Source organism: Pseudomonas sp. B19(2017), from assembly GCF_002113165.1.
In the GTDB taxonomy this organism is placed as follows: Bacteria; Pseudomonadota; Gammaproteobacteria; order Pseudomonadales; family Pseudomonadaceae; genus Aquipseudomonas.
The window spans coordinates 1-55,302 of the sequence record NZ_NEJR01000004.1 but is presented as its reverse complement, the minus strand read 5'-3'; the positions used below and the strand labels follow the sequence as shown (position 1 = coordinate 55,302).

Annotated in this window: 53 protein-coding genes, 2 pseudogenes and 1 riboswitch (1 of these 56 only partly in view); of the genes and pseudogenes, 20 read left to right on the top strand and 35 right to left on the bottom strand. The window is 63.6% G+C overall.

What is annotated here, in order from left to right:
• Positions 1 to 418: the end of a catabolite repressor/activator gene (gene cra / locus CAF70_RS07875; protein WP_085623781.1), read on the top strand. It extends 578 nt beyond the left edge of the window; only the last 418 of its 996 coding nucleotides appear in the window; its start codon lies beyond the left edge, outside the window; its stop codon occupies positions 416 to 418.
• A 2-nt stretch (positions 419 to 420) separates the two neighbouring features.
• The gene (locus tag CAF70_RS07870) at positions 421 to 1,197 is read left to right on the top strand and encodes a TatD family hydrolase (RefSeq protein ID WP_085623779.1); all 777 of its coding nucleotides are present in this window, start codon (positions 421 to 423) and stop codon (positions 1,195 to 1,197) included.
• Positions 1,198 to 1,349: 152 nt separating this feature from the next.
• Here the strand turns inward: CAF70_RS07870 and ampE are convergent, their stop codons facing one another.
• The 3 genes from ampE to CAF70_RS07855 all read right to left on the bottom strand — a co-directional run bounded on the left by ampE (position 1,350) and on the right by CAF70_RS07855 (position 5,028).
• The gene (gene ampE, locus CAF70_RS07865) at positions 1,350 to 2,180 is read right to left on the bottom strand and encodes a regulatory signaling modulator protein AmpE (protein ID WP_085623777.1); all 831 of its coding nucleotides are present in this window, start codon (positions 2,178 to 2,180) and stop codon (positions 1,350 to 1,352) included.
• Complete coding sequence (gene ampD, locus CAF70_RS07860) at positions 2,177 to 2,749, bottom strand: 1,6-anhydro-N-acetylmuramyl-L-alanine amidase AmpD (protein ID WP_085623775.1); 573 nt, start codon at positions 2,747 to 2,749, stop codon at positions 2,177 to 2,179. Before ampD ends, ampE begins: the two co-directional genes overlap by 4 nt.
• 131 nt (positions 2,750 to 2,880) lie before the next feature.
• Positions 2,881 to 5,028 (bottom strand): DUF1631 domain-containing protein, encoded by a 2,148-nt coding sequence (locus tag CAF70_RS07855; protein ID WP_085623773.1) that lies wholly within the window; start codon positions 5,026 to 5,028, stop codon positions 2,881 to 2,883.
• A 242-nt stretch (positions 5,029 to 5,270) separates the two neighbouring features.
• On the opposite strand from CAF70_RS07855, the gene nadC reads away from it, so the two are divergent.
• Positions 5,271 to 6,119, top strand: a complete 849-nt coding sequence (gene nadC / locus CAF70_RS07850; protein ID WP_046616049.1) for a carboxylating nicotinate-nucleotide diphosphorylase — start codon at positions 5,271 to 5,273, stop codon at positions 6,117 to 6,119.
• Positions 6,120 to 6,199: 80 nt separating this feature from the next.
• On the opposite strand, the gene trxB is transcribed toward nadC, so the two are convergent.
• Positions 6,200 to 7,162: a thioredoxin-disulfide reductase gene (gene trxB / locus CAF70_RS07845; RefSeq protein ID WP_025337720.1), complete on the bottom strand. Its 963-nt coding sequence runs from the start codon at positions 7,160 to 7,162 to the stop codon at positions 6,200 to 6,202.
• Positions 7,163 to 7,490: 328 nt separating this feature from the next.
• Between trxB and cysZ the strand changes: the two genes are divergently transcribed.
• A complete protein-coding gene (cysZ, locus tag CAF70_RS07840) occupies positions 7,491 to 8,219 on the top strand; it encodes a sulfate transporter CysZ (RefSeq protein ID WP_085600724.1) in 729 nt (242 codons plus the stop codon).
• Between the two features lie 134 nt (positions 8,220 to 8,353).
• Here the strand turns inward: cysZ and CAF70_RS28100 are convergent.
• Both CAF70_RS28100 and CAF70_RS28095 read right to left on the bottom strand, forming a co-directional pair.
• Positions 8,354 to 8,713 (bottom strand): annotated as a pseudogene (locus tag CAF70_RS28100) (methyl-accepting chemotaxis protein); the annotation flags it as partial.
• 228 nt (positions 8,714 to 8,941) lie between these two features.
• A pseudogene (locus CAF70_RS28095) lies at positions 8,942 to 9,541 on the bottom strand (PAS domain S-box protein); the annotation flags it as partial.
• A 300-nt stretch (positions 9,542 to 9,841) separates the two neighbouring features.
• Here CAF70_RS28095 and CAF70_RS07830 point away from each other — a divergent pair.
• Positions 9,842 to 11,032, top strand: a complete 1,191-nt coding sequence (locus CAF70_RS07830) for a glycosyltransferase family 1 protein (RefSeq protein WP_085623769.1) — start codon at positions 9,842 to 9,844, stop codon at positions 11,030 to 11,032.
• A gap of 131 nt (positions 11,033 to 11,163) precedes the next feature.
• On the opposite strand, the gene CAF70_RS07825 is transcribed toward CAF70_RS07830, so the two are convergent.
• Complete coding sequence (locus CAF70_RS07825) at positions 11,164 to 11,646, bottom strand: glutathione peroxidase (protein ID WP_085623767.1); 483 nt, start codon at positions 11,644 to 11,646, stop codon at positions 11,164 to 11,166.
• A gap of 144 nt (positions 11,647 to 11,790) precedes the next feature.
• A complete protein-coding gene (locus CAF70_RS07820) occupies positions 11,791 to 12,276 on the bottom strand; it encodes a peptidylprolyl isomerase (protein WP_003247325.1) in 486 nt (161 codons plus the stop codon).
• Between CAF70_RS07820 and CAF70_RS07815 the strand changes: the two genes are divergently transcribed.
• Positions 12,275 to 12,577: a DUF3565 domain-containing protein gene (locus CAF70_RS07815; protein WP_085623765.1), complete on the top strand. Its 303-nt coding sequence runs from the start codon at positions 12,275 to 12,277 to the stop codon at positions 12,575 to 12,577. The genes CAF70_RS07820 and CAF70_RS07815 overlap by 2 nt on opposite strands.
• A gap of 31 nt (positions 12,578 to 12,608) precedes the next feature.
• Complete coding sequence (pta, locus tag CAF70_RS07810; protein ID WP_085623763.1) at positions 12,609 to 14,696, top strand: phosphate acetyltransferase; 2,088 nt, start codon at positions 12,609 to 12,611, stop codon at positions 14,694 to 14,696.
• 135 nt (positions 14,697 to 14,831) lie between these two features.
• Here pta and CAF70_RS07805 read toward each other — a convergent pair whose 3' ends face one another.
• The 8 genes from CAF70_RS07805 to CAF70_RS07765 all read right to left on the bottom strand — a co-directional run bounded on the left by CAF70_RS07805 (position 14,832) and on the right by CAF70_RS07765 (position 27,222).
• Positions 14,832 to 15,542, bottom strand: a complete 711-nt coding sequence (locus tag CAF70_RS07805; RefSeq protein WP_046616042.1) for an OmpA family protein — start codon at positions 15,540 to 15,542, stop codon at positions 14,832 to 14,834.
• A 108-nt stretch (positions 15,543 to 15,650) separates the two neighbouring features.
• Positions 15,651 to 16,295: an MBL fold metallo-hydrolase gene (locus CAF70_RS07800; RefSeq protein WP_085623761.1), complete on the bottom strand. Its 645-nt coding sequence runs from the start codon at positions 16,293 to 16,295 to the stop codon at positions 15,651 to 15,653.
• A gap of 116 nt (positions 16,296 to 16,411) precedes the next feature.
• Positions 16,412 to 17,104 carry a sensor histidine kinase KdpD gene (locus CAF70_RS07795; RefSeq protein WP_085623759.1) on the bottom strand — a complete coding sequence of 231 codons (693 nt, stop codon included), beginning with the start codon at positions 17,102 to 17,104 and terminating at the stop codon, positions 16,412 to 16,414.
• Complete coding sequence (locus CAF70_RS07790; RefSeq protein ID WP_085623757.1) at positions 17,101 to 18,708, bottom strand: response regulator; 1,608 nt, start codon at positions 18,706 to 18,708, stop codon at positions 17,101 to 17,103. Before CAF70_RS07790 ends, CAF70_RS07795 begins: the two co-directional genes overlap by 4 nt.
• Positions 18,709 to 18,867: 159 nt before the next feature.
• Complete coding sequence (locus CAF70_RS07785; protein WP_085623755.1) at positions 18,868 to 21,579, bottom strand: LuxR C-terminal-related transcriptional regulator; 2,712 nt, start codon at positions 21,577 to 21,579, stop codon at positions 18,868 to 18,870.
• A gap of 339 nt (positions 21,580 to 21,918) precedes the next feature.
• The gene (locus tag CAF70_RS07775; protein WP_085623751.1) at positions 21,919 to 23,283 is read right to left on the bottom strand and encodes a DUF1329 domain-containing protein; all 1,365 of its coding nucleotides are present in this window, start codon (positions 23,281 to 23,283) and stop codon (positions 21,919 to 21,921) included.
• Between the two features lie 25 nt (positions 23,284 to 23,308).
• Entirely contained in the window at positions 23,309 to 25,207 is a 1,899-nt protein-coding gene (locus tag CAF70_RS07770) for a DUF1302 domain-containing protein (protein ID WP_085623749.1), read from the bottom strand.
• Positions 25,208 to 25,539: 332 nt separating this feature from the next.
• Positions 25,540 to 27,222 carry a fatty acid--CoA ligase gene (locus CAF70_RS07765; RefSeq protein ID WP_085623747.1) on the bottom strand — a complete coding sequence of 561 codons (1,683 nt, stop codon included), beginning with the start codon at positions 27,220 to 27,222 and terminating at the stop codon, positions 25,540 to 25,542.
• Between the two features lie 239 nt (positions 27,223 to 27,461).
• Between CAF70_RS07765 and CAF70_RS07760 the strand changes: the two genes are divergently transcribed.
• The 3 genes from CAF70_RS07760 (at position 27,462) to CAF70_RS07750 (ending at position 30,332) form a co-directional block, all read left to right on the top strand.
• The gene (locus tag CAF70_RS07760; RefSeq protein ID WP_085623745.1) at positions 27,462 to 28,427 is read left to right on the top strand and encodes a 2-hydroxyacid dehydrogenase; all 966 of its coding nucleotides are present in this window, start codon (positions 27,462 to 27,464) and stop codon (positions 28,425 to 28,427) included.
• A gap of 54 nt (positions 28,428 to 28,481) precedes the next feature.
• Positions 28,482 to 29,480, top strand: coding sequence for a class I SAM-dependent methyltransferase (locus CAF70_RS07755; RefSeq protein ID WP_085623743.1), 999 nt, complete (start codon positions 28,482 to 28,484; stop codon positions 29,478 to 29,480).
• Positions 29,481 to 29,519: 39 nt separating this feature from the next.
• Positions 29,520 to 29,659, top strand: a riboswitch (yybP-ykoY riboswitch).
• A gap of 88 nt (positions 29,660 to 29,747) precedes the next feature.
• On the top strand, positions 29,748 to 30,332 hold the full coding sequence (locus CAF70_RS07750; RefSeq protein WP_085623741.1) for a TMEM165/GDT1 family protein: 585 nt from the start codon (positions 29,748 to 29,750) through the stop codon (positions 30,330 to 30,332).
• Positions 30,333 to 30,482: 150 nt separating this feature from the next.
• On the opposite strand, the gene CAF70_RS07745 is transcribed toward CAF70_RS07750, so the two are convergent.
• From CAF70_RS07745 to CAF70_RS07730, 4 genes are all read right to left on the bottom strand, one after another.
• Complete coding sequence (locus CAF70_RS07745; RefSeq protein WP_085623739.1) at positions 30,483 to 31,298, bottom strand: M48 family metallopeptidase; 816 nt, start codon at positions 31,296 to 31,298, stop codon at positions 30,483 to 30,485.
• Positions 31,299 to 31,469: 171 nt separating this feature from the next.
• The gene (locus CAF70_RS07740) at positions 31,470 to 32,090 is read right to left on the bottom strand and encodes an SOS response-associated peptidase (protein WP_085623737.1); all 621 of its coding nucleotides are present in this window, start codon (positions 32,088 to 32,090) and stop codon (positions 31,470 to 31,472) included.
• Between the two features lie 15 nt (positions 32,091 to 32,105).
• The gene (locus tag CAF70_RS07735) at positions 32,106 to 32,366 is read right to left on the bottom strand and encodes a putative signal transducing protein (RefSeq protein ID WP_085623735.1); all 261 of its coding nucleotides are present in this window, start codon (positions 32,364 to 32,366) and stop codon (positions 32,106 to 32,108) included.
• Complete coding sequence (locus CAF70_RS07730) at positions 32,366 to 32,551, bottom strand: CPXCG motif-containing cysteine-rich protein (protein WP_023382331.1); 186 nt, start codon at positions 32,549 to 32,551, stop codon at positions 32,366 to 32,368. Before CAF70_RS07730 ends, CAF70_RS07735 begins: the two co-directional genes overlap by 1 nt.
• A gap of 125 nt (positions 32,552 to 32,676) precedes the next feature.
• Between CAF70_RS07730 and CAF70_RS07725 the strand changes: the two genes are divergently transcribed.
• A complete protein-coding gene (locus CAF70_RS07725; protein WP_024086266.1) occupies positions 32,677 to 33,843 on the top strand; it encodes a 1-acyl-sn-glycerol-3-phosphate acyltransferase in 1,167 nt (388 codons plus the stop codon).
• Positions 33,844 to 33,959: 116 nt separating this feature from the next.
• Here CAF70_RS07725 and CAF70_RS07720 read toward each other — a convergent pair whose 3' ends face one another.
• The gene (locus CAF70_RS07720) at positions 33,960 to 34,220 is read right to left on the bottom strand and encodes a hypothetical protein (protein ID WP_085623733.1); all 261 of its coding nucleotides are present in this window, start codon (positions 34,218 to 34,220) and stop codon (positions 33,960 to 33,962) included.
• A 279-nt stretch (positions 34,221 to 34,499) separates the two neighbouring features.
• Positions 34,500 to 35,084, bottom strand: coding sequence for a YajG family lipoprotein (locus CAF70_RS07715; RefSeq protein WP_085623731.1), 585 nt, complete (start codon positions 35,082 to 35,084; stop codon positions 34,500 to 34,502).
• Between the two features lie 145 nt (positions 35,085 to 35,229).
• Between CAF70_RS07715 and CAF70_RS07710 the strand changes: the two genes are divergently transcribed.
• Positions 35,230 to 35,463 carry a hypothetical protein gene (locus CAF70_RS07710; protein WP_085623728.1) on the top strand — a complete coding sequence of 78 codons (234 nt, stop codon included), beginning with the start codon at positions 35,230 to 35,232 and terminating at the stop codon, positions 35,461 to 35,463.
• A gap of 599 nt (positions 35,464 to 36,062) precedes the next feature.
• Complete coding sequence (gene mqo, locus CAF70_RS07705; protein ID WP_085623726.1) at positions 36,063 to 37,571, top strand: malate dehydrogenase (quinone); 1,509 nt, start codon at positions 36,063 to 36,065, stop codon at positions 37,569 to 37,571.
• Positions 37,572 to 37,749: 178 nt separating this feature from the next.
• Here the strand turns inward: mqo and CAF70_RS07700 are convergent, their stop codons facing one another.
• From CAF70_RS07700 to CAF70_RS07685, 4 genes are all read right to left on the bottom strand, one after another.
• Positions 37,750 to 38,040, bottom strand: coding sequence for a PA4642 family protein (locus tag CAF70_RS07700; RefSeq protein ID WP_085624214.1), 291 nt, complete (start codon positions 38,038 to 38,040; stop codon positions 37,750 to 37,752).
• 68 nt (positions 38,041 to 38,108) lie between these two features.
• Entirely contained in the window at positions 38,109 to 38,579 is a 471-nt protein-coding gene (locus tag CAF70_RS07695; RefSeq protein ID WP_085623724.1) for a hypothetical protein, read from the bottom strand.
• Between the two features lie 88 nt (positions 38,580 to 38,667).
• The gene (locus CAF70_RS07690) at positions 38,668 to 39,141 is read right to left on the bottom strand and encodes a WbuC family cupin fold metalloprotein (RefSeq protein WP_085623721.1); all 474 of its coding nucleotides are present in this window, start codon (positions 39,139 to 39,141) and stop codon (positions 38,668 to 38,670) included.
• A gap of 2 nt (positions 39,142 to 39,143) precedes the next feature.
• Complete coding sequence (locus CAF70_RS07685) at positions 39,144 to 39,701, bottom strand: hypoxanthine-guanine phosphoribosyltransferase (protein WP_003256346.1); 558 nt, start codon at positions 39,699 to 39,701, stop codon at positions 39,144 to 39,146.
• Positions 39,702 to 39,862: 161 nt separating this feature from the next.
• On the opposite strand from CAF70_RS07685, the gene upp reads away from it, so the two are divergent.
• Both upp and CAF70_RS07675 read left to right on the top strand, forming a co-directional pair.
• Positions 39,863 to 40,501 (top strand): uracil phosphoribosyltransferase, encoded by a 639-nt coding sequence (upp, locus tag CAF70_RS07680; RefSeq protein ID WP_085623720.1) that lies wholly within the window; start codon positions 39,863 to 39,865, stop codon positions 40,499 to 40,501.
• 2 nt (positions 40,502 to 40,503) lie between these two features.
• Positions 40,504 to 41,778, top strand: coding sequence for a uracil-xanthine permease family protein (locus tag CAF70_RS07675; RefSeq protein WP_085623718.1), 1,275 nt, complete (start codon positions 40,504 to 40,506; stop codon positions 41,776 to 41,778).
• A gap of 132 nt (positions 41,779 to 41,910) precedes the next feature.
• Here the strand turns inward: CAF70_RS07675 and hemH are convergent, their stop codons facing one another.
• Positions 41,911 to 42,924 (bottom strand): ferrochelatase, encoded by a 1,014-nt coding sequence (gene hemH / locus CAF70_RS07670; RefSeq protein WP_085623716.1) that lies wholly within the window; start codon positions 42,922 to 42,924, stop codon positions 41,911 to 41,913.
• 13 nt (positions 42,925 to 42,937) lie between these two features.
• Entirely contained in the window at positions 42,938 to 43,843 is a 906-nt protein-coding gene (locus CAF70_RS07665) for a TIGR01777 family oxidoreductase (protein ID WP_085623714.1), read from the bottom strand.
• 187 nt (positions 43,844 to 44,030) lie between these two features.
• Here CAF70_RS07665 and CAF70_RS07660 point away from each other — a divergent pair, with 187 nt between their 5' ends.
• The 5 genes from CAF70_RS07660 to CAF70_RS07640 all read left to right on the top strand — a co-directional run bounded on the left by CAF70_RS07660 (position 44,031) and on the right by CAF70_RS07640 (position 49,098).
• The gene (locus tag CAF70_RS07660) at positions 44,031 to 45,017 is read left to right on the top strand and encodes an NAD(P)/FAD-dependent oxidoreductase (protein WP_085623712.1); all 987 of its coding nucleotides are present in this window, start codon (positions 44,031 to 44,033) and stop codon (positions 45,015 to 45,017) included.
• A gap of 95 nt (positions 45,018 to 45,112) precedes the next feature.
• Complete coding sequence (locus CAF70_RS07655; protein ID WP_085623710.1) at positions 45,113 to 46,081, top strand: DUF523 and DUF1722 domain-containing protein; 969 nt, start codon at positions 45,113 to 45,115, stop codon at positions 46,079 to 46,081.
• Complete coding sequence (locus tag CAF70_RS07650) at positions 46,071 to 46,970, top strand: MerR family transcriptional regulator (RefSeq protein WP_085623708.1); 900 nt, start codon at positions 46,071 to 46,073, stop codon at positions 46,968 to 46,970. Before CAF70_RS07655 ends, CAF70_RS07650 begins: the two co-directional genes overlap by 11 nt.
• The gene (gene phrB, locus CAF70_RS07645) at positions 46,961 to 48,403 is read left to right on the top strand and encodes a deoxyribodipyrimidine photo-lyase (RefSeq protein ID WP_085623706.1); all 1,443 of its coding nucleotides are present in this window, start codon (positions 46,961 to 46,963) and stop codon (positions 48,401 to 48,403) included. The genes CAF70_RS07650 and phrB overlap by 10 nt, the downstream gene beginning before the upstream one ends.
• Positions 48,400 to 49,098 (top strand): SDR family oxidoreductase, encoded by a 699-nt coding sequence (locus CAF70_RS07640; protein ID WP_085623704.1) that lies wholly within the window; start codon positions 48,400 to 48,402, stop codon positions 49,096 to 49,098. Before phrB ends, CAF70_RS07640 begins: the two co-directional genes overlap by 4 nt.
• A 123-nt stretch (positions 49,099 to 49,221) precedes the next feature.
• On the opposite strand, the gene CAF70_RS07635 is transcribed toward CAF70_RS07640, so the two are convergent.
• The 7 genes from CAF70_RS07635 to CAF70_RS27670 form a co-directional block, all read right to left on the bottom strand.
• A complete protein-coding gene (locus CAF70_RS07635) occupies positions 49,222 to 49,740 on the bottom strand; it encodes an acyloxyacyl hydrolase (RefSeq protein ID WP_085623702.1) in 519 nt (172 codons plus the stop codon).
• A gap of 101 nt (positions 49,741 to 49,841) precedes the next feature.
• Positions 49,842 to 50,639 carry a glutamate racemase gene (murI, locus tag CAF70_RS07630; protein WP_085623699.1) on the bottom strand — a complete coding sequence of 266 codons (798 nt, stop codon included), beginning with the start codon at positions 50,637 to 50,639 and terminating at the stop codon, positions 49,842 to 49,844.
• Positions 50,632 to 51,387: a molybdopterin-synthase adenylyltransferase MoeB gene (locus CAF70_RS07625; protein WP_085623697.1), complete on the bottom strand. Its 756-nt coding sequence runs from the start codon at positions 51,385 to 51,387 to the stop codon at positions 50,632 to 50,634. Before CAF70_RS07625 ends, murI begins: the two co-directional genes overlap by 8 nt.
• Positions 51,381 to 52,211, bottom strand: a complete 831-nt coding sequence (gene prmC / locus CAF70_RS07620) for a peptide chain release factor N(5)-glutamine methyltransferase (protein ID WP_085623694.1) — start codon at positions 52,209 to 52,211, stop codon at positions 51,381 to 51,383. The genes CAF70_RS07625 and prmC overlap by 7 nt, the downstream gene beginning before the upstream one ends.
• Positions 52,211 to 53,293, bottom strand: coding sequence for a peptide chain release factor 1 (gene prfA, locus CAF70_RS07615; RefSeq protein ID WP_085623692.1), 1,083 nt, complete (start codon positions 53,291 to 53,293; stop codon positions 52,211 to 52,213). Before prfA ends, prmC begins: the two co-directional genes overlap by 1 nt.
• Positions 53,290 to 54,567, bottom strand: coding sequence for a glutamyl-tRNA reductase (gene hemA, locus CAF70_RS07610; protein WP_085623690.1), 1,278 nt, complete (start codon positions 54,565 to 54,567; stop codon positions 53,290 to 53,292). Before hemA ends, prfA begins: the two co-directional genes overlap by 4 nt.
• Positions 54,568 to 54,696: 129 nt before the next feature.
• A complete protein-coding gene (locus tag CAF70_RS27670) occupies positions 54,697 to 54,840 on the bottom strand; it encodes a hypothetical protein (RefSeq protein WP_178076363.1) in 144 nt (47 codons plus the stop codon).
• Positions 54,841 to 55,302: the final 462 nt, after the last annotated feature.

Genomic DNA, 55,302 nt, shown 5'->3' with positions numbered 1-55,302 from the left:
CAGCCAGGCCCGTGCCGGCGGCTTCGACGAAGCGCTGCAGGGCTATGCCGGCGAAGTTCGCCGCTATCAGGGCGAAGCGTTCAGCCGTGAGTGCGGCCAGCGCCTGATGCAGCAGCTGATCGACGAGCTCGGCGGCTTGCCGGATGCCCTGGTGACCACCTCCTACGTGCTGCTGCAAGGGGTATTCGACACCCTGCAGGCGCGCCCTGCCGATTCGCGCCAACTACAACTGGGCACCTTTGGCGACAACCAGTTGCTCGACTTCCTGCCGCTGCCGGTGAATGCCATGGCCCAGCAGCATGGCCTGATTGCCGCCACCGCCCTGGAACTGGCACTGGCCGCGATCGAGGAAAAGCGCTACGAACCTGGCGTGCATGCCGTCGGTCGAACGTTCAAGCAACGGATTACAGCGGCCTGACCATGCGCCTGATCGACACCCACACCCACCTGGACTTCCCCGACTTCGAAGCCGACCGCCCGCGCCTGCTGGCCAACGCGGAGGCGCGAGGGGTGGAGCGGATGGTGGTGCTGGGGGTGTATCAGGCGAATTTCCAGCGGGTATGGGACCTGGCCTGCGCCGACCAGCGCCTGTTCGCTGCGCTCGGCCTGCACCCGATTTACCTCGACCAGCATCGGCCGGAGCACCTGGTGCAGTTGCGCGAGTGGCTGGCGCGCCTGCACGGCGACCCTCGGCTATGTGCCGTGGGCGAGTTTGGCCTGGACTATTACCTGGAAGACCTGGACAAGGCCCGCCAGCAGGCGCTGTTCGAAGCACAATTGCAGATGGCCTGCGACTTCGACCTGCCCGCCTTGCTGCACGTGCGCCGCAGCCATGCCCAGGTGATCGCCACGCTCAAGCGCTACAAGCCGGCGCGGGCGGGGGTGATTCATGCGTTTGCCGGCAGTTATGAAGAGGCTCGTGAGTACATCAGGCTGGGCTTCCGGCTTGGGCTGGGCGGTGCGGCTACCTGGCCGCAGGCCTTGCGGCTGCGCAAGACCCTGGCGCGGTTGCCGCTGGACAGCGTAGTGCTGGAGACCGATGCGCCGGACATGGCGCCGGTGATGTACCCGGGGGTGAGGAACAGCCCGGAGCATTTGCCGGAGATTGCCGCGGCGTTGGCGCAGGTGATGGGGGTGGATGTCGCGGAGCTGGCTGAGGCCAGCAGCCGCAATGCTTATGAGTTGTTCAGATGGTAGACCTGGCGCGGTCGCTGTAGGAGCGGCCTTGTGTCGCGAAAGGGCCGCAACGCGGCCCCGGCAATTTATGCGGCGAAGCTGAAAATCCGGGGCTGCTGCGCAGCCCATCGCGACACAAGGCCGCTCCTACAGGGTATGCGCCCGACTTCAGCTCAGACCAGCACCGTCCACAGCGCAAACCCTGCATACCACAGCACCGCGCAACGCAGCAGCAGCTCCCACAGGCTGTCCAGCCGGCCCAGCCCGCGCTGGCTGTCTTCTTCCTCGGGAATGTCATCGGCAATGCGCCCGACCCGGGCCACCAGGTGTGCGGCGCTGATGTGCCAGTTCAGCACCTCGTGCAGCATTACCCGGGTCACCGCGAGGAAGTTGCCGACCAGGGCGAAACTCAACGCCAGCACCCGTACCGGCAGCCAGTCCATGATGTGCCTCAGTTGCTCGGCACGGGCCTTCAACGCAGGTTGCCTGCTGTGTTCGCCACACAACGCCAGCAGGCGATAGGCCAGGGCTGCGCCCGGGCCCAGCACGAAGTACCAGAAGATCACCGCGAAAAAGCCCTGGTACACCTGCCACAGCAGGTTGCCCTGCACCCGTACCAACAGGCTGTTCGGCTCGTCGGCCGCCAACCCCAGGTCACGCTCGGCCACGTGCAGTGCGGCTTGGTCATCACCACGCCGCCAGGCATCGCGGAACGGCCCCAGCGATGCCTTGGCATCGCCGCGGCCCAGGCTGTAAACCAGCACCAGCAGGTGCACCGGCAACGCCAGCAAGCCATACGCCACCGGCTCCAGCACATGCAGCAGCAACGCCAGCAGCGCTACCGGTGCCAACACCAGGATCGCCAGCGTCCACCACGGGTGCACCTTGCCGCTGCGCTCCAGGCGCACCAGCTCGCCAAGGAAGAACCCGTCGCGCTGCACCTGATGGCGCAGGGCCGAGAACTTCTCGACCCACAGCGCCAGCAACAACACCAGAAAACTCATGCCTTGTCCTCGTTTTGCTGCAGCGCCTGACGGTAGCGCGGCCAGTCGAACGCCGGGCCAGGGTCGGTCTTGCGCTGCGGGGCAATGTCGCTATGGCCCTGAATGCGGTCCAGGTCGATGGTCGGCCAGGCACAGCGGATGTGCCGGGTAAGTTGCGCCAGCACCGCATACTGGGCATCGGTATAAGGCAGCTCGTCAGTGCCTTCCAGCTCGATACCGATGGAGAAATCGTTACAGCCTTCACGCCCGTCGAAGCACGACACACCAGCATGCCAGGCGCGGTCGAGCAATGACACGAACTGGGTTACCGCACCATCACGCTCGACGAACAGGTGCGCCGACACGGTCAGGTGGTTGATGCTGGCGAAGTACGGGTGTTCGTCGGGGTCCAGGCGGTTCTGGAAGAATTGCTGGACCTTGCCGGTACCGAAGCAGGCCGGCGGCAGGCTGATGTTGTGAATCACCAGCAGGGAAACCGATTCGCCTTCGGGGCGGGCATTGAAGTTCGGCGAGGGGCAGTGGGTGATTCCGATTCCGTGGAACCAGCCAGTGGCACGGTCCAATTGCATGGGGCAGATCCTGAAAACGCCGTGAACAGAACATCAGTATGCCCTGTGGCGACTGCCGTTTGCATGTGAATGATTGTAATGCTGTGGGAGCGGGCGGGCCCGCCCCCTCAGAGATCGTGCCAGCTTGGCGCCTACTGCCGCAGGCCCTCGAGCACCGCCTCCAGCGCCCGCTCGAACAGCAGCCCGTCATCCAGCACCCGCACGTCGCCCCGGTGCAGCGCCTGGGCCAGGCTACCGGCGTTCCATTCGCGCACCTTCATACCGGTACGGTTGGCGAAAACCAGCCGGTCGCTGCTGTCGATACGCGCCACCAGTTTGCAGCGCAGCGGTTCGTCCTCATCCAGCACCTCGACCCAGGTACCGATGCGCAGGCGCTCAACCTGGCGCACTGCCGCAGCCTGATCGTCGGCAAACTGCAATGGCGCGCAGGCGGGCTCTTCGGCAATGGTCAGCACGATGTCATCAGCCACCAGCACGTCACTCAGGGGCTGGCCCGCTTTGCCAGGCTGCACCTCGCTACCTGCGCAGGCGCGCAGATGCAACTGCTCCAGTAGCAGGAAGAATTCGCGAGTCGCTGCTGAATCCAGGGCCACGCCGGCCAAGCCATCGCGCAGTGCCTTGAGCAGGCCCGGCACCTGCTGCAGCAAGGCTTGCGGCTCATGCGGCGGGGTGATGCTGGCCAGCAGCGTATCCATGGTCTGCAAGGCATCCCGCCAGGCTTGGGAGGCCTCGCCCTGCTTGAGCCAAGCCAGCAGCAACACCTGGCTCCAGGCCTGCACCAGCATCTGTACCACCACCTGCGGCAGTACCCGGCCGCGCAAACGCTGGTTAAGTGCGTGCTGCACCTGCTGCCTGGCCTGCTGGGCCCGGGCGCGCCCCTCTTCGGCGTCGCGTGTGCGCTGTTCAAGTAGCTCGTTGCGCCGCCGCTCGTCCTGGTTGAAAGCAAGAAAGTCTTCGAGCAGTTCGGCGAACAGGCCGGCATCTTCGGCAAAGTCATTGAGCAGGCGCTGGACGATACGCTCCACCCGCAGGTGCAGGCTGTCGCGCATACCGTCGCCGCCGCACTCCCAGCCGATGGCCGCGCCGGCGATCTCGTTGAGCAGCCGCCGGGCCGGGTGACTGGCCCGACTGAACAGGCCCTTGTCCAGCAGCGCCACTTTCAGCAGTGGAATATGCAGACGCGCGATCAGCGCGCGCAGGCTGGTCGGCAAGTTGTCGTCGTTCTGGATGAAGGCGAACAGCAGGCCAACCAGGTTGATCATGTCTTCGTCAGCCACGTCGATGCGCCGGCGTGTGCCGCTGCGCACGCTGACCCTGAGCAGCAGTTGTTCAAGCTGTTGACCCAGCTCGAAATCGTCGGCCTCGTGGGTAGCGGGCACGTAGTGCTGCAAATGCGAAAGCAGGCGCAGCAAGTCGGCGGTGCTGATTGGCTGTGCGGCAGCCACCGCCTGCAAACGAGGCGCGAACTGCCCCCGCACCGGTGCCAACAGTGGTTGCAAAGCGGCAAAGAAAGCCTGCCCTGCCGCGTCCGCGCCCCCCTCTTGTCCCAGGTTCGCCGACCCACGTCGTGTACTCACGCGCCGGTCTTCGGCACGCCGGCGCGGTGCCGGCGGCAACTCGGGCAGCACACCGGCGGCGGCCAGCAGCTGGTTGGCTTCGCCATAAATCATGTCGACATCGCGCAGCACATAGCGCTCGAACAGTTTGAGCAGGACCAGTTTGACCCGCAGGCCGACCCCCAGGTTGCGGCCAGCATCAAGGAAGTAGCCACACAGCGCAGCCGGCCCCAACGGGTTGTGCTGCTCGTACAGGGGGCGGTCAAGCAGTACCTGCAAGCGCAGGCTCAGTTGCTGCAGGGCAATGCCGTCGCGCGACAGCACCCGCGCGACCATGCCTTCGATCGCGGCGGTACGCTCTACCTGGGCCTTGCTGCCCAGGTTGCCCGGCTCGACCATGGGCGCCCACAGGTCAACCTGACCGATACGGGCGAAGGCATCATAGAAGGTATCGAGAAAACCACGCTCGATGCTCTTGCGCTTCAGGCGCAGGTCGCGCATGGCTTCGAAGTACAGGTTCTGATCATGGCGATCGACGGCCTTGTCGGCCATCTCGAAGAGGGTGTCGTCAGCGTTGTCGAACAAGTCCTGCAGGCCCTGGCGCAACTGCAAGGCGGCCTTGTCGCGCACCTGCAGGAGCAACACCGGAAGGCAAGGCAGAGGCGCACGTACGCCTCGGTCGATGGCGGCCGCCAAGGGCACCACCTTGCCTTCATTCTGCATCCTGGACTCCTTGCAGGGTGTCTCGCCCGAAGGGGCTGAAGATCGTCAAAGTCATGACGCCAAATACCGGTCACCATTATCGGTAAAAATCCGCACAGCTGCCAGCGCCGTTTCACCGGCTGGCTAATGACCCTGATTTACCCCGCCTGCTCACACAGGCCGACCAAAGGTCATCGCCAAGGCGACTGTACACACCGGCCCCCTGCCCTATAATCGCCGGCATCTAGCTTGTGGAGCCGACCATGCCGAACCTACGCCTCGCCGACCTGACCGCTGAAATCGAAGCCAACGTGCGCCGCGCGTTGTTGGAGGACATCGGCAGTGGCGATATCACTGCGCAGCTGATCCCGGCCGAGCGCCTGGCCAAGGCGACCATCATCACCCGCGAAGACTGCGTGATCGCCGGCACCGCCTGGGTCGATGCCGTGTTCCGCCAACTCGACCCTCGCGTGGCCGTGCACTGGCAGGTGGCCGATGGCGAGCGCGCCACCGCCAACCAGCCGCTGTTTCATCTGGAGGGCCCAGCGCGTTCACTGCTCAGTGGTGAGCGCAGTGCATTGAACTTCCTGCAGATGCTTTCGGGGGTCGCTACCCGTGCGCGCTTCCTGGCCGACCTGGTGGAGGGCACCCAGGTGCGCCTGCTGGACACCCGCAAGACCCTGCCGGGCCTGCGCCTGGCACAGAAGTATGCAGTGACCTGTGGCGGTTGTGACAACCACCGCATCGGCCTGTACGACGCTTTCCTGATCAAGGAAAACCACATCGCCGCCAGCGGCGGCGTGGCCGCGGCCGTGGCGGCGGCGCACCGCATTGCGCCGGGCAAGCCGGTGGAAATCGAAGTGGAAAGCCTGGATGAACTGCGCCAGGCGCTGGCCGCTGGTGCCGACATCATCATGCTCGACGAGCTGAACCTGGAAGAAATGCGCGAAGCCGTGCGCATTACCGCGGGCAAGGCCAAGCTGGAAGCCAGTGGCGGGGTCAACGAGACGACTTTGCGGGTGATTGCCGAGACTGGGGTTGACTACATCTCGATTGGAGCCATGACCAAGGATGTGAAGGCGGTGGACCTGTCAATGCGCTTGAGCCTGTGAGCTGATTGTGGACACAAAAAAACCGGCCATTGAGCCGGTTTTTTTTGGGGGGGGGCGCTTTGCGCCCCGGTGTTCTCGAATCAGAACGAGGCGTTGGCCAGCCCGTCCAGGTAACGCTCGACATCCAGCGCCGCCATGCAGCCGGCACCGGCCGAGGTAATGGCCTGGCGGTAAACGTGGTCAGCCACGTCACCGGCAGCGAACACGCCCTCGACGTTAGTGGCGGTGGCGTTGCCTTCACGGCCGCCGTTGACCACCAGGTAGCCGTCCTTGAGGGTCAGCTGGCCTTCGAACAGCGAGGTGTTCGGGGTGTGGCCAATGGCGATGAACACGCCGTCAACCTTGATTTCGTCGCTGCTGCCGTCGTTGTTCTTCAGGCGCGCACCGGTCACGCCCATGTTGTCACCCAGTACTTCGTCCAGGGTGGCGTTGAGCTTGAGTTCGATCTTGCCCTCGGCCACACGGGCGTGCAGCTTGTCGACCAGGATCTTTTCGGCGCGGAAGGTATCGCGACGGTGCACCAGCGTCACCTTGCTGGCGATGTTGGCCAGGTACAGCGCCTCTTCCACGGCAGTGTTGCCGCCGCCCACCACGGCAACCGGCTTGTTGCGGTAGAAGAAACCGTCGCAGGTAGCGCAGGCCGAAACGCCCTTGCCCATGAAGGTTTCTTCCGACGGCAGGCCCAGGTAGCGGGCGCTGGCGCCAGTGGCGATGATCAGCGCGTCGCAAGTGTACTTGCCGCTGTCACCCTGCAGGGTGAACGGCTTGTTGGCCAGGTCGACGGCGTTGATGTGGTCGAAGACGATTTCGGTTTCGAAACGCTCGGCGTGCTCCTGCATGCGCTGCATCAGCGCAGGGCCGGTCAGGCCGTGCGGGTCGCCCGGCCAGTTGTCGACTTCGGTGGTGGTGGTCAGCTGGCCACCGGCCTGCATGCCGGTGATCAGCAGCGGCTTGAGGTTGGCACGGGCGGCGTATACCGCGGCGCTGTAACCGGCAGGGCCGGAACCGAGAATGATGACGCGCGAATGACGTACTTCAGACATGTCGAACTCCTGTCGAGCGGGCCGCAGGGCCGGCATCGTGTGCCGGCTGCGCCAGCTTTGAAATTAAAAAGGACCCACGCAGCACTTGGGGAAGGCTACAACGCGCAGGCCCGGAAAGCAGAAAGTTGAGCGCACTGTAGCGAGGTCGCAAAGATTAAGGAAATATCCTTCGACAATCCACCTCATAGCCATCGTCTATTCAGCGATTTCATCGATTATCAAGCCCTGCCGCTTTTGTTACCGCCCGTTTCCCGCTCGCGGCCCGCCTTTCGTCGGCGCGGCAAACTCGGTAAGGTCAGCGCGTTTCCCTTCTCTGCGGAGTTTCTCGATGCAAGCCCCTGTACTCTCTGGCCCCCAGTACCTGCGCGAAGGCCTGAAACTGGTGCTGAGCCCCAACCTGCGGTTGTTCGTGCTGTTGCCACTGGCGGTCAATCTACTGCTGTTCGGCGGCCTGATCTACTTCGCCGGGCATCAGTTCAGCCTGTGGGTGGACGCCCTGATGCCGAGCCTGCCTAGCTGGCTGAGCTTCCTCACCTACATCCTCTGGCCGCTGTTCGTCGCCCTGGTGGTGCTGATGGTGTTCTTCACCTTCACTCTGGTGGCCAACATCATTGCCGCGCCGTTCAATGGCTTTCTGGCGGAAAAGGTCGAGGTGGTGGTGCGTGGCCAGGACAACTTCCCGGCGTTCAGCTGGGGCGAACTGGTGGCCATGGTGCCACGTACCTTCGGCCGTGAAATGCGCAAGCTGGGCTACTTCCTGCCGCGGGCAATCGGCCTGTTCATCCTGTCGCTGATCCCGGTGGTCAACGTGGTGGCAGCGCCGCTATGGCTGATCTTCGGCGTATGGATGATGGCTATCCAGTACATCGACTACCCGGCAGACAACAACAAGATGAGCTGGCAGGACATGCTGGCCTGGCTGCGCAGCAAGCGCTGGCAGTCGCTGGGCTTTGGCGGCATAACCTACCTGGCGCTAATGATTCCGCTGGTCAACGTGCTGATGATGCCGGCGGCGGTGGCGGGGGCCACCTTGTTCTGGGTGCGGGAGCGCAACTGATCCCTGTTGATGCTCCAATTGCCGGGGCCGCTCTGCGGCCCATCGCCGGCAAGCCAGGCTCCCACAGATAAGGCGCATGCGGTCGGGGTGGGAGCTGGCTTGCCGGCGATGGGCTGCGCAGCAGCCCCAGCTTTTTACTGCCCCAACCGGCTGGAAAACTGCCCCACCACATCCACCACCCGCTTTGCCCCGTCCTGGATTTCGACAATAACGCTCCCCGTCTCGTCCGCCAGCGCCAGCCCCTGCTCGGCCTGACGCTTGCTGGTGTCGATGATCGCCACCGCCGCCTGGGCCAGCTGCTCGTTCTGCTGCACCACCCGGGCGATTTCCTCGGTCGCGGTGCTGGTACGCGAGGCCAGTTGGCGCACTTCATCGGCAACCACGGCAAAGCCCCTCCCCTGCTCGCCGGCGCGGGCCGCTTCAATGGCCGCGTTCAGCGCCAGCAGGTTGGTCTGCCCGGCAATGTCGCTGATGGTCTTGATGATCGAGCCAATCACCCGCGACTGGGTATCCAGCGCCTGGATGCCCTCTGCCGCCTCTTGCATGGACGCTTCCAGCCCGCGCATCACGCTGACGCTCTGGGTGACCACATCGGTGGCCTTGCGGGCGCTGGCATCGGTACCCAGCGAGGTGTTGTAGGCGACATCTGCCGCCTCTGCGACCGCCTGCTCCTGGTTGACCTGCTCGGTGATGACGGTGGCGAACTTGACCACCTTGTACAATACGTCATGGGCATCGAAGATCGGGTTGTACGATGCCTCCAGCCAGACCACCCGGCCATGGGCATCAATACGCTTGAAGCGCTCGGCAACGTACTCGCCACGGCGCAGCTTGTCCCAGAACGCCTGATAACCGGCCGAGTTGACCTCCTCCGGCTCACAGAAAATGCGGTGATGCTTGCCACGAATCTGTTCCAGGCGGTAGCCAACGGTGGCCAGGAACCGTTCGTTGGCGGTGAGGATGTTGCCATCGAGGTCAAATTCGATCACCGCCGTGGAGCGCATCAGCGCTTTGATCAGGCTCTCATGCTCGCGCGAAGTCTCGATGGTGCGGGTCAGGTCGCTGGAGTGCAGCGTGAAATACTTGATGCGCCCCTCGCTGTTCTTGACCGGCTGCAGAATCGACCGCAACCAGGCTTCCTGGCCATCGCCGCGCAGCAGGCGGAATGCACCGTTCAGGTGTTCACCACGGCTGATCGCGCCCTTCATGCGCTGGTAGAAGTCCAGCGTCTTCACATGGGCAGGGACGATGTCCTCGATGTTGCGCCCAAGCAATTGTTCGGCACGGTAGAGCATCTCGCTCTCGAAGTTGCCGTTGACCATCTCGATCCGCCCCTGGGGGTCGAGTTGCAGTACCAGCATCTCGCTGTCGAGGCTACTCTTGACCTGCTCGATGGACATCAGGTCTTCGCGCAGCTGCCGGATTTCTTGCTTGAGCTTGTTGTTGAACATCACCGCTCTCCTGGAGCGCATCGTCGAATGCATCTGCATCGGCTGTCGCTGCCCCCTCTTGAGCGGCCTGCAAGGAAAAATTCACCAAACGGAAAGCGTCGGTAATCAGGCGTCATCTGTACGTCACATTACAGTCACATTGGCGCAACTCAGCAGGCGGACACTTTTGTCATGAATACACCCGCCCTACGCATTACTCTGGTCAGCGAAACCTTCCCGCCCGAGATCAACGGCGTGGCCAATACCCTTGGCCGCCTCAGCGAAGGGTTGCGCCAACGCGGCCATGAAATCGAAGTGGTGCGCCCGCGCCAGGCCGGTGAGGCACCGCTGCACAACGACCCGCACCTGATGCTGTGCCGTGGCTGGCCACTGCCGGGCTACCCGGGCTTGCAGTGGGGCGAGGTATCGATGCACAAGCTGTTGCGCCGCTGGCGCCGGCAGCGCCCGGATGTGCTGTACATCGCCACCGAGGGGCCGCTTGGGCTCAGTGCACTGCGCGCGGCGCGGCGCCTGGGGGTGGCGGTAGTCAGCGGCTTCCACACCAACTTCCCGCAGTATTCCGGCCAGTACGGGCTGGGCCTGCTGACGCGCCTGCTCACCCATTACCTGCGCTGGTTCCATCGGCGCACGGCGATCACCCTGGTGCCCAGCCTCAGCCAGCGCCTGGAGCTTGAGCGCCGCGGTTTCGAACGCCTGGAGCTACTGGCCCGAGGAGTCGATGCCTGCCTGTTCAACCCGGCCCGACGCGACCCTGCATTACGGGAAAGCTGGGGGCTTGGCCCGGATGACATCGCCGTGCTGCATGTCGGGCGGCTGGCGGCAGAAAAGAACCTGGGCTTGCTGCGCCCAAGCCTGGAGGCCCTGCAGAAAGCCTATCCACACAAACGCCTGCGCCTGATCATGGTGGGTGACGGCCCACAGCGTGCCGCCCTGGAACAGCAGGTACCGGAAGCCGTGTTCTGCGGTGCCCAGCGTGGCGAGGTGCTGGCCGAACACTATGCCAGCGGTGACCTGTTCCTGTTTCCGAGCCTGACCGAAACCTTTGGCAACGTGGTGCTCGAAGCCATGGCCTCAGGGCTGGCGGTGGTCGCGTATGACGAGGCGGCCGCTGCGCAGCATATTCGCCATGGCCATAGCGGTGCACTGGCCATGCCGGGGGATCAGGCAGCGTTCATCGACTCTGCCTGCTGGCTGCTGGAAGAAGAAGAGACGTTGCGCCGGGTGCGCCTGAATGCGCGGCGGCATGCCAGCCGCCAGGGCTGGCCAGGGATTGTCGAGCAGTTCGAGGGGTATCTGCATGCAGCCCGGAACCAGGCTGCGACTTCACCAGCTTCGAGGCTGGGTGCTACGCGATCTGTGTAGGAGCGGCCTCGTGTCGCGATCGGGCTGCAGAGCAGCCCCTCGATTGTTGCGACAATGCTGATATCCGGGGCCGCTATGCGGCCCGATCGCGACACAAGGCCGCTCCTACAGAGGGACCCGCGTCAGGCGTTTCAGGCCAAGGCTTTCTCGATAGCCTGTACCACCGCCGGATCATCCGGTGCCGTGCGCGGCGAAAAACGCGCCAGTACCCGCCCGTCCTTGCCCACCAGAAACTTCTCGAAGTTCCAGGTTATGTCGCCCGGGAACTCCGCCCCCTCACCCGCCAGCAGGCGGTACAGCGAGTGACGCCCCGGCCCGTTGACCTCCAGTTTGCCACCCAGCGGGAAGCTCACCCCATAGTTGAGGCTGCAGAACTCCTGGATTTCCTTTTCGCTGCCCGGCTCCTGGCCGGCAAACTGGTTGCACGGCAGGCCAAGCACGTTGAAGCCCTTGTCCTTGTAAACCTGGTAGAGATTTTCCAGGGCCTTGTATTGCGGCGTGAGCCCACACTTGGAGGCAACGTTGACCACCAGCACCACTTGGCCCTTGAACGGTGCGAGGGGCAGCTCCCCGCCGTTCAACGCGTCCAGTTTCAGGTCGTGAAATGCACTCATGATGACTCCCCTCTCAGGTTCCCGGTTGCCGCGCGGGCAAATTCCGCCCACTAAAAAGGCGCTCGTCCAAACCGTCCACCTCCCGTAGGAAGGCAAATCGGCTTGCCCGAGCGCCTGGCGACTTTCTGAGCTTAGCGCAGAAAATCAGTGGTGATGGCCACCTTCACCGTGGATGTGACGGTGAGCGATTTCTTCATCGCTGGCGTCACGCACGTTGACTACCTTGACCTGGAAGGTCAGGCGCTGACCGGCCAGCGGGTGGTTGCCGTCAACGGTCACGTCGTCGCCGTCGATGTCACGGATGGTGACGATCTGCATCTGGCCATCCGGCGCCGAAGCGTGGAACTGCATGCCCACTTCCAGCTCGTCGACGCCTTCGAACAGGCTGCGGTTCAGGGTGCTGACCAGTTCGGCCAGGTATTCGCCGTAGGCCTCTTCCGGCTCGATGGAAACGTTCAGTTCGTCACCGGCCTGCTTGCCTTCCAGGGCTTTTTCCAGGCCCGGGATGATATTGCCGGCACCGTGCAGGTAAACCAGCGGTGCACCGCCGGCGGAGCTGTCGATGGTCTCCCCGGCGTCGTTGGTCAGGGTATAGTCGATGGAGACAGCCTTGTTGGCGGCGATCAGCATGGGGCAAGACCTTTTGCAAAAGTATGTAGAGCGGACAAGTGTAACCAAGCCATCGCCCGATTGCGAACGCACCGCGGACGAGCAACGGCCCATCAGTCGGATCACCGGCTTCCACCAGGACGAAGAAGGCCACTGGGTGGCCGAGCTTTCCTGCGGCCACACCCAGCACTTGCGCCACCAGCCGCCGTGGCAGGCGCGCCCCTGGGTGCTCGACCCGGTCCAGCGCGCGCAGCGCATCGGCCAGCCCTTCGCTTGCGGCTGGTGCGCACAAGGGGCCGATAGCGCTACCCTTGGCCGTTAATTTCTTGCACCGCTTATTTCGAGAAGCACGCATGCAGACATTTTTCATTGCGCCGACCGACTTCGGTGTCGGCCTGACCTCCATCAGCCTGGGCCTGGTGCGCACTTTGGAGCGCGCCGGCCTGAAGGTCGGCTTCTTCAAGCCGATCGCCCAACCCCACCCGGGTGACACCGGCCCCGAGCGTTCCACCGAGCTGGTCGCCCGCACCCACGGCATCAAGCCCCCCGTGCCGCTGAGCCTGGCCCACGTCGAGCGCATGCTCGGCGATGGCCAGCTGGACGAGTTGCTCGAAGAAATCATCCGCCTGTACCAGCAGGCCTGTATCGGCAACGACGTGGTGGTGGTCGAGGGCATGGTACCCACGCGCCACGCCAGCTACGCGGCGCGGGTCAACCTGCACCTGGCCAAGAGCCTGGATGCCGAGGTGATCCTGGTATCGGCGCCAGAAAACGAAGTGCTCAGCGAGCTGTCCGGCCGGGTCGAACTGCAGGCCCAGTTGTTCGGCGGCCCGCGCGACCCGAAAGTGCTCGGGGTCATCCTCAACAAGGTGCGCACCGACGAAAGCATGGCGGACTTTTCCACCCGCTTGCGCGAGCACTCGCCACTGCTGCGTGGCAACGACTTCCGCCTACTCGGCTGCATCCCCTACCAGCCCGAACTGAACGCCCCGCGCACCCGCGACGTGGCCGACCTGCTCGGTGCCCAGGTGCTCAATGCCGGCGACTACGAGCAGCGGCGCATGAGCAAGATCATCATCTGCGCGCGCACCGTGGCCAACACGGTGCCGCTGCTGACCTCGGGCACGCTGGTAGTGACCCCGGGCGACCGTGACGACATTATCCTCGCCGTCAGCCTGGCGGCGATCAACGGCGTACCGCTGGCCGGCCTGCTGCTGACCAGCGACAGCAAACCTGACGCGCGCATCCTGGGTCTGTGCCGCGGCGCCCTGCAGGCTGGCCTGCCGATCCTGTCGGTCAGTACTGGTTCGTACGACACCGCCAACCAGCTCAATTCGCTGAACCGCGAAATCCCGGTGGACGACCGCGAGCGCGCCGAATTCATCACCGACTTCGTCGCCAGCCACCTCGACGCCGCCTGGTTGCACCAGCGTTGCGGCACCCCGCGCGAACTGCGCCTGTCGCCGGCAGTGTTCCGCTACCAACTGATCCAGCGGGCGCAGCAGGCCAACAAGCGCATCGTCCTGCCGGAAGGCGCCGAGCCGCTGCTGGTGCAGGCTGCGGCCATCTGCCAGGCCCGCGGCATCGCCCGTTGCGTGCTACTGGCCAAGCCCGAGGATGTCGACGCCGTGGCCCGTGCCCAGGGCATCACCTTGCCGCCGGGCCTGGAGATTCTTGACCCCGAGTTGATTCGCGGGCGCTATGTGGAGCCGATGGTCGAGCTGCGCAAGAGCAAGAACCTCAACGCCCCAATGGCCGAGCAGCAACTGGAAGACCCGGTGGTGATCGCCACCATGATGCTGGCCCTGGACGAAGTGGACGGCCTGGTCTCGGGCCTGGTGCACTCCACCGCCAACACCATCCGCCCGGCCCTGCAGCTGATCAAGACCGCACCGGGTTCGAGCCTGGTGTCGTCGGTGTTCTTCATGCTGTTCCCCGAGCAGGTGCTGGTGTACGGCGACTGCGTGATGAACCCGCACCCAAGCGCTGCCGAACTGGCCGAGATCGCCCGGCAGAGTGCCGAATCGGCGCAGGCCTTCGGCATCGCGCCACGGGTGGCGATGATCAGTTATTCAAGCGATTCGGCCAGCGACGAGGAAGTCGAGAAAGTGCGTGAAGCAACCCGCCTGGCACAGAGCGCGGCGCAGGAGCTGCTGATTGACGGGCCATTGCAGTATGACGCAGCGGCCAACCCGGCAATTGCACGGGACCTGGCGCCGGGAAGCCCGGTAGCCGGGCGGGCCACGGTGTTCGTGTTCCCTGACCTGAATACCGGCAACACGACCCACAAGGCGGTGCAACGCAGCGCCGACGGGGTCAGCCTGGGGCCGATGCTGCAAGGCTTGCGCAAGCCGGTGAACGACTTGCCACGCGGGGCGCAGGTTGACGACATCGTGCATACCATTGCCCTGACGGCGATACAGGCGAGCGTGGTGCGCTAAAAACCGGGGCTGCCTTGCAGTCCATCGCCGGCAAGCCAGCTCCCACAGGGTCTGCATGGCCCTTGAGCCTTGTGCGGTACCTGTGGGAGCTGGCTTGCCGGCGATGGGCCGCAAAGCGGCCCCAGGATCGATACCTTACTGCTGAACCTGCCCCTGGTCATACTGCTGACCCGGAATCGGCTTCAGGTTCACTTCCACCCGACGGTTCTGCGCGCGGCCATTGGCGTCGGCGTTGCTGGCGATCGGCTGGTCCGGGCCCATGCCACGTACCGAAATACGCGAGGCATCCACGCCCTGCGAGGTCAGGTAGGTGCTGACCGCCTGCGCACGGCGCTGGGACAGGTCCATGTTGTGCTGGCGGCTGCCAGTGCTGTCGGTGAAGCCAACCACTTCGATGGTGTTCTGGTTGAACTGTTTGAACGAGCCGGCCAGGTTGTTCAGCGGCGAGTAGAAGCTTGGCGCGATGTTGGCCGAGTCGGTGGCGAAGGTGATGTTGCCCGGCATGATCAGTTTGATCTGGTCACCCTGGCGCTGCACTTCCACACCGGTGTTGGCCATCTGCGCGCGCAGTTCGGCTTCCTGCTTGTCAGCGTAGTAGCCGTAACCGGCTGCGGCGGCACCCACGGCGGCGGCGCCGATCAATGCACCCTTGCCCCGGTTGTTGTGATCGATGGCAGCACCGGCGATAGCACCGGCCAGCGCGCCCAGGCCGCCGTACTTGGCGGTTTTGCTCATCCCGGTGGAGCCCTGCGCCTGCCCCTGGCTGTCATAAGGGTTCTGGCCGGCACAGCCGGTCATCAGGGCAGCGGCGGTTGCGACGATAATCAGACGACGCATGGTGAACATGGACAAGCTCCTACTGAATTCATGAATGCTGCAGATCATAACGGGATCTATGCCAGCCTTGGATTGCATCGGCAACGAAAAATTCCATGAAAGTGCCTTCATGTGCCATCACGCACGCACGAAGGGGTTTTCACGCATCTCGTCGCCCAGGCGGGTATCGGGCCCGTGGCCGGTCACCACGATGGCCTCCTCGTCGAGCCGGTACAGCCGCTCCTTGATGGACCGGACGATGGCCCGCTGGTCGCCACCCCACAAATCAGTACGGCCAATGCCCCGGCGGAACAGGGTATCGCCGGCGATCAGCAGCTTGGCGTCGGCAAACCAGAAACTCATCGAGCCCGGCGTATGGCCTGGTGTATGCAGGGCCACGCCACAACCGCAGGCCAGCTCCTCGTCATCCCCCAGCCAGCGGTCTGGCGCAGGTACCGGAGTGTAGGGCACGCCGAACATCTGGCACTGCATTTCCAGGTTGTCCCACAGCGCCTGGTCGTCCTTGTGCAGGTGCAGCGTGGCGCCGGTCAGCTCCTTGAGCTTGCCCGAAGCGAGGAAATGATCGAAGTGCGCGTGGGTGTGAATGATGCTCACCAGCGTCAGGCCGTGGGCCAGCAGGCGGGCCAGGATCTTGTCCGGGTCACCGCCCGGGTCGACGACAATGGCCTTTTTGGTCAGTGGGTCGCCGATCAGAGTGCAGTTGCATTGCAGAGGGCCTACGGGGAAGGTTTCGCGGATGAGCGCAGGCGGGGCTTGGGTCATGGTGCTCTCGGTGGCAAAGCTGGAGTTCTGCTGAGAGCCTGACAGGAAATTGCGGTGGGTGCACGAGGTTCATGTCTTGAGAGGTTTGGCGCCTGTGAGATCGAGCGCCACACATCCTAAGGCAAGAACAACCTGAACAACCCACCCCCAAGCGCCCCGCCATTGGAAATCTCGATCCGCCCGCGCACCCCGCCGCTTTCATGCAGTGCCGCGATCCGCGCCGCAAAGTACAGGCCCAGGCCGGTACTGCCGCTGGTCGAGTCGATACCCTGGATGAATTCTTCCTGGCGTTCGAGCATGCGTTGTGGATAACCCGGGCCGTCATCGTTGACACAGATGACCAGCTGGTTGTCTGCCTCTTCGATGGTGATCAGCAAGGCATGCGCGGCAAAGCGGGTGGCATTGGTGATGACGTTGGCGATCACCGAGGCCACCAGTTCACGGTCGAAGAAACCCAGCGGGTTGTCGGTGTCGATGCGCCAGGTAGCAAGGATGTCCTTGTGCTTGAGCACTTCCTCGTGGGCGGCCAACTGGGCTTCGATGAAGTCGTCCAGTTCGTGGTAATCCGGGCACACCGGTAGCTGGTTCACACCCAGTTTGTACAACCCCAGCAACTGCACCAGCATGCCGTTGAGGTGGCGAAACTCATGCTCCATCACCCCTTGCTCGGCACCACCGCGCAGTTCCTCGGGCAAGCGCTGCACCCACTGGTTGTGGGACTGGATCAGCGCCGACAGGGTATTCTTCAAGTCGTGCACGGTGGAGGCGATCACCGTGGAAAAATCCAGCCCCTGATTGTCTTGATTCATGCGCCGAACACTCGGATGTGCAGTTTGCGGTAGCGGTCGTAGCGGTTGTCGCTGGCAGGGATGCCGGCCACGCTGCTCAGGGCGTCGCGACATTCCTGCATGATCGCCGGCGGAGGGCTGTCACCGCCGATGCGCAGCAGCGCCTGGGCAGTGTTGAGGGCGATGCTGATGTTCTTCGGCTGCATACCCAGCGCCTTGCGGAACAGTTGCAACGCCTCGCCGAGCTGCCCGCCCTGGTAACTGCGAACCCCCTGGCGGTTGAGCGTGACCGCTTCGGTAATGGCATTGAGCACGCTGGGGTCGTCCGTCAGTTTGCCGACCCTCTCCATGACCTTCGGGTCATCGCCATAACTTTCCACACAGCTTTTCAGCACGCCTATTGCCGCGGCTTCCTGACCCATGGCCTGCAACTGCGCGGCGACGGTCAGAGCCGAATCGACCGAGAAGAACTGGTTCATCTTGTCCAGGCGCTGGATCGCCTGTTCAGTCAGCTTGGCAGCCGTTTCAGGGTCGCCGGCCTGCTGCAGGCTGGCGGCCTTCATCATGCGGGCACGCACCTGCAGGCCCTGGTCCTCGGGGTTGTCCTTGGCCACTTCACTGAGCGTGCTGTTGATCTCGACCCGGGTGCGCGCATCCAGGCCAAAGCCGGCGTTCTTGCTCATCAGCGCCTGCACCAGGCCCAGGTTGTTCTCGGGGTCCTTGTAGCGTGAGCTCTGGCCCTGGTTCACCGCATGGCGGAACGCCTTCGAGGCACTCTCGAAGTCTTCGTTTTCCAATGCCAGCTTGCCCAACGTCGACTGCCGGCGCACCGACAACGGCGACAGCCGCACGGCTTCTTCGAGCATGTTCTGCGCGCGCCTGGTTTCACCCTGGGCCACCAGCACCTCGGCCATGCCATCATACAGGCCCGGCATGATCGGGAAGGCTTTGAGCGCCTGCTCGTACACCCCTTGGGCCTGGGCATTCTGGCCACGCTTGTGCATCAGGCTGCCCAACGCCGAGTACACCCACGGCTGCGGGCGGCTGGCCAAAATGGCCTTGAGGAACTTTTCCAGCTCCTCGAAGCGGTTGAGGTTGCGCAAGGCATCGGCCCGGTAGCGCAGGCACAACGGAGCCAGGCGTGGGTCACGCTTGCACAGCTCGGCGCAGGCCGCCAGCACTTCGCCCGGGCGATTGCGGTCCAGAGCCTGCAGGATCGGCTTGAGCAGGGTCTTGCGCTGGTACAGCTTCTCGACGCGCTGGGCCAGGCCAACCCGGTTGAACGGCTTGGTCAGGTAAGCATCAGGCTCGTGCTCGATGGCGCTGAGGACAATGGCCTGGCTGCTCTCGGCCGTGACCATGATGAATATGCATTCATGGCTGATGTGCTTGTCGAGGATCAGATCTTCGAGCACCTGCTGGCCGTTTTTCTTGCCGTCACCCAGGTGAAAGTCCTGCAGAATGACGTCATAGCGCTTCTGGGCGCACATGCGCAGTGCCTGCTCGCCACTGTCGGCGGTATCCACGTCACGCACGCCCAGCTCGCGCAGCATGGAACGGGTCGACGTGCGAAAGTCGGTAAAGTCGTCGACGATCAGAAAGCTCTTTTGCCCGTACTGCAGCATCAACACGACCTGCCTTGGAATGATTGAAAAATCGCGCGAAGCGATGCCACCGATCGCTGTATCGGCAGCTGGTCGGTAAAGATGAGGGTAGAGCGTTGCCGGCCACGGACCATGGCCTTGAGCCATGACTTTAGCGAGCAATGCCCCGCATGGCCAGTGTCATGCCAGCAACCCCAGGGATTTGGCCTTGGCCACTGCCTGGGTACGCCGCTCCACCCCCAGCTTGCTGTTGATATGGCTGGCGTGGGTTTTCACCGTATGCAGGGAAATGAACAGCCGCTCGCTGATCTGTTGGTTCGAACAGCCCTGGGCAATCAGCTCGAGCACGGCCTTCTCGCGGCCACTCAGGGCTTCGCCAGGGGTGGCGCCTGGCATCTGCGGCAAGCGCTTGAGCAGTTCGGCCTGTACCGGGCAAGCGCCAGCTGCCTGCAACTGTTCGAGAAGCCACTGCGGGTGTTGTTCCAGCAACGGCTGGAACGGCTGCAGCACGCCGCCATGGGCTGCTTCCAGCAACCTTGGCAACAACTGGGCGGCCTGCCCTTCCCGGCCTTCGCCCAGCAACAAGCCAAGCCACTGGCACAGGGCACTGACGCAGAGCATCATGCCGCCACTGGCCTGGCCGCGCTCGACCAGGCCGGCCAGGCGTTGCGCCGCGTCGTCGCTGCGCGACTGGATACGCTCGAGCAATGCCTGCTGCAAGGCGATGTGCAATGGCAGCAACGGGTGGAACTCGGGGGCCGCCGCCGGTTGCTCGCCACCGTAGGTCTGGCCCAGGCGCAGCAGCCAGGACTCGGCCAGGTCGATGCGCCCCTGGGCCAGCCACAACTCGCATTTGACCAAGGTGATCATGGCCAGGTAGTAGACCGGCGGCACATCCCAGATATGCATCAACCGCTCGGCTTCGGCCAGTTCGGCAAAGGCTTCGGCAAAGTGCCCTTCCCTGCCATCGAGCGTAGCGATCACGCAGTGGCCGATGAGCACACTGATATCGCGGCAGGCCCGCGCCTCGCCCAGCCCCGCACGCAAGCGGGCACGGCCCTGGGCCGGCTGCAGACGCGAGACCAGCAGGTAGCCTTCGTAAAGCGTCAGCCGCGCGCGCACGGCATACAGGCGCTGTGCCGACAGCCCTTGCAGGCGCTGCAGCCCCTCGCGCACTTCGTCCAGCGCACGCAACACTTCGCCACGGGCATGCAGCACCCGCGCCCGGTCGTAATGGGCCAAGGCCTCGAACAGTGGGTTGCCGACACGCTGGGCCAGTTCCAGGGCCTCGCGGTTCCAGCCCCGGGCCCGCCAGAAATCGCCATCGGCAATTGCCAGGTTGGACAGCGTCGACAGGCACACCAGGCGTTGGCCATAGCGCTTGCTCGGCAGGCTCTGCAGCGCTTCGCCGCAATAGGCCAGGGTACGCTCGCGGTCGCCCCGGCCACGGGCGATCACCCCACTCAGCGCCAGCCACTGGGCCAGCATGGACTTTTGCGCGGTCGCCGAAGGTGCGGGCAGGAAGCGGCTGAGGTAACCCGCCAGTTCCTCGGCCGCGTCTAGCTGACACGCCAGGCCCAATGCCCAGCTGTACAGCACGATCAGCCGTGGCGTGCTGATGAGCAGGCTGTCGGGCAGGTCCATTTTCCAGCGCAGCAACATACCAACGTTCTGTTCAGCCAGCAGTTGTTCCTCGGACAGGCTCTGCACGAGGTCGGCGGCGACATCGAGGTGACCGGCACGCAGTGCCTGCTCCACCGCTTCGTCAAGCAGGCCCTGGCTTTCGAACCAGCGGCAGGCACGCAGCTGCAGACTGGCCAGCGGCTCGCTGGCCTGGCGGCTGCGCAGCAGGTCGGAGAACAGGTGGTGATAGCGGAACCAGTGGCCATGCTCGTCCAGCGGCACCAGGAAAACCTGGTGCGCCTGCAGGAAACGCAGGATCGCGGCACTGTCATGGCGGCCGCGTATGGCATCGCACAGCGGGGCGCAGAACCGTTCCTGGCATGCCGTGTCGTACAGGAAGGCCTGTACGTCGGCGGGCAGCATGTCGATGACTTCTTCCAGCAGATAGTCGCGGATCAGGCCTTCGCCGCCATGCAAGGCCTGGGGCAAGGAATGTTCGTCGGCAGACTCGCTGGCCGCCAGTTGCCAGAAACGCAACCCGGCCACCCAACCATCGCTGCGCTGGATCAGATTGTCCAGGGCCTGGCCACGCAGGCCGGTGGGCTGGCGACCGATCACCGCCAGCGACTCTTCGTCGGTCAGGCGCAAGTCCTGTTCGTTGAGTTCGACCAGATGCCGCGACAGGCGCAGGCGCGCCAGGTGCCAGTCCGGGCGCTGGCGGCTGGTGACCAGCAGCACCAGCCCGGCGGGCAGGTGATTGAGGAAGAACTGCAGGCAACGATCGAGCACTGGCCCCTGAGCCAGGTGATAGTCGTCCAGCACCAGCAGCAAAGGCGTATCGGCTTGCAGGTACAGCGCCAGCTCGTCAAGCAGGCCGTCGAGCCATTCCTCGAAAGCGAAAGGTTGGTGACGCTGGCGCATTTTCAGCAGGCCCATGGCCTGGCCGCCCAGCGCCGGGCAGTATTGCTGCAAGCCTTCGAGCAGGCGTTCGAGGAAGCGGCCAGGGTCGGCATCACGCTGGCTCAGCCCCAGCCACAGGCTACGCCAGTGTTCGGGCAGCGCTTCGCAAAATTCGATGGCCAGGGCGCTTTTGCCGAACCCGGCGGGGGCATTGACCAGCAAAAGCCGCCCGCCGAGGCCCGCTTGCAGCCGCTGGCACAGGCGCAGGCGCGGCACATGGCCGTCCGGCAAGGGTGGCCGGAAGAAACGCCCGTCCAGCAGGCCCAAGGCCTGGCTGGTGAATCCATGCGTACGGGACAGATCTGTCATGGCCGGCTCGTTCTGGTTGGAAGACTACGGCGGTATGGATGCTTGCGAGACTAGCGGGTAACGCTGCGCATTTGAAGATGATGGGCGCAATTGGGTTGTAAAAGACTACGACAAAAAGCAACAGCGCTGATGGACAGGGGCTGGGGCGGGGCTTTGCCGAGGTATTCACCAGGCTTATTGCCTGTTCCGGCCTCTTCGCGGGCACGCACGCTCCCACAGGATCGGCACGGTCTTCAAGACTTGCACAGTACCTGTGGGAGCGGGCGCGCCCGCGAAAGGGCCAGAACGGGAAAATGAAACGCCCCGGACAAGCCGGGGCGCTCAGAGGTTGCGCGATACTTAGCGAATGCCCGACTGGCGCAGTGCCGCCGGCTGGAAGTCAGCCTTGCTGGCGCTGAAGCCGAAGTCGTAGGCGCGTTTTTCTTCGTTCTTCATGCCCAACGCCAGGTAACGCCCCGACTGCAGGTCGTAGATGGCCTCCAGGGTGTACCACGGCACCTCGACGTTGTAGTACGGCTGGGCATGCGCCTCGGACACGCGCCACAGCTGGCCACGGCCGTCGTACTGGTCGATCACCGCAGCCTGCCAGGTGTCCTCGTCGATGTAGAAGTCACGCTTGGCATAGATGTGCCGTTGGCCCGGCTTGAGGGTCGCAACCACGTGCCACACGCGGCGCAGCTCGTAACGGGTCAGGTCCTGGTTGATGTGCCCAGCCTTGATGATGTCGGTGTACTTGAGCTTGGGGTCGTCGAGCTTGTAGGCGTTGGACGCAATGTACAGCTCCTTCTTGCCTTCCAGCTTCCAGTCATAGCGGTCTGGCGCACCGTTGAACATGTCCAGGTTGTCCGAGGTGCGCAAACCGTCGGCCGCGGTACCTGGGCCGTCGTACGACACTTGCGGTGCCTGGCGCACGCGGCGCTGGCCGGCATTGTAGATCCATGCCTTGCGCGGTTCCTTCACTTGGTCGAGGGTTTCGTGCACCAGCAGCACGGTACCGGCCAGGCGCGCGGGCGCGGTCACTTCCTGCTTGAAGTAGAACAGGATATTGCCCGGGTTGTTCGGGTCGTAATCCTTCATCCTTTCACGGAAAACGAACTGGTCGGAGAAGAACACCGGGTTGAAAGAGCCGTTCTGTTGCGGCGTGGCCTGGGTCACCAGGCGGCTGACGCTGCCGCCCCGATAGCGGGTGATGTGGTTCCAGATCACCTCCAGGCCGCTTTTGGGAATCGGGAACGGCACCGCCGTGCGGAAGTTGTTCAGGCCGTTGCCGCCTTCGACCAGGGTGGTCTTGGTGGCGTTTTCCTTGATGGCGGCGAACACGTCGGCCGGCACCGTGGAACCGCGGTGGGTCTTGAATACCGGGATCTTGAAGGTGTCCGGGTAACGCTTGAGCATGGCCAGCTGGCCCGGCGAGAGCTTTTCCTTGTACTGGTCTGCATTCTGCGCAGTGATGGTGAACAGCGGCTTTTCACTGCCATACGGGTCGGACAGGAAGCCCTTGCCGTCGACACTGCCTGCGGTCTTCGACAGCGGCTCCCACGGGCCGATCGAGCCGTCGGCGTTACCAGCTTTTTCGGCGCCCATCGGGGTCAGGGTACTGCCCAGCTTGGCCGCCTCGTCGGCGGATACTGCAGCCATGACGCTGGTCGCCAGCAGGGACAGGCCCAGTACACCGGCTTGCAGCAGACTTCTGGTCTTGTTCATGTCGTGTCGTCCTGGATCTGAATGCTTAGAAGTTCACGCCGAAGCTGAGCGCGACGAAGTCGCGGTCGTCCACGGTGGTGTACTTGCCATCGAAGAAGTTGGTGTACGACAGGCTTGCCGTGTAGGTGTTCTGGTACTCGGCGTCGAGGCCCAGGCTGACAGCCTTGCGGCCTTCCTCGAAGTTGGCGCCAGGGCCTGGCGAGTAGCCGGAGACGTCGTGCGACCAAGCCACGCTCGGCTTCAGGTTGACCCCGGCGAAGACGTCGTTGTAGTCCCAGATAACCCGGGCGCGGTAACCCCAGGAAGTGCTGGTGGTGAAGCCATCATTCTCGCAGTTGCGGGTCAGGTTGGCGGTAGAGGCCCCCGCACCAGCGCCTGCGATGGTGCCGGCATTGAGTGCCTGACAGGTATTGGCCCCACCCGTAGATGGCAGCGGGCCTGGACCGTACACCGGGTCGCGACCATAGCGGGTGTCGTGCGCGCTCTCCAGGCCACCCACATGGGTGACACCGAGCTCACCCACCACGGTCATTCGGCTGGCGCCCATCACCTGGTCGAAGAAATGTGTGAGGGTGGTCTGGAACTGAGTGATCTCCTTGCGGCGATACCCATGCAGGTCCTCCCCGGGCGTACCAGTCAGCAGCGAAGCGTTGCTCAAGCTATCGCCAATAGGGCGGACCCCGGCGAACAGAATATCCGTGGTATTGAGTTGCACCGGTGCGTTGGGGCGGTAGCTGAGCTCGCCGCTCCAGGCGGTCCCGGTGGGCAACGTGGTGGAGAAGCTCAAGCCATAAAGGCGGATATCCTCGGGGTATTCGACGAAGTACTCGGAGTTACCCGCCACGATCAACGGCCGCAGCCCTGCAAACGGTGTATTCGTCAAGCGATCTGCTGCGGTAAATGTAGCCTGCGAGGCGCCGGTCGCGCTGAAAATAGGCGCACGGCTGTGGTAATTCATGAAATAAGCACCGAACTCGGTACCCAGCGGTTCAAACATGTAGCGGAACGCCACGCCAAACTGACCACTGTCTCGGGCATCACGGTCAGCCCCGCGCCTCACCAACACGCCCTCTTCGTTGTAGTTCACATTGTTGGCGGCAAGCACACCTCTGGCCTGCGCCGGCAGCGCGTTGAGCGTGCGGCTACTGCTGAGCACACGCAGATTGTCGGTACAGCCATCAGCAATGATGTCCGGCTGGGAGAAGAAGGTGCCGCAGTTGTCGACGACCGTCTGGTCCCACTCGATCTGGTAGAAGGCCTCGGCCGACAGGTTGTCGGTGAGGCTTTGCGAGATGTAGAACATGTTGACCGGAATCAGGCCTTCCTTGATCTCGGCCCCCGGGCGGCGGAACGCCGACACGTCGATCGGGTTGATCGAGTTGATGCCGCCGCCGATGAAGGTACTTTCACCCCAGCTCACCACCTGCTTGCCCAGGCGCACCGAGCCAGGCTGATCGCCGATGGCGTAGTTGTGGTAGACAAATGCGTCGAGTAGCTCGGCACCGGACGATTTGGCGCCTTCCTTGCGGTTGGAGTCGCTGATGTCCTTGAACTCGCGGCCTTCGTCCTTCAGTTCGAAGTCGTACCAGTACTTGCCACGGACGAACACACCGGTGTCGCCGTACTTCAGTTCCAGGTCATGGATACCCTTGAAGATCTTGGAGAAGGTTTCGCCCTTCTTGAAGTTCAGGTGGCCATCGTCGGATGTCTGCGACAGGCCCTTGCCGCCGTTGTTCACCCCGATCAGGTTCTTGTTGGGGTTGGCCGTCGACCAGCTGGCGCCGATGGAGAGCGACGAGTCGAACTGGCCTTCGATTTCACCAATGTTGAAACTGACAGCGAAAGCAGGACTTGCGAGCGTGGAAGCAAGGCTGACGGCCAGGGGCAACTTGGCCCGGCGCCAGAACAGGTTTGCAGATTTCATCGACGCTACTCCATGTACTTTTTTTGTTATGGCAGTGAGTCCTTTCAAGAACGGCCCGAGCGACCGGTGTGCAGGCTTGCGCCCGCGGCGACACGGCTTGCGCATGTCGCCTTCCCCCATTCCTGAAAATCCCCTGGCCCCGACTATAGCCAGCAAGGCACAGGCGCTTGATCCCTCTAAAGTGTGATTTGCGCTCCGTGCTGCCAACTCGCTGTAATGCTGTCCCGGTTGCGCGCTGGCAGTGCTAAAGGATGGCGCATTTCTGCCGTTTGGCAAGGCCAGGCCGCTCTAGCATGCGGGTCGCGCGCAGTGGTACGCGACCCGCAAGGCGGTTACAGCGTGGACAGGAACGCGCTGTTGCTGGCCTGCCACTGGACGATGTCCTGGCGGATGCGTTTCTTGTCGAGCTTGCCGACACTGGTCTTGGGAATTTCAGTAACAACGGCGATCTGGCCTGGAATGGCCCACTTGTTGATGTGCCCTTGCTCGACGAACGGCTTGAGATGTTCCTTCAACGCCTTGGCGTCGATGACCTGGCCTTCGCGCACCACCAGCAGGGCAAACGGGCGCTCGCCCCACTGCGGGTCGGCCACCCCCACCACCGCCACTTCGCGCACGGCCGAGTGGCGGCTGATCAGGTCTTCGAGGTCAAGCGAGGATATCCACTCGCCACCGGTCTTGATCACATCCTTGATGCGGTCGCGGATGTCGATGTAGCCCATGCCGTCCAGCGTGGCGACATCACCGGTGTGCAGCCAGCCACCCTGCCACAGCTCCTCGCTTTTTTCCGGCTCCTTGAAGTAGCCCATGGTCAGCCACGGCGCGCGCAGCACCAGCTCACCCTGGGTTTCACCGTCGGCAGGCAGGAAGTTGCCGTCGCCGTCGACGATAGCCGCCTCGACCAGCGGTACCGGCACGCCGGCCTTGATACGGTAGGTGACGCGCTCATCCTCGCTGCCGGCTTGCAGCTCGTCGTTCAGGTGGGCGGCGGAAATCAGCGGACAGGTCTCGGACATGCCATACGCGGCGGTCAGCTGGATACCGCGCGCCAGGGCGGCCTGGTACAACGAGCGGTTGAGCGCGCTGCCGCCGATGATGATCTTCCAGCCGCCGAAATCCTGGCCTTGGGAAGTCGGGCAGTTGAGCAACATCTGCAGGATGGTCGGCACGCAATGAGAGAAAGTGACCTTTTCCTCACGCCACAGTTTGATCAGCATGTCAGGCTCGTAGCGCCCCGGATACACCTGCTTCATGCCGAGCATGGTGGCGGCGTAGGGAATACCCCAGGCGTGCACGTGGAACATCGGGGTAATGGGCATGTACACGTCGTTGCTGCCCAGCAGGCGCACACTGTCGATACTGCCGGTCACCGAAGCTTCAGCCAGGGTATGCAGCACCAGTTGCCGGTGGGTGAAATACACCCCCTTGGGGTTGCCGGTGGTACCGGTGGTGTAGAAGGTGGTGGCCACCGAGTTCTCGTCGAAGTCGGGGAAGTCGTAGCCCGGGCTGGCAGCGGCCAGCAGTTGCTCGTATTCGCCCACCAGGTTGGGCAGCTCGGCGGTCTTGTCCGGGCCGTCGGTCAGCAGCAGGGTCTTGTCGACGGTAGTCAGCTGCCCGGCGATGGCCTGGTACAGGCCGACGAAATCGCTGTTGACCAGCACCACGCGGTCTTCGGCGTGGTTCATGGTGTAGAGAATCTGCTCGGGCGACAGGCGCACGTTGATGGTGTGCACCACTGCACCGATCATCGGAATGGCGAACATGCATTCCAGGTAGCGGTGGCTGTCCCAGTCCATCACCGCCACGGTGTCACCGGCCTTTACCCCGGCTTCGGTCAGCACGTTGGCCAGGCGCGCGATGCGTTCGTTGAGCTGTGGGTAGGTCAGCCGCAACTGGTCGCGGTAGACGATTTCGCGGGTCTTTTCATAGCGGCTGCCGGACATCAGCAGGCGCTTGATCAGCAGGGGGTAGGCGTAGGCGCCCTCGGCGGGCTTGATGATGCGGGTCTGCAACATGGGTATCCCTTTCTGAAAAGCGGGCCGGACAAGTCTGGAACTACTGTAGTTCGTCAATGTGACGGCTAAATCAGCCGAAGGAATGATTTGCATGGCGAAGGTATGAGTGGCGGGCGTTGACGGGCGGTAACCGCGGGCTAGACACTGCGCCGAAAGCTTCAGGATTTGTGCTGGAGCCAAAGGCCCTTTCGCGGGCACGCCCGCTCCCACAGTTACCCCGCCCTACCTCGGAGAACTCCATGCCCAGCCCGCGTCGCGCCGTGTTTCTCGATCACCAGTCCCTGGACCTGGGCGATCTCGACCTCTCGCCCCTGCAGCAGCAGTTCGACACGTTCGAGCTGTTCGCCGCCACCCGTCCGGAGCAGGTCGCCGAACGCCTGCAGGGCGCGGTGGCGGTGATCAGCAACAAGGTCATGCTCGACGCCGCCACCCTGGCCGCCAACCCGCAACTGAAGCTGATCCTGGTGGCCGCCACCGGCACCAACAATGTCGACCTGGCGGCTGCGCGCGCCCAGGGCGTCACCGTGTGCAACTGCCAGGGCTACGGCACGCCGTCCGTCGCCCAGCACACCCTCGCCCTGCTGCTGGCCCTGGCCACCCGGCTGTGCGACTACAACCAGGCGGTAGCCGACGGCCAGTGGGCCAAGGCCAGCCAGTTCTGCCTGCTGGACTTCCCCATCGTCGAACTGGAGGGCAAGACCCTTGGCCTGCTCGGTCACGGTGAGCTGGGCGGCGCGGTGGCGCGGCTGGCCGAAGCCTTCGGCATGCGCGTGCTCAGCGGGCAGATCCCCGGCCGCCCGGAACGCCCCGACCGTTTGCCGCTGGACGAACTGCTGCCGCAAGTCGACGCCCTGACCCTGCACTGCCCGCTGAACGAGCACACCCGAAACATGCTCGGGGCCCGCGAACTGGCCCTGCTAAAGCCCAACGCACTGGTGGTCAACACCGCCCGTGGCGGCCTGATCGACGAGCAAGCACTGGCCGACGCCCTGCGCAGTGGCCACCTGGGCGGCGCCGCCACCGATGTGCTGAGCGTGGAGCCGCCGGTCAACGGCAACCCGCTGCTGGAGCCCGGCATCCCGCGCCTGATCATTACCCCGCACAGCGCCTGGGGTGCGGTGGAATCGCGCCAGCGCATCGTCGGCCAGCTCAGCGAGAACGCCCAGGCCTTCTTCGCCGGGCAGCCACGCCGCGTGGTCAGCTGAGCCCGGCGTCTACCTCTGCTACACTGCGCCACTTTTTTCCAGGAGGCGTCGTCCATGGACCCGCGCAGTGAAGTGTTGCTCCGCCAGGCAGAGCTGTTCCAGGGGCCGCTGCTGCTTGCCGGCGCCCCCGCCGACGGCCTGCTCGCCCAGTTGCCCCAGGCCCAGGCCTGGACCTGGCATGCGGGCGACCAGGCCGTGCTCGAAAGCCGCTTCGCCGGCCGCAGCCACTATGCGGTCGAGCCCCCTGAAGTGGCTTTTGAAAGTGCCGTGCTGTTCCTGCCCAAGTCCCGTGAACTGGCCGCCTACCTGCTCAACGCCCTGGCCTCGCGCCTGGCCGGCCGCGAGCTGTACCTGGTCGGCGAAAAACGCGGTGGCATCGAAGGCGCGGCCAAGCAGCTGCAGGCCTTCGGCAAGCCGCGCAAGCTCGACAGCGCCCGCCATTGCCAGCTGTGGCAGGTGACCATCGAGCACTCGCCAGAAGCCAAACCCCTGGAAAGCCTGGCCGAACGCTTCGAGCTCAGCCTGGAAGACGGCCCGTTGCAGGTGGTCAGCCTGCCCGGTGTGTTCAGCCATGGCCGCCTCGATCGCGGTACCGCCCTGCTGCTCAAGCACCTGGATGGCCTGCCGAGCGGCCATGTGCTGGACTTTGGCTGCGGCGCCGGGGTGCTGGGCGCCACGGTCAAACGCCGTTATCCACAAAGCCGGGTGACTTTGCTGGACGTGGATGCCTTCGCCGTGGCCGCCAGCCGCCTGACCTTGGCCGCCAATGGTCTGGAAGGCGAAGTGATCAGCGGCGATGGCATCGACGCGGCGCCGACCGGGTTGAGCCTGATCCTGAGTAACCCACCGTTCCATACCGGGGTGCACACCAACTACCAGGCATCGGAAAACCTGCTGAAAAAATCGGCCGTTCATCTGCAAAAAGGTGGCGAAATGCGCCTGGTTGCCAACAGCTTCCTGCGCTACCAGCCGCTGATCGAAGGGGCACTGGGCAACTGTCAGGTACGCGACGAGGCCGATGGCTTCCGCATCTACCGTGCAACACACGGCTAAAAACAGCGCTTGCCGAAAGCGTTTTGCCTAGGCAGAATCCGCACCGTCCTAGGGGAGTAGTCTCCCGCGAGCGCCCAGCTCGCCCGGTACGCGTCAACATACTTGGTCCACAGACCATGGCGCGTGCGACCCACCATGCCAGCCTGCATGGCGAGATCCGCATAGACGGATCCAGGGTTTGACAAGACCTATGACACGCACACCTTACCCGGGGCGGGGAGGTTGTACGTGTCATAGCCGTGTCGACCCGCCCCCGTAGGAATCCTGATGCTGGAATCTCTGTTGGTCCCCACCGCCATCGTTGCGCTCGCCGAAATCGGCGACAAGACGCAATTGCTCGCGCTCATTCTCGCGGCCCGCTTCCGCAAGCCCTGGCCGATCATCGCCGGTATCATCGCCGCCACTCTGGCCAACCATGCCGCGGCCGGTGCCGTGGGCGCGTGGGTCGGCAGCTTCTTCAGTGACTCGGCACTGCACTGGATTCTGGCCGCGAGCTTCACCGCCACTGCGCTGTGGACCCTGATACCGGACAAGATGGATGACGACGAAAACCCGGCACGCCGCTTCGGGCCGTTCCTGACCACGCTGATCGCGTTCTTCCTGGCTGAAATCGGTGACAAGACCCAGGTCGCCACGGTGATGCTGGCTGCGCAATATCCGCACCTGATCATGGTCATTATCGGCACCACCCTGGGCATGTTGATCGCCAACGTGCCGGTGGTACTGGCGGGTAACTTCGCGGCGGACAAACTGCCGTTGACGCTGATCCGTCGCCTGGCGGCCACGGCGTTCTTCGTGCTGGCGATCGTGGCCGTTTATTCGGCGATGAAGGCCAGTGGCTGGGTGGGGTAACCCGAAAGACGACAGGCTGATGCCGAACCTGTAGGAGCAGCCTTGCGCTGCGAAGAGGCCGGTACAGGCACCAGGAAATGTGGTGCTCTTACCGGCCCTTTCGCAGCACAAGGCTGCTCCTGCAAGGGGTAAGCATCTGGAAGTCGGGGTTTACTTCCTGGCCGCCTGATACAACGGCATCACCTTCGGAATCGCCGCCTGCAGCGAAGCAATGCGGCTCTGCGACGCCGGGTGAGTGCTCATGAACTCAGGCGGTGCACCTTCGGAAGCCTGGCTCATCTTGTTCCACAGGGTAATCGCGGCATTCGGGTCGTAACCGGCACGCGCCGAAAGCTCCAGACCGATCAGGTCGGCTTCGTTCTCGTTGGCCCGGCTGTTGGGCAAGGTCATGGCATAGTTCACCACGGTATCGGCCATGGCCATGCCACCTTGGCCGAGGCCAAAGATGGCACCGGCACCCTGGCGGGCCATTTCCACGCCATACGCCTTGGACATTGCCTCGCGGCTGTGCTCACGCAGGGCATGGGCGATCTCGTGGCCCACCACCGCAGCAATTTCCGCATCGGTGAGCTTGAGCTGGTCGATCAGCCCTGTGTAGACGATGATCTTGCCGCCCGGGCCGCAGTTGGCGTTGAGCTCGTCGCTCTTGATCACGTTGACTTCCCAGTTCCACTGCGCGGCATCCGGGCGGAACTTGGGCGCCTGGGCGATCAGGCGGTTGGCAATGACCTGCACACGCTTGGCATCGGCGCTGGACTTGTCGAGCACGCCTTTGTTCGATGCCTCCCCCAGGGTCTGCTGGTACGACTGGGCGTACATCTGGTTGACCTCATCGGTCGAGAGCATGCTGAACATGTACTGCTTGCGCTCGACGCCGACAGCTCCGCCGCTGGTGGTATTCACCGCCTGGCAGCCGGCTAGCAGGATGCCAGCACTCAACAGGCTGACGACAAAAGACTTACGCATGAAAACACTCCCTTTCTACATGCGCCGTATCCTAGGCTGACTCGCCGGTGGGCCGCCATAGCCGCATGGAAGATTTTCTTCGCCTGTACCGGCCTTTTCGCGGGCATGCCCGCTCCCACAGGGAATGCTGTCAGCCTGAGGACCCGCGAAGAGGCCGGTACAGGCAACCCCTCAAGCCGGGGTAAGGCACTCTGGCGCATCCAGCTTCGGGTCATTGACGAAATTCGCCAGGGCCCGCTCACGCAACGTCGCCGGCGGGCTGGCCAGCAGCTCGTGCAAGCGGGTCAGCGGCGTGTCCGGGTCAAGCCAGGCCGCCTGCCCGGCCTCGTCCAGTATCAGCGGCCGGCGCTGGTTCATCGCCGCCTGGGTCACCACCGCGCAACTCAGCCACACCTGGTCCTGCACCGGGTAAGCCTCCCACACGGCAGCGAAGTACAGCGACGCGCCCTCCCCCGGGGTCAGCCAGTACGGGCGCTTGCGCACGCTGCCACGCCATTCGTAAAAGCCGTTGGCCGGCATCAGGCAGCGGCGCTGGCGAAGCGCGTCACGAAACATCGGCTGCTCGGCCAGGGTCTCGGCGCGGGCATGGGCGGGGGTACGGGAAAGGTCGGTGAGCCAGGCCGGGGTCAGCCCCCAGCGCGCCTTGGCCAATTGCAGCTGGCCGTCGAGCTGGCGCTGGATCAGCACCGAGCCCCCCGGCGAGATGTTCCATTGGGCTGGCTGGCCGACGGGAAACCCCGGCAGACTGGCAAGGGCCTGAGGCCAGCGAAACAGGGCATAACGTCCACACATGGGCGAATTAAGAACCTAGCAGATCAAGGTACCGGGGAAACTCTCCGGTTCGTCGCCAACCAGTGGCTGGGCGTCATTGTACGCATCGATCAGTTGCCGTGCGTACTCGGCCTGCTCGTCAGCCACCGCAAGCCCCAGCAGGCCCTGCAGCGGCAACTCGCCGGCAGCACCGACCAGGTCACGGCCGACCAGGTGCGCCTCGATCCCCTCGCTGGCGAGCATGCCCGCCAGCATTTCCGCCTCGAGCAGGCTTTCCGGTTCGTAGATACGCTGCATCAGGCATCGTCCTCACGGCGGACGTCGAGCATCCATTCGTCACCATGCACCTGCAGAATGAACACCACAGGCTGGCAGCACACCTGGCAGTCCTCGGTGTAGACCTGGTCACCACCTGACAGGTCAACAGTGGTTTCCACACGCTCGCCACAATAAGGGCAATCATAGAAGTCGGTTTCCAGCATCGAGGTCTCCGCAGTGACTTATGCGTATAATTGCCGGTCTATTTACAGGGCCTGTGTGTGTCCGAGCCGTTTTTCGGAGCCCGTCCCTACCTTATTACCCTAGCCGTTTCCAACAAGAGAGCATGATGGGCGAATTCGATGCCATCCGACCGTACGACGACGCTGAGGTCCCTGCCGTTCTGGCACGCCTGCTCAGCGACCCGGCATTCCTCGATATCCTCACCCACTTCCGCTTCCCGCGTGCGGCCGGTGCTCTCGGCTGGTTGCTCAAACCGCTGATCGCCCGCCGCCTGCGCAAGGAGTTCGCCGGCGTCACCTGTGTCTCGACCCTGCAGGACAAAGTCGAGTACTACGTCGACCAGACCATCGACCGCGCCACCGACGGCGTCACCTATTCGGGCGTAGAGCAGCTCAAGGCCGGCACCGCCTACCTGTTCCTGGCCAACCACCGTGACATTGTCATGGACCCGGCCTTCGTCAACTATGCGGTGTACCACGCCGGCCTGCCCACGCCGCGCATCGCCATTGGCGACAACCTGCTGCAAAAACCGTTTGTCAGCGACATGATGCGCCTGAACAAGAGCTTCATCGTGCACCGTTCGATCAGTGGGCGCCGCGAGAAGCTGGCGGCCTACCAGTTGCTTTCGGCCTATATCAACCACTCGATCCGCAACGACGCCACCTCAATCTGGATCGCCCAGGCCGAAGGCCGGGCCAAGGACGGTGACGACCGCACCGATTCGGCGATCCTCAAGATGTTCCACATGAGCCGCAAGGACGAGCCGTTCGGCGCGGTGATCCAGAGCCTGAACCTGACACCGGTGTCGATCAGCTACGAATACGACCCGTGCGACCAAGCCAAGGCCCGCGAACTGTACATCCGCGCCACCACCGGCACCTACAAGAAGGCGCCAGGCGAGGACGACAACAGCATCGCCAAGGGCATTACCGGTTACAAGGGCCGGGTGCACATCAACTTCGCCCCGCCAGTGACCGAGTACCACGAAGACACCAAGCAGCTGGCAGCGGAAATCGACCGGCAGATCCTTGGTGGCTACCGGCTGTTCCCGGTGCATTATCTGGCCTATGCCATGTGGGACGGCAAGGATGAGGCGCTGCAGGTGCCGAGCGCCGAGAAGGTGTTCCCGGCTGATGAGCTGGCCCGGGCGAAGGAAGAATGGCAACGCCGCCTGGATGCCTGCCCAGAGGAGCAGCGGCCGTACCTGGTGTTGCAGTATGCGACCCCGGTGCGCAACCAGTACCAGGTCAGGCAGCAGGCGCCGGTTGCCTGATCGGTCCTTGGGCTGCTTTGCAGCCCATCGCGACACAAGGCCGCTCCTACAGGTATCCGCGATCCCCTGTAGGAGCGGCCTTGTGTCGCGATGGGCCGCTAAGCGGCCCTGAAATCTCAAACCCAGGTACTGAACCAGGACAGCAGCAGCGCCATCGCCAGGCACGAAAAACCGAGAATATAGAAGTACCGCGGTACCCGCAGGTCGAACGCGTCCACTACCCCCTCACCCATTGCCATGTATTCGCGGGTCTCGGCCTCGCGCCGCCGCGCACTGTGCAGCAGCAACCCGCCCGGGCAGGTCAGCAGCAGCGCCAGCAGATTGATCAGCTTGATCGGGTGGGCGGCCAGGAACCCCCAGAGTACTTGCAAGGACATCACGCAACCTCGGCATGAGCGACGGCAAAGGACGGCATTTTACCCAAGTCGTTCCCTGACGCCCGGCCCAGGCGACAAAGTGTCATCAAGTTTCATCTGGCATGGCACGAGGATTTGCCGGCCTCTTCGCGGGCACGCCCGCTCCCACAGGAACACCACCATGTTCAGGTCCAGTGATATCCCTGTGGGAGCGGGCGTGCCCGCGAAAGGGCCGGCACAGGCAACAAAAAACCCGCTGCCTGGAACACAGGCAGCGGGTTCTGTTTTACCGCGGAAGGCTTACTGCCCCAGCACCTGACCGATGGTCGGGTCCTTGAACATGCGGGTCAGGGCATCGCTCAGCACATCGCCCACCAGCTGGGTGTTGGTTTCCTGGTTCGGCGCCATGCCGAAACGCTGGTCCAGCGAAGCGCCGTAACGGCCGCTGTAGCGGCGGCCGCCATTGGACACGTCGGCACGGAAGGTGGCACCGATAGTAGCCTCGGTCACGTACAGGTTGTCTTTCGGCGACTGGTACTTCAGCTCGGCCAGGGTCACGGTCAGCTGCGGCGCGTTGTAGGCGTTCGGCGTAGGGGTGAAGCCGAGCAGGCGCACCGCAGCTTCGGCCTGGGCCTGCAGCTTGGGCACGATGTCGTTACCGCTGACGCTGATGGTGCTGGTCTCGGGGTACATGCCACCGCGAGTGCCCAGGGACTGCGAGGCCCGGCCGTCAACCACCCGGACCACGACCGGCTGGCCATGGCCGACCGGGGCGAGCTGGGCCTTGAGCGTGGGTTGCGGGTTGAGTTGTTGCGGGCTGTGGGCACAACCGGCCAGGCTGAGGCTGGCCACGGCGATCAAACCGAACAACAGACGTTGCAACATGCGCGTTACTCCAGAAAAAGCGGCGAAGGCCCACAGTATACCTAGCCACGCATCGACCAGTCATCGGTCCGCCCCGCTTGTCACAATCGTTTCATCGCCACGCCCTTATCCTTGCGCCAAGCCCTAACGCAAAGGACTCGTCGCCATGGCCTCGCTCCGGACCCTGCTCTTCCAACGCCCGCGCCACAATGCCTATGCCTGCCTCGACGCCGACGGCAAATGCCTGGCCTTCAAGCAATGCAGCCAGGCGCCCGGCGGCAGCGGCTGGGTCCAGGTCGGCGAAATCCAGCTTGCCTGGCTGGGCCGCGAGCTACCCGCCAGCGCCCGGGTTTGCGCCCGCGCAAGCCGCCGCTGGCACCAGCGCATCCTCGCGGCCTGACAAACGCTGCAATAAAAACCACGAATGGCGACATTTCTGCCCGCGACATCGCTATAATCTCCCCCCGATTATAAGGACGTCTCCTGATCGGGCCCCGCACTCGCCGATTGACCCCGGCAACTTCAACGCTTCGCCCACAGAGAGCCTTCCACTCAGGTCTTGCATCGGCTGTCGTGCCTGCTTTCCGGCCCTTCACACTGCATGAACCTGCGGGTTGCCATCGCGCAGTCCCCTTTTGAGGTTCACGTCTCCAAAAGAGCGTGAAAAAACGGTTTTCACAACTTCACAAGAGTGTGGCGAGCAAATGAACAGTCTGGCATGTGCAAAAGCGGCAGATGTGTCCCGAACAGCCCTGAACAGGCGGCAAATGCGCTCATCCCGTATGAGTGTCTGAGCCGTTCCATAACGCACGCACGACACCTTGACCATAAGTCGAATTGCCGCACCCGTGGCAAACCGCGTTCAATACCTGAACCCGAAGACTGATTGGCGGTGTCCGCGGAAGTTGCAAGAACTGCGAAAAGTCGGACATGGCGAACCTGGCGAACCCAGGTCCTGTGCTGTCAATTAGGTAGCTGTAGATTGTGGAGACGCGTTAAATGGCGCAGAACGAATCGGTTGATGTGGTACTGGTAGGCGCGGGCATCATGAGTGCCACCCTGGCCGTACTGCTCAAGGAGCTCGACCCGACCCTGAAGCTAGAGGTCGTGGAGGCGATGGACTCCGGAGCCGCGGAAAGCTCCAACCCCTGGAACAACGCAGGCACCGGCCATGCCGGCCTGTGCGAGCTTAACTACACGCCCCAGGCCGCCGATGGCAGCATCGACATCAAGAAGGCCGTGCACATCAACACCCAGTTCGAGGTTTCGCGCCAGTTCTGGGCCTACCTGAGCAAGAAGGGCAACTTCGGCCCGGCGCGTGCCTTCATCAACCCTGTCCCGCACCTGAGCTACGTTGAGGGTGACAAGGGTGTTTCCTTCCTCAAGAAGCGCTATGAGCTGCTCAAGCAGCACCATGCCTTCGCCGACATGGAATACACCGAAGACAAGGCCGTGATGAACGACTGGATGCCGCTGATGATGCCGGGCCGCCCAGCCGACCAGCACATCGCCGCCACCCGCGTGCTCAAGGGTACCGACGTCAACTTCGGCGCCCTGACCAACAAGCTGCTGAAACTGCTGGGCGACTCGCAGGACGCCCAGGTCAAGTACAGCAAGAAGGTCGTTGGCCTGCGCCGTAACGGCAAGGGCTGGACCGTGAGCATCAAGGACGTCAACAGCGGCGGCAGCCGTGAAGTGGACGCCCGCTTCGTCTTCCTCGGCGCAGGTGGCGCGGCCCTGCCGCTACTGCAGCTGTCGGGCATTCCGGAAAGCAAAGGCTTCGGCGGCTTCCCGGTCAGCGGCCAGTGGCTGCGTTGCGACAACCCGGAAATCGTCAAGCAGCACCAGGCCAAGGTCTACAGCCAGGCCGCGGTCGGCGCCCCACCGATGTCGGTACCGCACCTGGATACCCGTGTGGTCGATGGCAAGAAATCGCTGCTGTTCGGCCCCTATGCCGGCTTTACCACCAAGTTCCTCAAGCACGGTTCGCTGATGGATCTGCCGCTGTCGGTGCGCATGGGCAACATTGGCCCGATGCTGGCCGTGGCCCGTGACAACATGGACCTGACCAAGTACCTGGTCAGCGAAGTGATGCAATCGATGGAACAGCGCCTGGAAGCCCTGCGTCGCTTTTACCCACAAGCCAAAGCCGAAGACTGGCGCCTGGAAGTGGCTGGTCAGCGCGTGCAGATCATCAAGAAAGACCCGAAGAAAGGCGGCGTGCTGCAGTTCGGTACCGAGCTGGTATCGGCCCAGGACGGCAGCCTGGCTGCACTGCTCGGCGCATCGCCGGGTGCTTCGGTGACCGTGTCGATCATGCTGGAACTGATCGAACGTTGCTTCCCCGAGCAGGCCAAAGGTGCCTGGGCTGCCAAGCTCAAGGAAATCTTCCCGGCTCGCGAGAAGACCCTGGCGACCGATGCTGCCTTGTACCACAAGATCAGCGCCGACAACGACGCGGCCCTGGACCTGGTGGAAAGCAGCCCGGCGGCCAAGCATTACGCCTGATTCGGCTGGTAACGAAAAAACGCCCCTCGGGGCGTTTTTTTTGTGTCTGGTTACTCACCAACCTGTGCCGGCCTCTTCGCGGGCATGCCCGCTCCCACAGGTTCGGCGCCGCCCTCAGGCTCTGTACCATCCCTGTGGGAGCGGGCGCGCCCGCGAAGAGGCCGGTGCAGGCTAACGATCAGCCACGGGCGTTGGCGATGATCTCGATGTACTCCGCCGCATTGCGCTGGTCAGCAATCTGCTCGACAAAGGTCTTGCCATGCTCGTCCTTGCCATCCAGGTCCAGCCCGGCCTCGACGAAGAAGCCGACAAAACGCTCGAAATCGTCGATGCGCAGGCCACGGTATGCCTTGACCAGCTTGTGCAGCGACGGCGAGGTCACGCCATCGGCCGGCTCGAACTGAAGGAACGCCTTGATATAGTCGTCACTGATCTCGTCACCGATTACCTGTTTCTTGTCTTTACGCATTGCCGACTCCAACTGGACCATCACGAAATTTCCAAGGCCGGCAGTGTACCCCCCGCAGCCCGGACGCCTCAACGCGTACGTACGGTCCCGGTGTGCAGGTCGGCCCAGACGTGGCCGTTGGCGTACGTGAGAAACTGCACATACAGGGTCTCGTTGCGCAGCAGGTCCATGATCACCCGGTAGTCGCTGACCGGGTAATTCAGGCTCAGGGTGCGGGTTTTCTCGTCGTACACAGGCTTCTTCAGGCTCTTGGCGGCCTCACCGTCGAAGGTCAGCAGCACCTGGGAAATGGTCGCGCCCTTGCTCAGCGGCTTGCCTTTGAGGCGCACCTGCAGCGACGAGGTGATCGGGATCGGCTGTTGGTCGGACTGGCGCTGGGTACCCACGACCACCGAGTAGTCGGTCACTTGCAGCAATTGCTGGCCGGTCGGCGCTTCCTGGCGCAGTGACTGGTCGTCAGGTGGCAGGAACTGGCTGTGCAGCGGTGCGGCGGCGAGTGGCAGGCTGATCGCCAGCAGGAGGGGAAGAAACGCACGCATGTGAGGCTCCTTGGATGAAGGAGCACTCTAGCATGGAGTGCTTGGGGCGTATGACCCTATCGCCCTGTAGGAGCCGGTACAGTCAACATCAATCGAACTGCGCGAGCATCCAGGACTGGTACTCGGCCACGCCTTCTTCACCTTCGCGCGGCGCCCAGTGCGCATGCTCGCCCTCGCCCACCGGCCGGTATGGCCCGGCCTTGCACTCGAACAGGATGCTGTCCGGCTCCAGCACCACCAGCCCATGGTAGGTGCCGGGCGCCAGGTCCACGCCGAGGCAGTCACCACCGGCCCGTAGCACGCGTTTGTCAGTCACCGCGCCCTGCTCATCGAAAATCAGCAGGCCCAGGCACCCCTTGAGCACGATCAGGGCCTCGGCCTTGTCGTCGCTGAGGTGGCGATGCGGCGGGATGTAGGTACTTGGTTGCAACCCGACTGCCATGCGGTGGCATGGCTCTTCCATCTCATGGAAATTGTGGTGCTGCCGCCCGCGCGGGTTGGCGGCAGCCCTTGCGGCCAGCCCGGCGAACAGCGACTGGTCGATGAACGCAGGCTGGCGCATGATTACAGCCCCTTTACGGCGAAGATGCCGTTGGCGTTGCGCCAGTAGCCTTTGTAGTCCATGCCGTAACCGAAGATGTAGCGGTCGACGCACGGCAGGCCCACGTAGTTGGCCTTGAGCTCCGGGCTGGCCTTGCGGTCATGGTCCTTGTCGATCAGTACCGCGGTGTGCACAGAGCGCGCCCCGGCATGCTTGCAGAACTCGATGATGGCGCTGAGGGTGTGGCCTTCGTCGAGGATGTCGTCAACGATCAGCACGTCACGGTCGATGAACGACACTTCCGGCTTGGCCTTCCAGAACAGCTCGCCGCCACTGGTCTGGTTGCGGTAGCGCGTGGCATGCAGGTAGCTGGCTTCCAGCGGGAACTGCAGGTGGGTCAGCAGTTTGCCGGAGAAGATCAGGCCGCCGTTCATCACGCAGAACACCACCGGGTTCTTGTCGTGCAGGTCCTTGCAGATCTGCTCGCCGACTTTGGCGATGGCCGCTTCGACTTCGGCTTCGGTGTACAGGCAGTCAGCTTCCCGCATGACTTGACGGATATGCTCGAGATCGGCGGACATGGCGCTCTCCGGGGGGTGCATTTTGGAAAAGCGGGCAAAGGTACGCATCCGCTCGCCTCAGATCAAGCATTTATGGACTAACGTCCAGAATGACCAGACGACAGCACAGGCTGAATAGATTAATCTAGCGCGGTTTTTTTGCCCGCCTTTCGGAGCCCCCTATGCCTACTCGTGAGATCCGCCATCCGCTGATCCGCCACAAGCTCGGCCTGATGCGCCGTGCCGATATCAGCACCAAGAATTTTCGCGAACTTGCCCAGGAAGTCGGCGCGCTCCTGACCTACGAAGCCACCCAGGACCTGCCGCTCGAAACCTACGAGATCGAGGGCTGGTGCGGCAAGGTGCAAGTTGAAAAAATCGCCGGCAAGAAGATTACCGTGGTGCCGATCCTGCGCGCCGGTATCGGCATGCTCGACGGCGTGCTCAGCCTGATCCCGGGTGCCAAGGTCAGCGCCGTCGGCGTTGCCCGCAACGAGGAAACCCTCGAAGCCCACACCTACCTGGAAAAGCTCGCGCCGGACATCAACCAGCGCCTGGCCCTGATCATCGACCCGATGCTCGCTACCGGCGGCTCGATGGTCGCCACCATCGACCTGCTGAAGAAGGCCGGCTGCAAAGAAATCCGCGCCATGGTCCTGGTCGCCGCGCCAGAAGGCATCGAAGTGGTGGAAAAAGCCCACCCGGACGTGCAGATCTACACCGCCTCGATCGACCAGCGCCTGAACGAACACGGCTACATCGTGCCAGGCCTGGGCGATGCCGGTGACAAGATCTTCGGCACCAAGCAAAAGGACGCCTGATCATGCAGGACGGCTTCAACGACCCGCTCTGGCGCCAGGTCGTTTCGGGCGCGCAGATGCTCTTCGTGGCATTCGGCGCGCTGGTGCTGATGCCACTTATCACCGGCCTCGACCCGAACGTCGCGTTGTTCACCGCCGGCATCGGCACCCTGTTGTTCCAGCTGGTCACCGGCCGCCAGGTACCGGTGTTTCTGGCCTCGAGCTTTGCCTTCATCACTCCGATCATCCTCGCCAAGGGCCAGTTCGGCCTGGCCGAGACCATGGGCGGGGTGATGGCCGCAGGCTTCGTGTACACCTTCATGGGCCTGATGGTGAAAATCAAAGGCACCGGTTTCATCGACCGCATGCTGCCACCGGTGGTAATCGGCCCGGTGATCATCTCCATCGGCCTGGCCATGGCGCCGATCGCCGCCAACATGGCGATGGGCAAGGCCGGTGACGGCAGCGTGCTGCTGCCGTACACGACCGCCATGATGATCTCGATGCCGGCCCTGCTGACCACACTGATTGTCGCCGTGTTCGGCAAGGGCATCTTCCGCCTGGTACCGATCATTGCCGGCGTGCTGGTCGGCTTTGCCCTGTCGTTCGCCTTTGGCGTGGTCGATACCGCCAGGATCGCGGCAGCACCGTGGCTCGAGATCCCGAACTTCACCGCGCCGGCGTTCAACTGGCAGGCCATCCTGTTTATCGTCCCGGTTGCCTTGGCACCGGCGATCGAGCACATCGGCGGGGTGATCGCGGTCGGCAGCGTGACCGGCCGTGACTACCTGAAGAAGCCCGGCCTGCACCGCACCCTGCTGGGTGACGGCCTGGCCACCACCGCAGCCGGCCTGTTCGGCGGCCCGCCCAACACCACCTATGCCGAAGTTACCGGCGCGGTGATGCTGACCAAGAACTACAACCCGAAGATCATGACCTGGGCCGCGGTCTTCGCCATCACCCTGGCCTTCATCGGCAAGTTCGGCGCGCTGCTGCAGAGCATCCCGGTACCGGTGATGGGTGGCATCCTGTGCCTGTTGTTCGGCTCGATCGCGGCGGTGGGCATGAACACCATGATCCGCCACAAGATCGACCTGGCCGAAGCGCGCAACCTGGTGATCGTGTCGGTCACCCTGGTGTTCGGTATCGGCGGCGTGCTGATCGGCAGCGGTGACGGCCCGGATGACTGGGGCCTGAAGGGCATCGCCCTGTGTGCCATCGTGGCTATCGCCCTGAACCTGATCTTGCCGGGTAATGATGGCTGGAAGCACAAGAAGCTGGATGATCAGTTGCCTTGATCCTGCTTTAACCTGGTCTGGCCATTTCGCGGGCTTGCCCGCTCCCACAGGTACTCCACTGCCCTCTGGCATTGTGCAAAACCTGTGGGAGCGGGCAAGCCCGCGAAGAGGCCGGTACAGGCAACCTGAAAGTCAGGCTTTCTCGCACATCCCAGCCAGCGCTTTCACCCACTCCGGGTGATCATTCAGGCACGGCACCAGCACCAGCTCCCGCCCGCCAGCCTCGACGAACTGCTCGCTGCCACGCATGCCGATCTCTTCCAGCGTCTCGATGCAATCGGCAACGAACGCAGGGCACATCACCAGCAACCGCTTCACTCCGGCCTCGGCCAGTTCGTCCAGCCGGGTTTCGGTGTAGGGTTCGATCCACTTGTCGCGCCCGAGCCGCGACTGGAACGATACCGACCACTTACCGTCCGGTATGCCCAGCTTCTGCGCAAAAGCCTTGGCCGTGGCCAGACACTGCCCGCGATAACACACCGCACGCACCTCGGCACTGGCACCTTCGCAACAATCCGCCGCGCGCAGGTCATGCTTGCCGGTCGGGTAGAGCTTCTTCAGGTGCCGCTCCGGCAAACCATGAAAGCTCAGCAACAGGTGGTCGTAGTCCTGCTCCAGGTACGGCCGGGCGCTGGCCGCCAGCGCCTCGATGTAATCCGGGTGTTCGTAGAATGGTTGCAGCACGCGCATCTGCAACGGCAGCTGACGCTCGCTGATCGTCTGCCTGGCCAGCTCCACCACCGTGGTCACGGTGCTGTCGGCGAACTGTGGATACAGCGGTGCCAAGGTCACCTTGCGTACACCTTGGGCCGCCAGACGCTCCAGCACCTCGGGCAAGGCCGGCTGGCCATAGCGCATGGCAATCTCCACCGGGCCATGGGGCCAGTATTCGACCATCGCCGCCTGCAAGCGACGGGTCAGCACCACCAGCGGCGAACCCTCTTCCCACCAGATCGAGCCATAGGCATGCGCCGATTGCTCCGGGCGCTTGATCAGGATCAGCGACACCAGCAGGCGCCGCAGCGGCCATGGCAGATCGACCACATAAGGGTCCATGAGGAACTGGTCGAGATAGCGGCGCACGTCGGCCACCGAGGTGGAAGCCGGGGAACCCAGGTTGACCAGCAGCAGGGCGTGATCGGTCATGCAGCGTCCTATGTCAGAGGCGGCTGGACAGGTTGTCCAGGGCCGATTGCAAATCGTTGAAGCGGAAGGTGAAGCCAGCCGCCAGCAAACGTACCGGGCGGGCGCGCTGGCCGCCGAGCAGCAGGGTCGACAGCTCGCCCAGCCCGGCCTTGAGCAGCAGTGCCGGCACTGGCAGCAACGCCGGCCGGTGCAAGGCGCGGCCCAGGCACCTGGCAAACTCGCGGTTGCGCACCGGCTCGGGGGCGCAGGCATTATAAGGACCGCTGGCATCCTTGTGCTGCAAGAGAAAATCAATCAGGGCGATCTGGTCGTCTATATGGACCCAGGGCATCCATTGCCGCCCGTCGCCCAAAGGCCCGCCCAGCCCCAGTTTGAAGGGCAGGCGCAGACGCGACAAAAAGCCGCCATCACTCGCCAGCACCAACCCGGTACGTACCAGCACCACGCGAATGCCCTGGGCCTGGGAACGCAGAGCTGTCTCTTCCCAGGCGATGCACAGCTGGCTGGCGAAATCTTCGCGCACCGGCGGTGACGCTTCGGTCAGCTCGCGCTCGCCACCGTCGCCGTACCAGCCCACCGCAGAGCCGGAGATCAGCACTTGCGGGCGCTGTTCACGGGTACCCAACCAGGCCAGCAACTGCTCGGTGAGTGTGACGCGGCTGGCCCACAGCAGGTTGCGCCGGGCGGCTGTCCAGGGCCGGTCGGCAATCGGCGCGCCAGCCAGGTTGATCACTGCGTCCAGCTGATCATCCGCCTCCAGCTGCTCCAGGCGGGCGATGCCACGTACGCCGTTACCACAGATTCTCGGCACCTGCTCAGGTCGCCGGCTCCATACCGTCAGGCGATGACCCTGGCCGAGCCAGTACTGGCACAGGTGCTTGCCAATCAATCCGGTGCCGCCTGTCAGCAATATATGCATGGCTGTGTCCTCGCAGAATGCGGCGGTGGTCTATTTTTAACATCAAGGCACTTTTTTGACCCGACGCTCTCGGATAAACATAGGCCACCCTGCCTGCCAACACGGAATATACTTATACAACATTTGAGCATTGTACAGGTTTGCCTGACAGCGTAGTCTGCTTACAGCAAGGTTTGAAGAGGCCATCATGACAGTACCTATTGCCATCATCGGGGCCGGTATCGCCGGCTTGTCAGCCGCCCAGGCCTTGCAGAAGGCCGGCCAATCCGTGCATTTGTTCGACAAAGGCCACGGCAGTGGCGGGCGCATGGCCAGCAAGCGCAGCGAAGTCGGCGCGCTGGATCTCGGCGCCCAGTATTTCACCGCTCGTGACCGACGCTTCGTCGAGCAGGTACAACAGTGGGTTGCCGCTGGTTGGGCCGAGCAATGGAAGCCACAGCTGTACAACTACCGCGATGGTGAACTTAGCCCCTCCCCCGACGAGCAGACACGTTGGGTAGGTGTGCCGCGCATGAGCGCAATCACCCGCGGCCTGCTCAAGGACGTGACGGTCAACTTCGGCTGCCGCATCGCCGAGGTGTTCCGCGGCAAGCAGTACTGGCACCTGCAGGACACCGAAGGCTGCAGCCACGGCCCCTACAGCCGCGTGGTGATTGCCGTGCCGGCACCCCAGGCCACCCCGCTGCTGGCCTCTACGCCCAAGCTCGCTGCCGTGGCCGCCGGCGTGCAGATGGAACCCACCTGGGCCGTCGCCCTGGCCTTCGAGGCCGCGCTGGACACGCCGATGCAAGGCTGTTTCGTACAGAACAACCCGCTCGACTGGCTGGCGCGCAACCGCAGCAAGCCCGGGCGTGACGAGAAGTGCGACACGTGGGTACTGCACGCCACACCGGACTGGAGCCGGCAACACATCGATCTGCCCAAGGAAAAGGTAATCGAACAACTGTGGGGCGAATTTGCCGAACTGGTCGGCTGCGTGGTGCCGGCACCTGCTTTTGCCTTGGCCCACCGCTGGTTGTATGCACGCCCGAGCAGCAACCATGAATGGGGCGCGCTGGCCGATGCAGACCAAGGCTTGTACGCCTGCGGCGACTGGTGCCTGTCCGGCCGTGTCGAGGGCGCCTGGCTTAGTGGCCAAGAGGCAGCACGGCGGCTGCTCGAACACTTGGAATGATGGTTATACAAAAAAACAGGTTTGCATAAGTTCCAGGCTGTGCTGGAATAAACTTGTACAAGTTTCGACGTGCGTACAAGTTTATGGAGGCAGCCATGCACGACCCATCCGCCCACAGCAAGCCGCGCATCGCCATCAGCGCCTGCCTGACCGGGCACAGCGTGCGCTATAACGGCGGCCACAAGGCCTCTGATCTGTGCCGTACGCAGCTCGAGGAACACTTCGACTGGTTGCCGGTATGCCCGGAGGTGGCCATCGGCCTTGGCGTACCTCGCGACCCGATCCGCCTGGTGGGCGACCCCGAGCAACCGGAAGTGGTCGGAACACGCAACCCGGGCATGGACCTGACCGGCCCACTGCGCACCTACGGCGAGCAGATGGCCGGCGAACTGGACGGCATCTGCGGCTACATCTTCATGCAGAAATCGCCGTCCTGCGGCCTGGAGCGGGTCAAGGTCTACCAGAGCAATGGCCACCCGGCCATCAATGGCGGGCGTGGCGCCTATGCCCAGGCATTCTGCGCCCGCCGCCCGGACCTGCCGGTGGAAGAAGAAGGCCGTCTGCACGACCCGGTCCTGCGCGAGAACTTTATCAGCCGCGTGTACGCCTACGCTGACTGGCAACGCCTGCTGGCCGAGGGCCTGAGCCGGGGTGCGCTGGTGCAATTCCACTCGCGTTACAAATACCTGCTGATGGCCAACAACCCCCAGGCCTATCGCACCCTGGGGCGTTTGCTTGGCAGCATGAATCGCGATGACGACCCGCAGAGTATCGGCCCGCGCTATTTCAGCCAGCTGATGCAGGCCCTGCGCCGCTGCGCCAGCCGTGGCACCCATGGCAACGTGCTGCAGCACCTGAGTGGCTACTTCAAAGAAGCCCTGACCCCACAGGACAAAGCCGAGCTGCAGGCCATCATCAACCAGTACCGGCAAGGTGTGGTGCCGCTGGTGGTACCGCTGACCCTGCTCAAGCACCATCTGCGCAAGCACCCCGACCCGTATTTGCAGCAACAGGCTTACCTGCAGCCACACCCCGAAAGCCTGGGGCTGCGCAATGCTGTCTGAGATCCTGCTGCCCATCGGCGAACTGGCCCGCCGCACCGGCGTCAACCCGGTCACCTTGCGCGCCTGGGAGCGGCGCTACGGCTTGCTCAAGCCCCAGCGTACGGCGAAGGGACATCGCCTGTATCCGCTGGACCAGGTCGAGCGCGTCGAGGCGATCCTCGCCTGGCTGCAGCGTGGCGCTTCGGTCGGCCAGGTCCGCGAGCTACTGGACAAACCTCCCACTACGCCGCCCAGAGGCGACTGGCAGACCCGGCAGTTCCAGTTGGTCGACGCCATCGCCAACCTGTCGCAGCGCGCCCTCGACCAACAGCTCAACCAGGCCATGGCGCTGTACCCGGCCGTAACCCTGTGCGAGCAATTGTTGTTGCCGCTGCTGGACATACTCGAACTGCGCTGGCGCAACTACTTCAATGCCCGGGTGGAACAGGCTTTTTTCCACACCTGGCTGCGGAGCAAGCTGGGGGCCCGGGTTTATCACGACAACCAGTTGCTGCAAGGCCCGCCGGTGTTGCTGGCCGATGACCACGAGCGCGGGTTCAACCCGGACCTGTGGCTTTGCGCCTGGCTGTTGACCAACAACGGTATTGCGGTCGAAGTGCTGGAGCACCCTATCGCCGGCGCCCAGGTCAGCCATGCGGCCATTGCCCTCAAGGCCCGCGCGATTGTCCTGCACCTGGGGCCGCGCATCGATGCAAGGGCACTGCAGCGCACCTTGGGCAATGTGTCGCTGCCCATCCTCCTGGGTGGTTCAACACTGGCGATGCACGAAGCCCAACTGCGCAACCTCGACCATCCCGACCTCTCGCTCTTCGATACCCCACAGGCAGCCTTGCGGTTGCTTCAGCGCAACGACCGGCCACCTGCGGCAATGGACCCATCATGCAATTGACCTGGCTGCGCAGCGACCTGCGCATCGACGACAACACCGCCCTCAGCGCCGCCAGCGAGCGCGGCCCCACCTTGGCCCTGTGGCTGGTCAGCCCTGGGCAATGGCGGGCTCATGACGACGCCGCCTGCAAAGTCGACTTCTGGTTGCGCAACCTGCGCGACCTGCGCCAGTCGCTGGAGCGCCTGAACATCCCCCTGCTGATCCGCAGGATCGACACCTGGGACCAGGCCCCACAGGCCGTGCTCGACGTCTGCCGCCAGTATCAGGTGCAAAGCGTGCACTGGAACGAGGAGTACGGCATCCACGAGCAACGCCGCGACGACACCACCCGCGCGCTGCTGGAAAGGTCGGCCATCCAGGCCCACAGCCATCTCGACCAGCTGCTGTTCCGCCCGGGCACCATCCTTACCCGCAGCGGCGACTACTTCCAGGTGTTCAGCCAGTTCAAGAAGAGCTGCCTGGAGCACCTGCACCGCGGCCTCCCTGCCCTGGCCCACCGGGTAAAACGCCAGGCACCGCTGCAAGTCAGCAGCGACCCGATCCCCGAGCACGTGGACGGCTTCGAAAAACCTGAGCAAGCCCTGCGCGACCACTGGCCGGCCGGCGAAGCCGAAGCTCAGGCGCGGCTGAGCCGTTTTCTCGACGAAACCATCGACGACTACCAACAGCTGCGTGACTTGCCTGCCAGGCCCGGCACCAGCCAGCTCTCCGCCTATCTGGCCGCCGGCGTGATCTCGCCACGCCAGTGCCTGCATGGCGCCCTGGCGAGCAATCGCGGCGAGTTCGACAGCGGCAGCAGCGGCGTGCAAACCTGGATCAACGAGCTACTCTGGCGCGAGTTCTACAAACACATCCTGACCGGTTATCCACAGGTCTCGCGCCACCGCGCCTTCCGCGCCCAGACCGAAGCCCTGCCTTGGCGCGATGCACCGGCCGACCTCGAAGCCTGGGAACAGGGCCGTACCGGCTTCCCGATCATCGATGCAGCCATGCGCCAACTGCTGAACACCGGTTGGATGCACAACCGCCTGCGCATGATCGTGGCCATGTTCCTCACCAAGAACCTGCTGATCGACTGGCGCAAGGGCGAACGGCATTTCATGCGCCACCTGATAGACGGCGACTTGGCCGCCAACAACGGTGGCTGGCAGTGGAGCGCGTCCACTGGAACTGACGCAGTACCCTATTTCCGTATTTTCAACCCGGTTACACAGTCGCAGCGTTTCGACCCGCAGGGGCGTTTCATTCGCCACTGGCTGCCGGAGTTGCAGGGAATGGATGAAAAAGCCATTCATCTTCCCGTAAGATCAGCCGATCTTTTTGTCAGACAGTCCTACTACAGTCCAATCGTCGATCTCGACAGCAGTCGCCAGCGCGCACTGGAGGCATTCAAGGGCCTCCCGCGCCAGCAGGATCAGAGGGCGCTATCTTGAATAATGCACGCAGTATCTGGGTAACGGGCGCCGGCAATGGACTAGGCTTGGCACTGGTGGAAGCGTTGCTCGCTGGAGGGCACCGGGTAGCGGCCAGCGGCAAACACAGCGAGGCACTGGATGCCTTGGCGGCGCGTTATGGCAGCCAATTGTTGCGCTTGCCCTGGCAGCTGCATGAAGAACAGCAGGCGGCCCAGGCCAGCCAGCAGATATGCCATGCCTGGTGCGCGCTGGACGGCTTGATCATCAACGCCGGCACCAGCGATTACCTGGCGGACGACGTGGCGGACAGCGAGTTGTTCGAGGCGATCGTCACTGGCAACCAGTTGGCCGGCGAGCATTGCCTGGCCAATGCGCTGCCGTTGCTGGCGAAGGGCGACTCACCGCAGGTGATGGCGGTGTTCAACCGTCATTCGGCGTTGCAGTTGTATGCGCCGACGCAGGTGACTGCGGGTTGGAACAGCATGCCGCAATGGATGCGCGAGCAGCGTCAGGCGTTGAAGGCTCAGGGGGTTGAGCTGACGGTGGTGGGGCCACAGTCGTTAAAGACACCTGTCACGCCGGCGCAGGCAATACTGGAAGCGTGGACGCCGCAGAGTGCGGCCGAAGAGCTGCTGCGGCGCTGGCCGCAGGGGGAGCCGGAGCTGGTGCTGGAGGCTCTGGATCTCAGTAGCCTGTGGCCGTTGATGCGATAGCATCTGAAATCGGCATCGGCTTCTTCGCGGGTAAACCCGCTGCCACAGTACTCCCTGCACCTTGAGTCCAGTGGTGTACCTGTGGGAGCGGGTTCACCCGCGAAGAGGCCGGCCCAGGAGAGCTCAGAGCGCCATGCGGTAATGCAGGCTATAGCTCTCCACCCCATCGTTGGGCTGCTTGATGCCCGCGTTGGAATAGTGAATCGCCCGCACGCCAATCTCATGCCCACCGGCAAAGCGCAGACCGAAGCCGATGCGGTCCTCGAACTGGAATGCCGAGCCCAGCTCGTTGTCTTCCAGCTCGGTGCTGGAGAATGCCGCCACACCGATCCCCGCCTCTATGTAAGGCTTAACCGACTCCCCGGCAAACTCGTAAACGAACACCGGAGCAAACGACAGGCTGTGGTTGCTTGCAGTCTCGTCACCGTCCCAATAGGTGTAGGCCCCATCCCAGTAGCCCGTCAGGCGCCCGACGCTGGTCTGCCACCAGCTCGCTTCCCAATTCGATTGCAGCCCCAACCGGTAGACCATGGTCGAGTCGCCGGTCTGCCCAACCGAAAACGAAACGTCGGCAGCCTGCGCCGACAGCGAGTGCCCCAGGGTGAAGGCGGCAGCCGCCGCCAAGCCAAGCAGCTTCTTCATGAGCAACATCCTTCTTTGCTGTTATTAGTGTCCGCCTCATCTCAGGCAAGGCGGTAGAAAACGGCAGTGGCACGATAGTTCAGCTTCATTTCACGTTTTTTTCACAGTGAAAAGCTTTGCACACTGTCCGACTTATGCCACAGCAGGGGCAGGATATTTCTGAGAGATTGTGGATCTCCACTGGTCCACAAGCGGGTATCCCGGGCCGGGCCTTCGGCCAGCAGGTTTTGCGTGCCCAGCAGCCGCTGCAGCTGGCGGGCCACCGCGGCGCCGGTGTCGATGATGGCCACGTCGGCTGGCACCATGCAGGCCAGCAATGGGCGCAGGAAGGGGTAATGGGTGCAGCCGAGAATCAGCGTGTCGCAGCCAGCGGCCAGCAACGGCTGCACATAACCTTGTAACAACTGGCGCAGCGCCGGGCTGCCCAAGTCGCCGGTCTCGATCAGGTCGACCAGCCCCGGGCAAGGTTGTGTAATGACCTGTACATCGCTGGCAAAGCGGTCGAGCAGCGCGGCGAACTTGGCGCTCTGCAGGGTACCGGTGGTGGCCAGCACACCGACCACGCCCGAGCGCGTGGCGGCAGCCGCAGGCTTCACCGCCGGCTCCATGCCCACCAGCGGCCAGGTCGGATACAACTCCCGCAGGTCGGCCACTGCCGCCACCGTGGCGGTATTGCAGGCCAGTACCATGGCCTTGGCGCCCTGCTCATGGAAGAACCCAGCAATGCGCCGGAGACGCTCACGGATATAGTCCTGCGACTTCTCGCCGTAGGGTATGTGGCCGCAATCGGCCACGTACAGCAGCGTCTCGTTGGGCAACAGGCGCTGGATCTCGGCTAGCACCGACAAGCCGCCGACCCCGGAGTCCATCACGCCAACCGGCGCCGAACGCTCAGCCATCGCGCTTGCCACAGACTGCACAGGCCGGGTCGCGCTTGACCCGCAATTCGCGGATACGCGTGCCGAGCGCATCGATCAATAGCAGGCGGCCCACCAGCGGCTCGCCGAACCCGGCCAGCAACTTCATCGCCTCCAGCGCCTGCAGGCTACCCACCAGCCCCACCAGCGGGCCGATCACGCCGGCTTCGCTGCAGGTCAGTTCGGCTTCGCTGCCATGACCGTACAGGCAGTGGTAGCAAGGGCTGTAGTCACGCCGCGGGTCGAATACCGACAACTGCCCTTCCAGGCGGATCGCCGCACCACTGACCAGCGGCTTGCCTGCCGCGACACAGGCGGCGTTGACCGCCTCGCGGGTAGCAAAATTGTCAGAGCAGTCCAGCACCAGGTCGACCGCTGCCACAGCGGCCGCCAGCGAGTCCTCGTCTAGGGCCTGGCGATGGGCAACCAGACTGATTTCCGGGTTGATCGCCTGCAAGCGCTGCAAGGCCGAGTCGACCTTGCTCATGCCGACGCTGGCACTGTCGTGCATCACCTGGCGTTGCAGGTTGGTCAGGTCGACGGTGTCGAAGTCAGCCAGGTGCAGCTCACCTACCCCGGCAGCGGCGAGGTACAAGGCGACCGGCGAGCCAAGGCCGCCGAGGCCTACGATCAGCGCTTTGCTCTGCTTGAGCCGCAACTGGCCGTCGATGTCGATCTGGGCCAGCAATACCTGCCGGCTGTAACGCAACAGTTCCTGATCACTCAGCATGGCAGGCGCCCCAGGGTAATGCGTTCATGGCCACCCAGATCCGTGCGGCTGGCGACCTCGATGAAACCTTGTTCAGTCAGCAAGGCGCGCACCGCCGCAGCCTGATCGTAGCCGTGTTCCAGCAGCAACCAGCCACCCTGCACCAGGTGGGCGGGAGCCTGTGCGGCAATTTCGCGCAGGTCGTCCAGGCCATCGGCACCGGCCACCAGCGCGCTGCAGGGCTCGAAGCGCACATCACCGGCGACCAGGTGCGGGTCTGCGGCGGCGATGTAGGGCGGGTTGCTGACAATCAGGTCGAAACGCTCGCCGGCCAGGCTGTCGAACCAGTGGCTGAGCCGTACCTGGACGTTCGCCAGGCCCAGCCGCTGGCGATTGCGCTCTGCCAGGGCGACGGCCTCCTCGACCCGGTCCACTGCGCTCACCTGCCAGGCCGGACGATCGCTGGCCAGTGCCAGGGCAATCGCGCCGGTGCCGGTACCCAGGTCAAGGACCTTGGCCGGCGTGGCAGGTTGCAGCTCAAGGGCGGCTTCGACCAGCAGCTCGGTATCCGGCCGCGGGATCAGGGTATGCGGCGCCACTTCCAGGTCGATCTTCCAGAAGCCCTGCAGCCCGAGAATGTAGGCGACCGGCTCGCCGCCACGGCGACGTTGCAGGTAGCCGGCATAAGTCTCGGCATCTTCGCTGCTGACGATGCGCTCGGGCCAGGTGTGCAGGTAGCTGCGCGATTTGCCGATGGCCGCGGCCAACAGCAGCTCGGCATCCAGCCGCTCGGTGGGCGATTCTGGCAACTGCGCGTTGCGCAGCAGGCTGGCGATGATGGTCATCAGTCCCCCAGGGCGGCCAGTTGATCGGCCTGGTATTCGGCCAGCAGCGGTTCGATCACCGCGTCCACGCCGCCGGCGAGGATGTCGTCCAACGAGTACAAGGTCAGGTTGATACGGTGGTCGGTCACCCGCCCCTGTGGATAATTGTACGTGCGAATACGCTCGGAACGGTCACCGGAGCCGACCAGCAGCTTGCGCTCGGTGGCGATGGCATTCTGCGCGGCGCTGGTCTGCATGTCGTTGAGCTTGGCCGACAGCCAGGACATGGCGCGGGCACGGTTCTTGTGCTGCGAGCGCTCTTCCTGGCATTCGACCACGATACCGGTGGGCAAGTGGGTGATCCGGATCGCCGAGTCGGTCTTGTTGACGTGCTGGCCGCCGGCACCGGATGCGCGATAGGTGTCTACGCGCAGGTCGGCCGGGTTGATCTCGATGGCCGCCTGTTCGTCCGGCTCGGGCAGTACCGCCACGGTGCACGCGGAGGTGTGGATACGACCCTGGGATTCGGTCTCGGGCACGCGCTGTACGCGGTGCGCGCCGGACTCGAACTTGAGCTTGCCGTACACGCTTTCACCCTCGACGCGGGCGATGATTTCCTTGTAGCCGCCGTGCTCGCCTTCGTTCTCGGAGAGGATTTCCAGGCGCCAGCCGCGCTTTTCGGCGTACCGCGAATACATGCGGAACAGGTCGCCGGAGAAGATCGCCGCCTCATCGCCACCGGTGCCGGCGCGAATTTCGAGGAACACGTTGCGACCGTCGTTGGGGTCCTTGGGCAACAGCATGCGTTGCAGCTGCGACTCCAGCGTCAGCAATTGTTCCTTGGCTTCACGCACTTCTTCCACGGCCATTTCGCGCAGGTCCGGGTCACTGTCCTTGAGCAGCGCCTGGGCACCTTCGAGGTCGTCCTGGACTTTGCGCCACTCTCTATAAGCAGCGTAGACCGGCTCGACTTCGGCGTATTCACGGGAATAGGCGCGAAAGCGCGTCTGGTCGGAAATGACCTCGGCATCACCGAGCAGTGCGGTGAGTTCTTCGAAGCGGTCCTGGAGGATTTCCAGTTTGTTCAGCAGCGACGCTTTCATTGCGGGGATTTGTCCGTCGAGCCCTCGTTGAGGGCAAAGAGTTCCTGGGCCATGGCCAGCGCATCGAGGCGGCCCTCGGCCGAGAGCCTTTTCAATTGCACGCTGGGCGCATGCAGGAGTTTGTTGGTCAGCCCCCGGGCCAGTTGGGCCAGTACCTCTTCGGGGTTGCCGCCGTTGGCCAGCAGGCGCTGGGCCTTTTGCAGTTCTTCGTCGCGCAGGCGCTCGCTTTGCTGGCGATAGGCCTTGAGCACATCCACCGCGGCCAGCTCGCGCAGGCGCAGCATGAAGTCTTCGGCACCCACCGACACCAGCTCTTCGGCGGCCTGGGCTGCGCCCTGGCGGCTCTTGAGGTTTTCCGCCACCACGTCGTGCAGGTCATCGACAGTGTACAGGTAGACGTCGTCCAGTTCGCCGACTTCGGTTTCGATATCGCGCGGTACGGCAATGTCGACCATGAAGATCGGCTTGTGCCGGCGCTGCTTCAGCGCGCTCTCGACCGCGCCCTTGCCGAGGATCGGCAGCTGGCTGGCGGTGGAGCTGATGACGATGTCGCTGTTGGCCAGTTCCTGGGGGATGTCGGCCAGCAGTACCGCGTGCGCACCGAACTGCTCGGCCAGGATGCTGGCCCGCTCCAGGGTACGGTTGGCCACGACGATGCGGCGCACGCCCTGCTCATGCAGGTGGCGGGCGACCAGGGTGATGGTTTCGCCGGCGCCGATCAGCAGGGCCTGGCTACGGCCCAGGTCGCTGAAGATCTGCTTGGCCAGGCTGACCGCGGCAAACGCCACCGACACCGGGTTTTCGCCGATGGCCGTGTCGGTGCGCACCTGCTTGGCGGCGCTGAAGGTGGCCTGGAACAGGCGCCCGAGCAACGGGCCGACGGTGCCGGCCTCGCGCGCCACGGCGTAGGCGGACTTCATCTGGCCGAGAATCTGCGGCTCGCCGAGCACCAGCGAGTCCAGGCCCGAGGCCACCCGCATCATGTGCTTCACCGCCTCGTGCTCTTCGTGCACGTAAGCGCTGGCGCGCAGCTCGTCCAGGCTGAGGCGGTGATAGTCGGCCAGCCATTGCAGCACGGCATCGGCGGACAGGTGGTCCTGCTCGATGTAGAGCTCGCTACGGTTGCAGGTCGACAGGATCGCCGCCTCGCGGCTGGATGTCAGTCGGCAGAGCTGCTGCAGGGCGTCTACCAGCTGCTCTGGGGTAAACGCCACGCGCTCGCGTACGTCTACCGAGGCAGTCTTATGGTTGATACCAAGTGCAAGAAAGGCCATGCAAGGTCGCTGGTTGTGACGGGAAGCCGATAATTGTCCTCTTTCGCAGGTTTCAGGACAACCACCGTTCGCTATTGCGCTGATAGCGCTGCGGCTATCGCCGGCTCCAGGCCAGCATCAGCGGCAATTTCAGCTCACACCCCCGCTTTTGATCTGGCTTTTGATCTGGCTTTTGATCTTGATTTTGATCTTGATCTTGATCTTGATCTTGATCTTGATCTTCGCGACTTCAGGAGGCCGAGCAGAGGTCTTGCGGAGGGAGGTGACGGGCATGGATGCCCGTCAAGCGCTGAGGCCCCATGGATGGGGCCTGCAGCGCGTACTCCCGGGAGCAAGACCGGCGCGAGGGAACCCCGGAGCGCAGCGTAGGGGCCGGATGATGGGAGCGCAGCGTTTTTTGGTTACTTTTTGCCGCGTTTGGCAAAAAGTGACTCGCCGTAAGGGCGAAAGGTGAGTATGCGTCGCCATCGTAAATGGACAATGCGCGATATCAAGACCATTACTTTTCCGCTCTTCGCTCTTCGCTTTCAAGCGTGGGCATCAACAACAAGGTCAACATTCATTTTCAAAGGTGGCGCTTAATCACCTTTCCGCCCTTACGGCGGGTCCCTTTTTGTCGTGGCAAAAAGGAACCAATGGGCCTGTCCCATGGCAGCGGACGCCAAGAAGCTGGCTAATGAGCCAACTGCCTCAAGCCTTTTGCATATTCGTTCGGTGAACGATAGCCCAGTGCTG

Bases quoted from the DNA above. Each gene is read 5' to 3' on its own strand.
- CAF70_RS07870 (WP_085623779.1), top strand. From the start codon at position 421: ATGCGCCTGATCGACACCCACACCCACCTGGACTTCCCCGACTTCGAA.
- ampE (WP_085623777.1), bottom strand. From the start codon at position 2,180: ATGAGTTTTCTGGTGTTGTTGCTGGCGCTGTGGGTCGAGAAGTTCTCG.
- ampD (WP_085623775.1), bottom strand. From the start codon at position 2,749: ATGCAATTGGACCGTGCCACTGGCTGGTTCCACGGAATCGGAATCACC.
- CAF70_RS07855 (WP_085623773.1), bottom strand. From the start codon at position 5,028: ATGCAGAATGAAGGCAAGGTGGTGCCCTTGGCGGCCGCCATCGACCGA.
- nadC (WP_046616049.1), top strand. From the start codon at position 5,271: ATGCCGAACCTACGCCTCGCCGACCTGACCGCTGAAATCGAAGCCAAC.
- trxB (WP_025337720.1), bottom strand. From the start codon at position 7,162: ATGTCTGAAGTACGTCATTCGCGCGTCATCATTCTCGGTTCCGGCCCT.
- cysZ (WP_085600724.1), top strand. From the start codon at position 7,491: ATGCAAGCCCCTGTACTCTCTGGCCCCCAGTACCTGCGCGAAGGCCTG.
- CAF70_RS07830 (WP_085623769.1), top strand. From the start codon at position 9,842: ATGAATACACCCGCCCTACGCATTACTCTGGTCAGCGAAACCTTCCCG.
- CAF70_RS07825 (WP_085623767.1), bottom strand. From the start codon at position 11,646: ATGAGTGCATTTCACGACCTGAAACTGGACGCGTTGAACGGCGGGGAG.
- CAF70_RS07815 (WP_085623765.1), top strand. From the start codon at position 12,275: ATGGGGCAAGACCTTTTGCAAAAGTATGTAGAGCGGACAAGTGTAACC.
- CAF70_RS07820 (WP_003247325.1), bottom strand. From the start codon at position 12,276: ATGCTGATCGCCGCCAACAAGGCTGTCTCCATCGACTATACCCTGACC.
- pta (WP_085623763.1), top strand. From the start codon at position 12,609: ATGCAGACATTTTTCATTGCGCCGACCGACTTCGGTGTCGGCCTGACC.
- CAF70_RS07805 (WP_046616042.1), bottom strand. From the start codon at position 15,542: ATGTTCACCATGCGTCGTCTGATTATCGTCGCAACCGCCGCTGCCCTG.
- CAF70_RS07800 (WP_085623761.1), bottom strand. From the start codon at position 16,295: ATGACCCAAGCCCCGCCTGCGCTCATCCGCGAAACCTTCCCCGTAGGC.
- CAF70_RS07795 (WP_085623759.1), bottom strand. From the start codon at position 17,104: ATGAATCAAGACAATCAGGGGCTGGATTTTTCCACGGTGATCGCCTCC.
- CAF70_RS07790 (WP_085623757.1), bottom strand. From the start codon at position 18,708: ATGCTGCAGTACGGGCAAAAGAGCTTTCTGATCGTCGACGACTTTACC.
- CAF70_RS07785 (WP_085623755.1), bottom strand. From the start codon at position 21,579: ATGACAGATCTGTCCCGTACGCATGGATTCACCAGCCAGGCCTTGGGC.
- CAF70_RS07775 (WP_085623751.1), bottom strand. From the start codon at position 23,283: ATGAACAAGACCAGAAGTCTGCTGCAAGCCGGTGTACTGGGCCTGTCC.
- CAF70_RS07770 (WP_085623749.1), bottom strand. From the start codon at position 25,207: ATGAAATCTGCAAACCTGTTCTGGCGCCGGGCCAAGTTGCCCCTGGCC.
- CAF70_RS07765 (WP_085623747.1), bottom strand. From the start codon at position 27,222: ATGTTGCAGACCCGCATCATCAAGCCCGCCGAGGGCGCCTACGCCTAC.
- CAF70_RS07760 (WP_085623745.1), top strand. From the start codon at position 27,462: ATGCCCAGCCCGCGTCGCGCCGTGTTTCTCGATCACCAGTCCCTGGAC.
- CAF70_RS07755 (WP_085623743.1), top strand. From the start codon at position 28,482: ATGGACCCGCGCAGTGAAGTGTTGCTCCGCCAGGCAGAGCTGTTCCAG.
- CAF70_RS07750 (WP_085623741.1), top strand. From the start codon at position 29,748: ATGCTGGAATCTCTGTTGGTCCCCACCGCCATCGTTGCGCTCGCCGAA.
- CAF70_RS07745 (WP_085623739.1), bottom strand. From the start codon at position 31,298: ATGCGTAAGTCTTTTGTCGTCAGCCTGTTGAGTGCTGGCATCCTGCTA.
- CAF70_RS07740 (WP_085623737.1), bottom strand. From the start codon at position 32,090: ATGTGTGGACGTTATGCCCTGTTTCGCTGGCCTCAGGCCCTTGCCAGT.
- CAF70_RS07735 (WP_085623735.1), bottom strand. From the start codon at position 32,366: ATGCAGCGTATCTACGAACCGGAAAGCCTGCTCGAGGCGGAAATGCTG.
- CAF70_RS07730 (WP_023382331.1), bottom strand. From the start codon at position 32,551: ATGCTGGAAACCGACTTCTATGATTGCCCTTATTGTGGCGAGCGTGTG.
- CAF70_RS07725 (WP_024086266.1), top strand. From the start codon at position 32,677: ATGGGCGAATTCGATGCCATCCGACCGTACGACGACGCTGAGGTCCCT.
- CAF70_RS07720 (WP_085623733.1), bottom strand. From the start codon at position 34,220: ATGTCCTTGCAAGTACTCTGGGGGTTCCTGGCCGCCCACCCGATCAAG.
- CAF70_RS07715 (WP_085623731.1), bottom strand. From the start codon at position 35,084: ATGTTGCAACGTCTGTTGTTCGGTTTGATCGCCGTGGCCAGCCTCAGC.
- CAF70_RS07710 (WP_085623728.1), top strand. From the start codon at position 35,230: ATGGCCTCGCTCCGGACCCTGCTCTTCCAACGCCCGCGCCACAATGCC.
- mqo (WP_085623726.1), top strand. From the start codon at position 36,063: ATGGCGCAGAACGAATCGGTTGATGTGGTACTGGTAGGCGCGGGCATC.
- CAF70_RS07700 (WP_085624214.1), bottom strand. From the start codon at position 38,040: ATGCGTAAAGACAAGAAACAGGTAATCGGTGACGAGATCAGTGACGAC.
- CAF70_RS07695 (WP_085623724.1), bottom strand. From the start codon at position 38,579: ATGCGTGCGTTTCTTCCCCTCCTGCTGGCGATCAGCCTGCCACTCGCC.
- CAF70_RS07690 (WP_085623721.1), bottom strand. From the start codon at position 39,141: ATGCGCCAGCCTGCGTTCATCGACCAGTCGCTGTTCGCCGGGCTGGCC.
- CAF70_RS07685 (WP_003256346.1), bottom strand. From the start codon at position 39,701: ATGTCCGCCGATCTCGAGCATATCCGTCAAGTCATGCGGGAAGCTGAC.
- upp (WP_085623720.1), top strand. From the start codon at position 39,863: ATGCCTACTCGTGAGATCCGCCATCCGCTGATCCGCCACAAGCTCGGC.
- CAF70_RS07675 (WP_085623718.1), top strand. From the start codon at position 40,504: ATGCAGGACGGCTTCAACGACCCGCTCTGGCGCCAGGTCGTTTCGGGC.
- hemH (WP_085623716.1), bottom strand. From the start codon at position 42,924: ATGACCGATCACGCCCTGCTGCTGGTCAACCTGGGTTCCCCGGCTTCC.
- CAF70_RS07665 (WP_085623714.1), bottom strand. From the start codon at position 43,843: ATGCATATATTGCTGACAGGCGGCACCGGATTGATTGGCAAGCACCTG.
- CAF70_RS07660 (WP_085623712.1), top strand. From the start codon at position 44,031: ATGACAGTACCTATTGCCATCATCGGGGCCGGTATCGCCGGCTTGTCA.
- CAF70_RS07655 (WP_085623710.1), top strand. From the start codon at position 45,113: ATGCACGACCCATCCGCCCACAGCAAGCCGCGCATCGCCATCAGCGCC.
- CAF70_RS07650 (WP_085623708.1), top strand. From the start codon at position 46,071: ATGCTGTCTGAGATCCTGCTGCCCATCGGCGAACTGGCCCGCCGCACC.
- phrB (WP_085623706.1), top strand. From the start codon at position 46,961: ATGCAATTGACCTGGCTGCGCAGCGACCTGCGCATCGACGACAACACC.
- CAF70_RS07635 (WP_085623702.1), bottom strand. From the start codon at position 49,740: ATGAAGAAGCTGCTTGGCTTGGCGGCGGCTGCCGCCTTCACCCTGGGG.
- murI (WP_085623699.1), bottom strand. From the start codon at position 50,639: ATGGCTGAGCGTTCGGCGCCGGTTGGCGTGATGGACTCCGGGGTCGGC.
- CAF70_RS07625 (WP_085623697.1), bottom strand. From the start codon at position 51,387: ATGCTGAGTGATCAGGAACTGTTGCGTTACAGCCGGCAGGTATTGCTG.
- prmC (WP_085623694.1), bottom strand. From the start codon at position 52,211: ATGACCATCATCGCCAGCCTGCTGCGCAACGCGCAGTTGCCAGAATCG.
- prfA (WP_085623692.1), bottom strand. From the start codon at position 53,293: ATGAAAGCGTCGCTGCTGAACAAACTGGAAATCCTCCAGGACCGCTTC.
- hemA (WP_085623690.1), bottom strand. From the start codon at position 54,567: ATGGCCTTTCTTGCACTTGGTATCAACCATAAGACTGCCTCGGTAGAC.
- CAF70_RS27670 (WP_178076363.1), bottom strand. From the start codon at position 54,840: ATGCCCGTCACCTCCCTCCGCAAGACCTCTGCTCGGCCTCCTGAAGTC.